This window comes from Gluconobacter japonicus (assembly GCF_002723975.1).
GTDB classification, from domain to species: domain Bacteria; phylum Pseudomonadota; class Alphaproteobacteria; order Acetobacterales; family Acetobacteraceae; genus Gluconobacter; species Gluconobacter japonicus.
Genome location: NZ_BEWO01000018.1, coordinates 1 through 47,318, shown reverse-complemented (window position 1 = coordinate 47,318; position 47,318 = coordinate 1). Strand labels below are relative to the sequence as shown.

The following is a 47,318-nucleotide window of genomic DNA, read 5'->3' as shown; positions in this document are numbered from 1 at the left end:
CCGATGTTCTGAACGTGGATGGTGGGGAACGCTCCCTGCCCCACCTTTCGGTGTCTGCCCGTGGTAGACTGACTGTAGACCCGGACGTCTGATTGGCCCGCTCTCTCACGAGCGGTAGACGGTAGACCAACCGCAAATATCGCGGAGACATTAGCTGTCCACTGCATACTGGAAGTATCCCCTTACCCCACCAGCACTGACATACGAAGAATATACAAGAAAAAAGGAGAGGTAGGATAGGCGTATGAGAGAACCGCTGCCTGTCGGTCGCCCGTGCTGCAACAGGTGGGTCGCCGTCCGTCCTCCCCATGCTCGCCGGCTGCGCCGCCTGCGCGTGGGTCCGGATGACGCCGATCCTGCCGCTGCGCGGCACTGTTGCATCCCGGTCGCCCGACAGGCCGTCGCAAGGATGTTTGAAGAACCAGAGATGGATCGAGCATCATGCGACGCTACCAGTTTCCCTATGTTCCAACCCCCCGTGGCCGGCCTCCGATGCGCTGGACCGACACGCAGGAACCCACAACCTGCCGCCGCTGCAACATGCACTGGGACGATGGCGATCCGGCGCTGACGATTGCCTGCACGGGCTGCGGTGCACCTGCGGATGAGCCGTGCCGCCGCAATTCAGGTGGCAATGAGCGCGTGTGCGCCTGTCGCGACGAAGCGGCCGTCCAGATGGGGTTGCTGACACGTTGTGAGGGACTGACCTGGGACGGTCGCCACGAAAAGCCGCTACTGCTGCGGGAACGCCCGATCGCCCACGCTCTGATGTGCCGCTCGGTGCGGACAGGCGCCCCGGTCAGTCGGTGGACATCATGAGCCCGGATCTCGCCTCCTATGATCGCATCATTGTCGCCGTGTCGGGCGGCAAGGATGGCACGGCCTGTCTGCTCGCTCTGCTGGAAGCCGGTGCTCCGGCCGAACGCATCGAGCTCTGGCATCACGAGGTGGATGGGGCAGGGCGGTCCCTCATGGACTGGCCCTCCACGGGCCCGTATGTCGAAGCCCTGGCGCGGGATTTCAGCCTCCCGCTCTACCGATCTTGGCGCGAGGGCGGCTTCGAGCGCGAAATGCTGCGGGACACTGCGCCCACAGCTCCGGTTGTCTTCGAAACCCCTGACGGGGTCGTCAGAACAGGAGGGCAGGGGCCAGAGGGTACACGCCTGCGCTTTCCCCAGGTCTCGGCCAGTCTGTCCGTGCGCTGGTGCTCGGCCAGTCTCAAGATCGATGTGGCCGACCGTGCCTTGCGCGGACAGGACCGGTTCATCAACCGCCGTACCCTGGTTGTGACAGGCGAGCGTGCCGAGGAGAGCCCCGCACGGGCGCGCTATGCGGCCTTCGAACGCCATCGGACTGACACAAGAAACGGGACGCGGCGTCGTCGGCATGTCGACCACTGGAGGCCCGTGCACGCCTGGTCCGAGGCCGAAGTCTGGGTCATCCTCAAGCGCTGGCGCGTGATGCCCGCCTTTCCCTATCAGGGCGGCTTTTCGCGCCTGTCCTGCGCGTTCTGCATCTTCGGCAATGCAGACCAGTTCGCCACCCTGAAATGGATGGATGCGAACCGGTTTGCGAAACTGGTCAGATATGAAAAGGACTTCGGCTGCACGATCAAACGTGACAGGGGGCTCGAACAGCTGTCGTCCGAGGGGACGGTCTATCAGGCGGCCCGGTCGCGCCCCGATCTGGTCGCAGCCTGCCTGGCAGACCGTCCGTTAGAGACGGTTCTGACAGAGGACTGGACCCTCCCGGCCGGGGCCTTCGGCACCGGGGAAGGGCCGCTCTAGTCTCAGGCGCGAGCCGGACGGCCGCGACGCTTCTCGGGAAGCTTCTTTACCGGAGGAAGGGTGTCTTCCTCAGGGGAGGGCTCCTGCGGCGCAGAGGCGCGGGTCGTGGAGCCCAGGCCAATTTCGCGGGCGAGGGACGAGCGCTTCTCGGAATAGCTGGGCGCCACCATTGGATACTCGCGCGGCAGGCCCCACCGGGCCCGGTACTCCTCCGGGGTCATGTTGTAGGCCGTTTTGAGATGACGGCGGAGCATCTTCAGCTTTTTCCCGTCTTCCAGACAGATGATGTAGTCCGGAAACACGGAGCGCTTCGGGTTTACGGCGGGGGTCGGGGCTTCTTCCGCAACAGGCTCCGGCGTGGCCGGCGTCGCGAGAGCGTCGTGCACGCTGCGGATCAGCGCGGGCAGTTGATCGGCGGAGAGCGCGTTCTGCGACAGATAGGCGGCCACGATGTCTGCGGTGAGTGGCAGAAGAGCGGCATGAGGGTGTGCAATGGTCTCAATCAGGTCGGTCATAAATGTCCCTCAAGGTTCTGGAAGAGCTCTGGACATGGCTCTTTCAGGTCATGACTGCAAGTCGTTACGACTATTACTGCCTCAGATATTCACGGTTCCCTGAACCGCCTCGAAAAACGGTCATGTTTCTTTGATCGTGAGAGCGCACATCGCAGAAGAGGCAGACGAAAGAAAAGACGAGAAAAGAAAAGGAAGGGGGAGGAGGGGAGGCACCACGGGATCGCCCTGTGCCGCAAGGGGTGGGTCCGTCCGTGTCCTCGCTGGCGCTGCGGGCCGGGCGGTCCCGACGCTGACGCGTCGCCCTTGCCGCCCAGAACGACGCCGCGCTCGCCGGAAAGGGTCAGAAAGGAGACAGCAGACGATGCCCGTCATGGCCCTCACACGCCCAACCCCCACACAGAGTTTCAGCCTGGTTCAGGCCCACCGCGAGGGCTGGACCATTCTCGAAGGCTGCGGCCCGGAGCACGCTGACACCCAGCTGCGCGGCGTGACCTGCTCGGACCAGAATGCCTGGTGGCAGGTCGCGCGCCAGGCCCGTCAGGGATCGCCCTATCACCGTGAGGCCCTGTCGCGTCTGTCCCACAGTGAGCGCGAACAGATCTCCCTGCGCTTCGGTCCGCTGTGACCTGATCCGGAAGGCCTGAACGCCTTTCGCCCAAACCTATCCTGTTTGTTTTCCGGCCCCCCGGTCTGCCCCCGCGCAGCATCGGGCGCTGCCGCTTGTCCGGAGTTTCTCCCATGAGCAAGACCCAGCTCAGCTTTTTCGACACCTCAGCCCTTGGGGGCGGCAGCAACACCCTGTTCTGGGGCGACCTGCCCGGAGATCGTGCGCTCGACGAGGCCGCCTCCCTCGCGAAAGAAGCCGCTGCAGCCCCGGTTGTGGCGCCAAAGATTGACTTCCGTCTCTGTGGCACACGCGACCTGTCCCAGGGCTGGAAAGCGCGCGCACGGGACAACCTTGCCGCCATCCGTCTCGTGAGCGAACTGGAGACCGAGGGGCGCAATGCAACGCCGTCCGAGCAGGCTTTGCTGGCGAAGTTTACGGGATTTGGAGCCGGGGAGCTGGCCAACAGCCTGTTCCCCCGTCCGGGCGAAGCCTTCCGTCAGGGCTGGGAAGAGATCGGGGTGCAGCTTGAAACGCTCACGAGCCAGCAGGAGCGGGCCGGACTGGCGCGGGCCACGCAGTACGCCCATTACACGCCGGAACTGATCGTCCATGCGATGTGGGATCTCGTCGCGCAGATGGGGTTCCGTGGCGGACGTGCGCTGGAGCCGGGCTGTGGCACGGGTCTGTTCATGGGCGCGATCCCGGAGAAACTTGCCCCGAAGACGGCTTGGACGGCGATCGAGAACGACCTTCTGACGGCCCGCATCGCCCGAAAGCTGTTTCCGAACCAGTGGGTCCGGTCTGAGGACTTCACCACGGCGAAGATTGCCGAGCAGTTTGACCTCACGATTGGCAACCCGCCGTTCAGCAACCGCACGGTGCGTGGCACGGACGAGCTGGGGCGGCTTGGCCTGTCGCTGCACGACTACTTCATCGCACGCTCAGTGTCCCGCCTGCGCCCCGGTGCCATGGGTCTGTTCGTGACGTCACGCTGGACGATGGACAAGCGCGACGCCACTGCACGCCGGCACCTGTTCGAAACGGCGGACCTGGTCGGGGCGGTCCGCTTGCCGGCTGGCGCGATGCGCGATGATGCCGGGACCGACGTGGTCGTGGACGTGCTGGTCCTGCGCCGTCGCGAGATCGGAGACAGCCCGGGCGGGACCGCCTGGCTGGACGTTGCGGACCTGTCCGACACCGACGAGGGGGAGGGACCGCTCAGCATCAACCGCTATTTTGCGGAGAACGGCCAGCAGGTGCTGGGTCGGCATGGCTGGACGAGCGGGCAGTTCGGGCCGGAATACACCTGCGCGGCGAACCCGATGCTGATGCTCGACGACGCCCTGCCGAGCGCACTCTCCCGTCTGGCCGGACTGGCACGCTTCCCGGTCCCGCAGACGCTTGACGTCGAGGCGCTGCGGGACAGCCGACGTGCGGATGTCGGCACGGCAGGGGAGGGGGCGAGCCTCAAGGAAGGCAGCTACCTGATCGAAAAGGGCGCGCTGCACCAGATCATTGACGGCCAGTCGGTGGCGGTGAAGGTCAAGAAAGGCGAGCAGAAGGACGGTATTTTCCAAAAGCACGCGCGTATCATCGAAGGCCTGATCCCGGTCCGCGATGCCGCCCGTTCGGTCCTGCGCGCCCAGGTGGAGAACCTGCCTTACAGCGCGCTCCAGGCGGACCTCAAGCGCGCCTATCAGTCCTTTGTGCGACAGTTCGGGCCGATCAACCTGACGCTGACCAGCACGCGCATTGATCCCAGGACCGGGGACGAGAGCACCACGCAGCGGCGTCCGAACCTCCAGCCCTTCTACGACGATCCGGACGTCTGGCTGGTCAGCTCGATTGAGGAGTACGACGAGGACCGGCAGGTCGGCACACAGGGGCCGCTGTTCTCCGAGCGTGTGATCCAGGCAACGCTGGAGCCGGAGGTGCACAGCGCCCATGACGCCCTTGCGGTCTGCCTGCATGAGACGGGTGTCGTGGAGCTCCCGCGCATTGCCGAACTGCTGGGACGGTCCGAGGACGAGGTTATCGCCGAACTGGGCAGTGCCATCTACCTCGATGCCGGACGCAGCCAGCCCGGACGCGATGTCTGGGTGCCAGCCGACGAGGCGCTGTCAGGCGCGGTGCGCACGAAGCTGGCGGAGGCCCGCAAGGCCGCTGAGACCGATCCCCGCTTCGCCCGCACCGTGGCCGCGCTGGAAGAGGCCCAGCCCGAGGATCTGCGGCCGAGTGACATTACGGCCCGTCTGGGCGCGCCGTGGATCCCAACCGCCGACATCGAGGGCTTCATCGCCGAGGTGATCGGGGTCGAAGCCGGCGTGTGGCACACCAAGGAGGTGGCGTCCTGGACGTTGGACAAGGGACCGTTCCGGGGCAAGGCTGAAGCGACGTCCGTCTGGGGCACCGAACGCCGTCCCGCAGGGGAACTGATCGAGGATGCGCTCAATCAGGCCATTCCGCAGATCTGGGACACCTGGCGCGACGAGAACGGCGAGCACCGGCAGCTGAATGCCCAGGAGACCGAGGCCGCCAAGGAAAAGCTCGCCGCCATCAAGACGTCCTTCCAGGCCTGGGTGTGGCAGGATCCAGAGCGCGCCGAGCGTCTGGTGCGGCTGTATAACGACACCTACAACAACCTCGTCCCCCGCGCCTTTGACGGCTCGCATCTGCAGTTGCCCGGGGCCAGCACCACGATCCAGCTGCGCGCCCACCAGAAGCGGGTGGTCTGGCGCATCATCGCCACGGGCAACACTTACATGGCGCATGCCGTGGGCTCGGGGAAAACCTTCTCGATGTGCGCGGCGATCATGGAGCAGCGCCGTCTTGGCCTGATCTCGAAGGCCATGGTTGTGGTGCCAGGACACTGTCTGGCGCAGATGGCCCGCGAGTTCCTGATGCTCTACCCGACCGCGAAGATTCTGGTGGCGGACGAGACGAACTTCGTGAAGGCGAAGCGCCAGCGCTTCCTGGCCCGTGCGGCCACGGGTCAGTGGGACGCGATCATCATTACGCATGATGCCTTCAAGTTCATTCCGGTCGAGACCAAGTTCGAGCAGGCGATGATCGAGGCGCAGATCGCGTCTTACGAGAGCCTGCTGTGCGACGTGGACAAGGACGATCGCGTGTCGCGCAAGCGCATCGAGCGCATGAAGGAAGGGATGGAGGCCAAGCTGGAGGGGCTGGCCAGCCGCAAGGACGATCTGGTGCATCTCGGCGAGATTGGCATCGACCAGATCCTCGTGGACGAGGCGCAGCAGTTCCGCAAGCTCAGCTTCGGTACGAACCAGTCCAGCCTCAAAGGGGTGGATCCCAACGGCAGCGGGCGGGCCTGGGACCTTTACGTCAAGGCCCGCTATCTGAGCCGTCTCAACCCCGGTCGCGAGCTGGTGATGGCCTCGGGCTCGCCGATTACGAACACTCTGGGCGAGATGTACAATGTGCAGCGCTTCCAGCAGATCGACGCCCTGATCGAGCGTGGCCTGCACGAGTTCGACGCCTGGGCCGCCAATTTCGGGGAGACCCGCACGGAACTCGAGCTTCAGCCGAGCGGGCTGTACAAGCCTGTGACGCGGTTTGCGGAGTTCGTGAACGTGGCCGATCTGATGGCCATGTACCGGCATTTTGCGGACGTCGTGCAGCAGGACGACCTGCGCCAGTATGTGAAGCTGCCTGAAGTCGCCACGGGCAGCCGACAGATCATCGTCGCAGACAGCGGACCCGCCTTCCGCGATTACCAGAAGGAACTGGAAGCGCGGATCAAGGTGATCGAGGAGCGCAAGGGCAAGCCGCAGAAGGGGGAGGATATCATCCTGTCCGTGATCAACGATGCGCGTCACGCCGCGATTGATCTGCGCTTTGTCCGATCCTGGGAGGACAATGACACCGGCAACAAGCTGAACGTCATGATCGCGAGGGTCTTCGACATCTGGAAGGCGACGAGCGAAAACCGCTACACCGATCCCGATACCGGCAAGCCGTATGATCTGCCCGGGGCCGTGCAGATGGTTTTCTCGGATCTGGGCACGGAAGCGGCGCTGGAGAAACGGGGCTTCTCGGCCTATCTGTGGATCCGCGACGAGCTGATGCGGATGGGTGTGCCGCGCGAGCAGATCGCCTTCATGCAGCACTACAAAAAGAGTGCGGCCAAGCAGGGACTGTTCCGGGATCTCAATTCCGGGCGCAAACGCATCCTGATCGGCTCGAGTGCGACAATGGGCACGGGCGTGAACGCACAGCAGCGTCTGATTGCCCTGCACCATCTGGATGTGCCCTGGCTGGTGGCCGACATTATCCAGCGTGAGGGACGGATCGAACGCCAGGGCAACCAGAACCCGGTCATCCAGATTTACGCCTACGCCCTCAAGGGCTCGGTGGATGCCACGAACTGGCAGCTTCTGGAGCGCAAGCAGCGCTTCCTGTGTCTGGCCATGTCGGGAGACCGGTCGATCCGCCGTCTGGAGGATATCGGCGAGAGTGCGAACCAGTTTGCCATGGCGAAGGCACTGGCCTCGGGCGACGAGCGCCTGATGAAAAAGGCGGGACTGGAAGCGGAGCTGGCCCGTCTGCGTCGTCTCAAGGCCGCCCATTACGACGACCAGTTCAACGTGCGTCGCGCGATCGAGCGGGCCGAGCGTGATCAGAGGGTGGCCGAAGCCGTTATTCCGAAGATCCGGGCGGATATCGCGAAACGCCAGTCGACACGGGGGGAGGCGTTCCAGCTTGTGCGCAAGTCGGATGTGCTGACCGAGCGGCAGGATGCCGGCAGGTGGCTGATGGGTCAGGCGCGCACCGCCAAGCGTGCCGGGCAGAAAGGCCGGTGGAAACTCGGCGAGATCGGCGGGTTCGAGCTGGTGTGTGAGACCTGGAGCTCGACCTTCATGGGTGAGACCGAATGGGAGGCGACCATCGCCATCGTGGCCGAGGACCGGATGATCGGGATCGATTTTGATCACGACACCGCCCCGCTCGGGTTCATCGCCCGCATCGAGAACACCCTGCTGCGGTTCGACAGCGAGCTTGCGGATGCGCAGCGTGTGGTCGCTGAAACGGAGCGCAAGCTGCCCGGCTACCGCGCCCGTGACGGGATGCCGTTCCGCGAGGCGGCACTTCTGGAGGAGAAGGAGGAAGAAATGGCCTGCCTTGAGGCGGATCTGGCCGAGGATACAGCGCGGCGGGAGGCTGAGGCTGCCGAGGCTCTGGCCGCGATGGAGAGCCTGACGGTCAACGACAATGGAGGAAAAGAAGAGGAAGAAGAGACGGCAGCATAGGGAGAGGAGAAGGGGCGGGCATGGCCCGCCCGGTGCGGCAAGGCTCAGGCCGGGCGCGCTGGCGCGCGGCCTTGCCGCACCGGGCAGCCCCTGCATCCGCGGAGAGGTTGAAAGAGAGACCAGAGGAAGAGAGCATGTCCTATCGTATCGTCTATGACCTCGCTGCCGTGCGACTTCCGGCAGCGACCCTGCGCCCTCATGTCGCGGATAGCAGTTTTTATGCCGATCAGTACCTGCTGATGGAACTGGGTGGCGATAATAATGTCTATGAGGGGCGGGGCTCGCTCCGCGCGAGAAGCTGGTCCCTGATTGGGGCGGGACAGAACTGGGAGATCATGCGCGAAGTCGTGCAGTACGCCGCATCCTGTGAAGGTGGCGGGATGCGCTTCTCCGGTGTCAGCGAGACGCAGGCAGAAACCTACATTCGCAAGTGCCGGACTGTTCTGCGGGGCGCTGTGAGCGCGCAGGCGCTTCTTGATCGGGGCATAACCTGCACGGGAAAATTTGCGCTCCGCAAGGGGCCGGTTTCAGCGTGGCTCCAGAAGCGTGTGGACGAGCTGTCCGCCATCAAGGCCCCGGAGATGACAGGCGAAACCCCGGTGTGGTCCTGGCTGAACCTGCTGCGTGACCCGAAGGATGCGGCCATCTTTCTGGCATACTCCAATCTGGACGACGCGCCTGTTTATAACCGGGCAACAGTCCATGGACCGTGTCATGAGCGACACGCCATCATGAAAGGCCTGATCCCACTGGCGGAGTGCGCAGCATGAGCCAGACGGACCAGACCACCACTTCCAAAGTCCTGTGCGGCCTGAATGTGGAGATTTTCACCTATCCGAACGGCGAAGCTCTGCTGCGCACCGTGGACGCATATCCCGTCAATCGAAACGACTGGCATGGGCCATACAAGGATGCGGCTTGCGCGGAAGCCGATTTCGTGGACCGCCACGCGCCGCCCGTAATTACCCCGGAGGATCTACGGCGGGGCCGCCTGAATGGTACCATTGCGCAAACGCTTGAGGGTGCCGAGATGATGCTGACCATGGATCGCTGGACCGGGGGCAGTTGTCTGACGTCGTTCATTGTCAGACCCGAGGGGCAGGTATGAGCAAGACCAAACCGTCAACCGCAGGCCTCGTCTGCCGGCACCTGGACCTCAGTACCGGGCATCTTCCAGTCGCAGAGCGCGACGCGTGCGAGCTCTATCTCAGCAGCGGGGGCACAGCAGGACGAAGCTGTCTTGGCGGGCCCTATGGCTGGATGATCTATGTTCCCACCGAGGCGGAGGACGTCCCGCAGGACGTGTCTCCCGAACTGGCCGCCCTGATGGTTCAGGCGCGAAAGCAGGACTGCCACTACATCCACTTCGATCGGGACGGGTCGATCGACGAGACACTGCCTTTTTACGACTGAACCGCCACCGCCTTGCCTGCCTCAGGAAGAAGAAAAGGGGGCAGGAAAACAAACGGAAAAGAGAGAGGGAGCCGCCACAGGTCGCGGCTCCGCGCAAGGCTCAGGCCGGGCGCGCTGACGCGCGGCCTTGCGCGAAGCCGCGCCCCGTGCCCACGCCGAGATCAGCACGACAGAAAAAAGGAGAGAGGCGTGTCATACCCGACAGGACAACCCGCGGCCGAAGTGGCGCTCAGAGCAAACCTGACGCTGATTTTTGACGCGATGCAGGCGCATGGCGTGAAAACAGTCAAAGTTGAGTACGAGGCCAAAGAAGGCTGGTGGACAACGCTTCATGTGACAGCGGACGAGAGTCCGGATCTGTTCGAAGACCTGTCCCTTGAGAAGGCCGTTGCAGCGCTTGGACCTGACCAGACGATTGCCCCTCTGTTTCCGAACAGCTTTGACCTTGTGGTCTGGCACTGCGTCGAAACCGTTATCCGCCGCGTGCAGGCCGATTACGACACCGATGAAGACGGGTCTTACGGCTCGGCCACGCTGACGCTGGAAACGCGACAGCTGGAGGTCGAACATATCGAGCGTGTGGTCTCCCACCTCGCGCACAGCCTGACCGCCTGACTTCTCCCCCCCACGACACCTTTTCAACACCCTTACGACATCACTGGAGCCCATCATGGACGAACTGCGCCTTGTCGATCCCAACACCCTGATCGCGAACCCGAACAATCCCCGGCAGACGAAGCCCGGTCAGGCGAGCATTCGCCAGCTGGCGCTGAATATCCGCGCAGTCGGGCTTGTCCATCCGCCGCGCGTGCGCGAGCTGGGGGACGGCAGCCTGATGATCATCGCGGGCCATCGACGCACGGAAGCGGCGATCTATGCGGGTCTGACGGAAATTCAGGTCCATGTCACGAAGGTCGACAACGGTCTTGAGGATCTTGCGGCGGCCAGCGAGAACATGATCCGCGAAGGCATGACCGAGCCGGACCAGTGGCGTGCCGTAACCCGGATGCGCGAGGAACTTGGCTATACGGATGAGCAGCTTTGCGTGGCCCTCATGGTGACACCAGCCTACCTCAAGGGCCTGTCTCTGCTGGCCAGGCTGCATCCGCCGATCCTGCACGCCATCGAGATTGGCCGCGGCCCGGACCTGAAAGAGCGTCGGACTCTGGCCCTGTCGTCTCTCGAAGAGCAGGCTGCGGCCTGGGCTGAGATGTTCGCCGAGAGCGTGGAGGAGGGAGAGGACCCGGCCGGGTATCGTCTTAACGCCAAGGATCCGGATGATACCGTGAACTGGCGCGACTTCACCTGGCACCTGCGTCAGGATGACTGGTATGCGCGTGATGCCCGGTTTGACGATGCGCTGGCGCAAAAGCATGGCGTCGTCTGGACCGAAGATCTGTTCGGGCAGGGCGGTGAGGACAATCGCTACGTCACGGATGCCACGGCGTTTCGGGCCGCGCAGGAAGACTGGATCGCCGAGCATCGCCCTGAAGGCACACTTGCGATCGAGACGGACGAGTACGGGTCCCCTCTGCGGCCTCACGGCTATAACTTCGTCAATAGCTGGATGGGAGAGCAGCAGACGGATGTCGTCGGCTACTGGCTCAATCGGAATACCCTGAAAGTTGAAGAGCGGAAATTCCGCTTCGTAGGTGAGGAAACCGTCCGCTCCGAACCGCGTGTGGTGGAGCAGACGCCACCCCCAAAGAAGGAGCGCGCTGACATCTCCGGCACGGGTCTGAAGATGATCGGCTCCGTGCGGACTCTCGCGCTGAAGAAGGCCCTGCAGGCGAAAAGCGAAGATGCGGATCCATGGGATCTGGTGGCCGGCCTGCTGCTCGCTTTGAATGCCAACAACGTCCATATTTACGGCTGCGAAAGCAGTTCGCCTCAGGAGAACGCGGTGAAGACCGCCATGGAAGAGCTGTTTCCGGAAGGCGAACTGGTGCGTGATGAAGCGCTCATCCGCCGCCACGCGCTGGAAAGCCTCGGAGGCTTCATGAACTGCGAGGTCAGCATGCACTCCGGCTCCGGCATGGCAGCGGAACTGCTGGGCTGTCTGTTCGACGCGGATACCCACATGCCGAACATGGCCGATGAGGACTTCCTGAAGACCTACAGCAAGCCCGGGATCACCAGGGCGGTTCAGGCGCATGGGCTTGCACCACTCAACACAGGCAAGGAGATGCGGGCCGCTTTGCTGAACGCCGTGGGAGACGGGCACTGGGTTCCGGAGGCCGCAGGCTTTGCGCAGGCAATTGGCGTCTGGACCGAAGAGGTTCGAAACAGGCAGGCCCGCCGCGCGAAGTGGGCCGCCCTGAAAGACGATCTGGAAGCCGAGGATGAAGACGGCCTGGAGTGCGCTGATCCAGAGGATCTGGAAAACGTGATGGACGAGGAGGGCGGAGCAGACGCTCGCGAGCCGGACGTCACAGAGGTCGAGCCTGCGGAAAAACCGGACCTCGTGGTGCCGCAGGAACTCGTGGCCATGCAGGCCGCCATGGGAGGCCGGCTGGAGATCCTTCGGGTCTGAGGCAACACGCGGCCGAGGATAGACCTGACATCAGGCGGCACTCAGAAGAGCGCCGCCTTTTTTGTAAGCAGACAGAAGAAAGAGCCCACATGGCGGACTATTTTTCGAGGTTCTCAGTATTGATCCCGTTCCGGAGCGTTGAGGCGCGCGCCTGCGCGCTCAGACTTCGGGAACCCTACAACGCATAGTAGGAGGAGGAGCAGCCCGAGCGCTTTTCAGTAGAAATCAGAATTTTTTTCTGTTACATGTAACAGGAGGAGAAAAAGCCATGACCCCTGTTGCTACCCGCGTTCAAAAGCGTCGCGACACCCTTCGGAAGGCCGGTCTGCGCCCCGTCCAGATCTGGGTACCCGATACGCGCACACCTGGTTTTGATGCAGAATGCCAGCGCCAGGCGCGTCTCGTGGCGGAGGCAGAACGGCACGATCCCGCGCTGATGTCCTTCGTTGAAAGCGCGGCCAGCGATCTTGACGGATGGGATGCATGAACCGGGGAGACTTCGTTACCGTTGCTCTCCAGGGTGATCTGGGAAAACCCCGTCCCGCGCTAATCGTCCAGGCTGACCGCTTCGAAACGACGGCCTCTGTGACCGTACTCCCTGTCACCAGCACGCTCATAGACGCGCCCTTGCTCCGCCTGTCGGTAACACCGGACGAGCGAAACGGGCTGCGCAAGACGTCTCAGGTGATGATCGACAAGCCCAGCACTGTCTCCCGCGACAAGATCGGTCCAACCTTCGGGATCGCCAGCGATACGGTCATGCTCTCCGTAAATCGCGCTTTGGCCCTCTTTTTAGGTCTGGCCTGAAGCACGTAGAATGGCATGTGACGTCTGATCTGGCACAAAAGGGGATTGGATGTCTGCCCACAGTCGTCAGAGTGAAAGGGGAAACCATGATCTTCGTGATCGTGGTGGACCGTAAGTGGTTTACGAAGATCCTTCGTAAAACGAAGAAGACCCTTCAGGCGGTTGCCACCGCACTGAAGAGCCTCTCCGAGTAAATCACTTAAGGTAAACCGGGCCGTGAGGTGTTTTTTGCGAAGCCCCTCACGGCTCACCTCTGAACTTGGACGAACCGGTTACGATTTTCAAGGGCGGAGTCAGCATGGCTCCGCCCTTTTTCGTGCAGTGAGACGGTGCCTGGGTTCACAGGGGAAGAGCCTGCCCGCGCGAGGGCGAGAAGCGAAGAGAAAAGAGAAAGAAGGAGGAGAGAGGGGCGGGTGCCAGAGCCTGTCTGTCGCCGCAAGGGGTGGTGTCCTCGGCTGACGCCTGCGGGACCGCCGCTGACGCGTCGCCCTTGCCCCGCCAGTCAGGCCCTGACCCCGGCGAGGACAGTTGAAGAGACATGAAGAGAAGGAGATCAGCATGTCCGAACACCCGACTGTCACCGTAGGCACCCGCGTCAGCACCATCCTGTACAACAGAGGCCGGGGTGTCGTGTCTGCGGTCCATGGCACGCCTCGCCCAGAGACAATCAGACGCCTTGCTGGTGGCTTCATCGCGGCGGGAGGCAGTGCCAGCTTTGATATCGTCTTTGCCTGCGGAAGTATCAGCAAGAAGCTGCCCGAGAGCATTCTGCACGGCGTGCAGTGGACCATCTTCCACGACGAGCCCAAGGCTGGCCCGGAGGAAATTGCGCAGCTGCACGCTCATGCCGAAGCATGCCGTGCTGAAAAACAGGCGCGGAAAGATCAGGCTGCGGCGGCCCATGCGGCTGAAATCGAGCGTCTGCGCACCGATCCCGAATACGCCCATCTGGAGCAGGGGTCGGACCAGAGCGGCGTGCTGGCAGGAAAGAACATCCGCCGTCTGCTGAAAGCTGCGCTGCCAAAGCACACGTTCCGTGTGCGCAAATCCTCTTACGGGTCCGTATCGGTCAACTGCGACAATCCGCTGGATGATGCCGCGTAGAAGACTGTCGACAGCATCCGAAAGCAGTTCAGATCGGGGTCTTATGATCCGGTGTCCGATTGTCACTCCACGAGCCGGAGCCCCTGGCAGGAAGTCTTCGGCAGCGCCGAATACGTCTTCTGACCCCACCTCGTTTCGTCACAGTTCTTCCAGGCCGCCGCGAGGCGGCCTTTGTCATATCCGGAGACCGACATGGCTTTCTTTACGCTCAGTGCTACGCCTGCCACCGCAAAACGTGAGGGCTATTTTACCAGCACCACGATGGCGCTCATGTCCCAGCTTGGTGAGCGCCGCATCGTCGAGGCGAAGTCGGTAGATGGCCTCAAGCCGCTCATTCTGAGCTTTGGCCGCGACACTGCGCTGCAGCACCCCGGCAAGTCGTTCAAGATCATGGTCACTGTCAATCGTGGCAGCCGCAAGCCGCGCGGTTTCGACGCAGCTTATGATTCAGAAGCACTTGGCACATCTGAATGGCTGGAAACCACGGTTGCAGACCCGGTTCCCCACGACGGCATGGCAGGTGTGGCCTCATGGGGAAGACGGTACACGCCATTCCGCATGGACGGTGCACAGCCGCGCGAAGCTTCGCTCACCGAGGCCGAACGCCTGTCTGACGACGGCCATCTCGGTTTCAAGGGATGGGCCGCGGAAGTCGCGGCCATTCTCGACACCATTGGCGCACCTGCGACCGCTTTGGGCTGCGAGACCCGGGACGCTCTGGTGTCGCGCTATCGCGCCCACCAGCATCCTGCCCTGGCCGCCGCCGTCCTGACTGCGTCCTCAATGGCCGAGCATCTGGCCGCCTGAGGCCAATGCAGGGGAGCGGATAATGCCTCCCCTGCCAGATCCTGCAGTTTAAAAAAGAGCGAGTTTTCCATGGTCGATGAAAACCTTCTCCAGATTGAGACCTGTCTTCTGGAACGTCGCAAGGTTCATCTTGGCATTGCGCCGGATGGGCGCGTCTATCTGCGTGTAACGTCGTTCTGGCCGAAAGAGGCCGCCCAGCACTGGCACGGCCCCTATTCGGACCGACAGGCGGCGGAGACGGATTTCCGAACACGGACGCAGCCGCCACGCGTCACGCGCGCCCAGATCGCCGAGGCGAGCCGCCGCGGGGAGCATGGCACGGTCGAGGGTGTTCCCATGATCGTCCTGAGGCATCGCTGGACGGGCCACCTGACCCTGACGGCCTATCAGCTGGTGGATGAGGCCGGGCAGGAGAAATCCGGGCGCCAAAATGGACACAATTGAACATCGGTCGACACCCGCTCAAGCTGAGGAAGGAGGAGAGTAGGAAGAGGAAAGAGGGAAAAAAGCAGAAGGAGAGAGGGGCAGCACAGGCTGTCTGCGCTGGCAAAGGGTGGGTCTCCACGCGTCCTCGCCCTGACGGGCTCCGGGTCGTGGAGATCCCGCCGCTGCGCGGCGCCTGTGCCAGCGCAGACAGCCTGTGCCTGTGCCGGAGAGGTCATCAGAGAAAAGAGATGACGGCAACAGGAGTGACCTTTCATGCAGATTTCCCAGCAGACCCTTCAGGACATCAAGGACGTTGCCGGACTGGCCGGTGGGGCCTTCGGTTTTCTCGTCCTGGTCTTCGCGTTTACGTGCCTGCCGAGCTTTCTGCCGGGACCGGTGCCCCATCACTATCTCGCCTCGGCATCGCACAGCGCTCACCCCCGCGGCTGAGTCTTCACGTTTCCGAACGCATCCACGCCCCGCCATCGTGCGGGGTTTTTCCATTTCTGATCCCAGGAAATATCCCATGATCGTCACCTTCGACCGCACGCTGATCGCGCGCCTTCTTGCCCATGCCGAGGTTGCGTCGGAACGACGTGCCACGCTGACGCAGCTCTTTGACAAGAGCCTGCGCAAGCCTGGGCATGGCGCGCGCGAATGGGGCCGTCCGGAAGACATTGATCCCGCCAAGATCCCTGCGGGTCTGTGGCTGGTTGGAGATCACGGGATCTACATGATGTCGAACGGGCTTCCCCTTCTGCCGTCCGATGACGGTCAGAAGCCCAACCTGTGCGCGTATGCGCGCGAGGCTGACCCGGCACAGAACGCGGGCAGGGCTCATGACGTCAAGCGACAGGCTTTTGGCGGGGATGACGGATGCGAGTTCCTGGAAGCTGCGCTTGTACGACGGGCCCTCAGCAAGGTGTCCGGTGACACACTGCGGCTGAACATTACGCCTGAAACCCTCGAAATTCTGGCCTGACTGGCCTTCCTTGCAATCCTTCAGGAGTGAAAGAATGTCCGATCTTATGCCTGTTCCCCACGAGCAGATCTGGGCCTCGGCCGTGGCGGTGGCCGCTGACAGCGTGGAGCAGCTGAGACGCTGCGATGTCGACCGCGTCGTCTCCCTTGTTGACGCGGCGGATCGCAGCGCGCTGACAGGCTGGCTGATCGCGCAGCGGCCCGATCTTGCCGGCGCTGTCGCGGAGGCTCTGTCCGCGCTCGCGCGGGAGGCTTACGCATGAGCCTGCTGTTGCCACACCTGCGGCGCGTCCGCATTGAGGCCGAGGGCCTGACGGCCACCCAGTGGAGCTCAGCGCAGGACAAAGCGAAACTGGCCAATGCAATCCTCGCCTTTGTTGCGAAAGGATTGCCGGAGGAGGGGTTCAGCAAGGCGCTGTACCAGCGCGTCAGCCAGATGTGGGGGTTTATCGCCTGCTTTAACCGGAACGGCTTTGCGGGCCGGTATTTCAGCTCGACGCAGGGGCGTCTCGCCTTCCTCGATCAGATCATCGCGCGTGGCGGGATCGGCGATCCCGCCTGGACCTGGTCAGACGTGGAAAGCCGGATCGCGGCTCTTCTGGTCGAGCATCAGGTGCTGGACCTGTACCGCACCGAACTGCGGCAGGAGACTGTCCGAGGCGAACAGGCGCTGTTGCGCAGGCTGATCGACCGTCACGGCGTGCCGGCCGATCATGCAGGCCGCATCTCACTGGCTCCCGCGTTGTCTGCGACCCTGTCCCGGCAGCAGCCTGTTCAGATGGGTCTGCTCTGACACGTTGCGTTCTCCGTGACGGCGCAGGAGTCCGGATCGTCGATCAGTCCGTGGACGACCTCCCATCCGCCCAGAATATTCTGGGCCGTCTCCCAGGCGACGATCTCGGCGCGTAGCGCCTGCGCAAGATCGTCATAGATGCCGTCGCGTTGCGGATCTTCGATCTCGCGCCGCTCTGCCTGTTCCGTGAGGGACCGTGCGTCGGAAACCCGGGCCAGTGCCCGACCGACCAGAAGCGTCAGCCAGTCAGACGCCATGCGCTGACGACCCTCCCGCGTGTCGGGCAACGGCGTGGCTCCGAAAATCTGTCGCGCCCTCTCGCGTCCGAACGCACGGAGGCGCTCAACCTGTCGGGGCGGCGTCACGTCGCGGGTTTCAGCAAGCGACCGCAACTGCGTCTCGGGCAGGATTGCGTCGGTGAGCGCGTCCAGGGTCGGCGCACGACGCCGTTCCTGGGGAAAGCGGATCACCGTGGCGATCTGATCTGTCTGTGCACTCATCGGTGTCCTCCTGTCGTTGTGCGGCAAGCGTAAAGCGCGCCACAGATAAAAGTCAACAAAAACAATGAGATACGGGCCTCATTCGGCCCTCACGGAAACCTCTGAGGGCAGAAAAGAGACGCGCGGGAAAGAGAAAAAGGAGGGAGGGAAGGGGCTCTCATGGGGCAGGCGTCGCAGCAAGGGTGCGTCGCTCCGCTCCCGGCGCACAGCGCCGCCCTTGCCACGCCGCCCGCCCCACGAGGCTGCCGATCGGGAACGAAATAAACCGAGAGAGGCAGAGCATGTCCAAACGCAGGAAAACAGATCTGACAGCAGCCCGTAAAAAGGCAGAGATTTTTGGGCCGGACACGGTTCTCTTTGCAGATCTTGAACTTGGAGAAGCTTTTCGCATGGCTGGGGCAGAGCTGGGAGCCGTGTATCGAAAGGTTCGCCGCAACCACTACATGCACGACGGAAAGCGATGCCTTGCGAGCGACGGTCGTGCCGTCAAGCGCGCTTCCCTGCCTGGGACGGAAGACTGAGATCAGGCCCGCTGATCCTCTCCTTCCTCAACTGACATCAGGGCCGCAGCGCGGCCCGCATCCGGCAAAAAAATACAAGAAAGGAACCGCATCGTGCAGGTCCAGACCCTCACAGCTTCGTCCAGTTTTCTTCCCGCGCTTGAGGCGCCTGTCTTTCACCGCGCCGTCTCCGCAGGCCAGACCATTGGCCGCGCACGGCGTTTTTACGCGGAAGCGGATCTTCTGGCTGACGACGCGAATGACGTCCGTCTTGGCGCGGCGTTACGCGCCGCACTGCGCCGTGACGCCAGTGCAGCCCATCGTTCGGCACAACGCACGCTGCTGGGTGTCTCCCGTTGACAGCCCTGATCCTTCACTCACAACAGGCCGTGTCATCCTGGCATGCACACCACAGGCATCCGGGAGGAAAGGGAATGGCGATGCGACACCATAGAGCGGGGCTTGCCCTGAGCGCCCTGTTCTGGGCCACCGCAAGTCAGGCGGCACCGGCCGGGTGTGCCGAGTTTGGCGGCGACGGCCAGCTTCCGGTTCTGACCAACGAGGCGCTTGGGCAGCAGGCCGTGCTTCTGTGCAATGACGCCTTTGCTGTCCTGCATTCGGGCATCAGTCATGGCCCCCTGTGGACGGCAGAACATCTGACCGAGGAAGACCTGGAACGCAGCATGCAGATCGGCCGGGTCGTCCGGTTCTTTCATGCCGATCCCCGTCTGACCTTTGAGGACCGGGCCGAGCTGAGCGACTACCGCGCGTCGGATTATGACCGAGGCCATATGGCCTGTTCGGGGGATGAACCCAGTCTTCAGGCGCAGGAGCAGAGTTTTTCGCTCGCCAATGTTGTTCCCCAGACCCCGGAACTGAATGAAGGCATCTGGACGGGCGTGGAAATGGCGGTGCGTCGCCTCGCACAGCGCGAAGGCGAGCTTTACGTCGTGACCGGACCGGCATTTGGAGCGTCGGTCAAGACCATCGGATCGCATCGGGTTTTTGTGCCCTCTGCGACCTGGAAGGCTGTTTACGATCCCGCGGAGGACGAAGCAGGCGCGTATTTCTGTCAAAATAGCAGCCAACCAACCTGTACGATCATCAGCATCGGCGCGTTGACCCAGGCGACGGGGGTAAACCCCTTTCCATCCCTGCCTGATGAGATCCGTCAGACGGCCATGCAGCTGCCTCGTCCCCTTAAAAGTCCTTATGCTGTTCGCATCCGGCCTGCTTCCGGAAGCCCTGTGCTGGAGACCACACCATGAGTTTTATTCCTTTCCTGGACGCAGGCGAAAGTGTTCGGATCGATGACCTGACGATTGAGAACGGCACTGAGCGGATCGCCCTGTACGGACGCCTCGAAATTCGAAGGGACCGGATCGGCCTGCAGGATATTCAGGCCCTGAAGGCTCAGATCGACGCCATTGCGCGCGAGCTCGAAGGATCGGCCCATCTTCCGGATCGTGCGCGCGTTGCTCGAGAGGACAGGGTGATTCCAAATCCTTTTGCGGACCGGGACTGTGCCTGAAGGTGTGGAGTGCCACAAGCCTCACTCCGGACAAGACGACCTTCCACCCCAGCTTCCTCCGCGCCCTTCGGTTGCTCCGTGCAGCCGGGTCCCCTGAGAAGGCATCGTGTCCTGCGCTGCGTTTGTGACGGACCTGGCAGTGTCGGGACGAAAGGCGTCGCTGCGCTTGCTTTCGCCCCTTTTGCCTCCGGCACGGGTCGAACGAAAGGCTTGTTTAAGTATTCGTTAAGTGTGTGGCGATGATGTTTGTATATGGGCAAGTCACGACAAATAAAACCCGATGAAAACCGCAGTAAATCGCCGTTTTGCCTTGCAATACTTGCGGATTTTTCCTAAATTAAACCCAGATCACAGGGGCGTTGAGGCCGGTTCTGACCGTGGCGCCGCCCCGAAGCGAGAAAGGATGACGATCATGGCACGCTTTGAGCCGTTCAGACTGTCTGATGACGACCGGACCGACATTGTCAAAGGCGTCTCCTGTGCTCTGCTGCTTGAGCGCCATGGCTATCTTCTCGACAAGCCCGAAAGCACGCGGAACGCTCTGAAATACCGTGCGGGAAAGGGCGAGACAATCATCGTCAACCATGAAGGCCGTGGCTGGTGGGATACGGGATCGGACGAAAAGGGGGATGTGTTCTCCCTGATCCAGCACCTGACGCCCGGTCTGAAGTTTCGCGATGCCTGTCGGGAGCTGGGTCAACTGGTAGGTATTGAACCAAAGGGGGTAGAGTATGTCCGCGAGCGTCATGCCAAAACGCCAGACGTTGCCCCGGCTGAGCGCTGGCAGGGCAAGAAGGAGCTCAAATCCGGCACGAAGGTCTGGGCGTATCTCACCGAGGAGCGCTGCCTTCCGGAATGGGTTCTGCGTCGGGCCATTATGACCGGCTGCATTCGGGACGGTTATCACGCCGCCTGGTTCTGCCACCGGGATGCCGTGGGAGCCATCTGTGGCGCGGAACTGCGTGGTCCGGACACCAAGGGCATCTGTCTGTCGGGTACGGTCAAAACGCTTTTCCGGTTCCAGCCCGGCCTTGGCCGCACGGTCCGTCGGCTGGTGGTGAGTGAGTCCGCCATTGATGCTCTGTCCTACGCCGCCCTCGACAGCGAGCGCACGCGCGAAACCCTGTACTGCTCGACCGCAGGTGGCATGGGGCCGGAGACGGTCGAAGCCCTCACGGCCGAGCTGGCTGAAATGGCAAAAGATCGGGCTGCCGTTCTGGTGGCCGCAACCGATAATGATGACGCCGGCAACCGCTATGCCGCGCGCCTTGCAGAGCTGGGCCGCGAAGCCGGTGTCCGCGTGATCCGCCGTATTCCCCACGGTGGCTGCAAAGATTTCAACGACGCCCTGAAGACTGTTGTGGCCGCCGCCCGCGCCGCCTGAGGAGAGACTGATGACGAATGACAAGGCACGACGGGAAATGGAGGCTCTGTTTCCCGGACATGAGAAGAACGACGCCCTGAGAGCGGCCTTTCTGGCGCACCCGGATGCGGACCATTATCTGCGTCTGATGCCAGACCTCGGATGTCGTATTCCCTGGGCGCTGGTAGAATACGGTCCTGAGACGGATCGGCGTCAGGGTCTCGTGGTTGGCGGACGCTGGAGTGCGGCAGGCTGGGATCTCTCCGGACGCATCGTCCTGTTTGTTCAGTCTCCAACCGGAGACAGTGGGTTCCTGACTTGCCAGGCGGGGGAGCAGCAGCTTGTCCTGATTGGCACCGTTCCCGGAAGCACGCCTCATCCTGACCGTCCGGATGCCGTCACGCTTCTGGGACATGTCGCAGAACTGACCGCCGCCTGGCATGCCGATGCCGAGACAACCCGCGTGTGGCATACCTGGGCCCTGCTGCACAATCAGCCGCCTTTCCCGCAGACCTACGCCGAGATCGCGTTCGGCGATGATGTGCTGCGCGGTCTCGTGGTCGGAGGCACGGTCCTGGCGGAGGGGACATGGGACTTCGGGCAGGAGTTCGACCTGATGGTCGAGCCGGACATGATCCTCAGCCTTGATGGCCGCCGTGCGACGCGGTGCGAGGTTCTTCATGGCACCCGGGAGCAGGGACGTGGTCGTGGATAATCATCTCTCCGGACTGACCCCTTCCCAGGCAGGCGCCGCGCGTCAGACAGGACCGGTTGTTGTTCTGGCGGGTGCCGGGACCGGCAAGACCAAGACGCTTGTGGCCGGTATTGTCGACCGTGTCGTCAAACGCCGGATGTCGCCCGATCGCATTCTGGCCGTGACCTTTACCAACAAGGCGGCCGGGGAGATGAAGACGCGGATCGCGGCGGCCCTGAACATCGCGCAGGCCCCGTACTGGGTGGGCACCTTCCATGCGCACGGACGCCGTCAGCTGCGGACCGATCCCGACATTGCCGGGCTGCGTCCGGGGTTCGACGTCTGTGACAGCGAAGACAGCACGAAGATCGTGCGCAGGCTTCTGGAAAAGGCGATTGAAGCGGGCGTCATGAATGCCGATGACGGAGAGACGTTTCGCAAGCGTGTGAAATCCGTCAGCTCGCGCATCGCCATGCTCAAGGAAAACATGGTGCTTCCCCCGGATGCCGTGACCTGGGTCGAGGGACGGATTGCGACGGATGCCATCACCGAAGGCGATGACATCATGGTCTGGCGAGATGCGGCCGCGCTCTATCCAGCCTATCAGGCGATGTTGCGCGAAAGCAATCGCGCGGATTTTGCAGACCTTCTACTATGGCCCACCGTGACCATGCTCCGCGACGAACGCTACAGACAGGACTGGTCGGGCCGGTTTGACTGCGTGCTTGCCGATGAGTTCCAGGACGTCAACCGGCTCCAGTTTCTCTGGCTGAAATGCCTGTCCAAAGACCACAACGAGCTCTTCGTTGTCGGCGACGATGCGCAGTCGATTTACGGCTGGCGTGGGGCCAATGTCCGGATTATCCGAAGCTTTCTCAAGGAGTTTCCGACCGGACGCATGATTGCTCTGGAGCAGAACTTCCGTTCGACCGGTCACATCCTGTCAGCGGCCAACGCAGTGATTTCTCACGACGCTAACCGGCTGGAGAAAACACTGTATACCGCGTCCGGAGATGGGGAGCCAGTGGATATTCTGCGGCATACCGGCAGTCAGGACGAGGCCTCCGGGATTGCCGCTGAGATCGGCCGTCGTGCTCTCGAGGGCGTGCCTTACGAGGACATGGCCGTTCTCTATCGGTTCAACCATCTCTCCCGGTTGCTGGAAGAGTCTCTGCTGCGTGCGAAGATCCCGTATGAGCTGGTCAATGATACCGCTTTCTGGCAGCGCGCGGTGGTGAAGGACGCGCTCGCCTTCCTGCGTCTGACGTGTTTTCCGTATGAGCGGCAGTCAGACGAGGCCTTCCGACGGATTGTCAATCAGCCCGCCCGGGGGATCGGGGCCAAGGCCATGGCGACATTCGAGCAGGTCGCCGATGAGGAGGCGATTTCGCTGTACGAGGCAGCGGAGCGCACGGTGCAGGGACGCACCGGCAAGGCTGCTGACAAGCTGCGCGGCTTCCTGGACGTGATTCTGAAAGGGGCCCGCAGCGGCGAGCCCAGTCTGGGGGAGCGTCTGAGGGCTCTGGTCGAAGAGAGTGGTTATCTCGCGATGCATCAGGCGGCCGGGGAGGACGGGCGCACGGCACTGGAAAATCTGCATGAGCTTCTGTCGCTCGCCAACGAGTTCACCTCGGTGGAGGAGCTGTTCGACCATGCGGCCCTCGGGTCGGAAAGCCGGGATGATGACAGTGTTGGCCGGGTGAAGCTGATGACCATTCATGGCTCGAAAGGGTTGGAGTTCGGGCATGTGTTTCTGATCGGATGGGAAGACACGCTGTTTCCGTCGCGCACGAACATTGACCCGGCTGAAGAACGCCGACTGGCCTATGTTGCGCTGACGCGCGGCCGCCAGCGCGTCAGTGTGTCCTGGTGCGAGTTCCGTCGGGGCGAGCAGGCCAATCCGAGCTGCTTCATCGACGAGATTCCGCTCCAGGCACGGCGGGACGGCTGGGGACGGGATCTCAAGCGCCGTCCCGCGTTCCAACGGAGAACGGTTTTCAATCGGCAGGCTCAGAGAGGGGCGATGGGGTTCTGACCATCAAGGCGTCTGGCTGGGCCACGCTCAGGGCCTTGCTTCGGTCATCATACCGAATCATTACGTGACAGGCGCTTGCAGAGAAATAATCTACAAGGAAAACAAGATGACACCTAAATTCTATGCCTCTTGAGGTAAATCTATATTCCGCTGTCCCCAATATTTTTCAAGTTCTAGATCAGTATCGATAGCGCCTTTGCGGGTTGCGCAAACTACGAAAACCATTTGGGGACGTCGACCAAACTGGAAGATACCTACGAAAATATCATCTGATGCAAAATATCTGTAGAAAAAATCGCTTGATACGTTTTTCCCATTCCGCAGCATTTCAGGCTTGCCAACTAGGTTTGAAACAATTTTCTGAGCCGCTTCGTGCCCAAGAAATTCAGTTTCAATCCGAGACCATATTATTCGGCCTTCAAAAATGGAATGGCAATGCAGATACCAAGCAGTCTGGGCGAACCAAACACACATATTGTCGGTGAGTCTGTTTGCTTCCGGCCCTATAGAAAGGCCGCGCCATCCCGTAAGCCCCATCTCACCTACATTTTCTGCTGACCCAAACCGGCCTCTTAAGTAAAGCTTACTAGCCACGGCTGACTTTGGCACCAGTTCTCTTATAAGAATTGGGTTGTTATTGCGCACCGCTATAAGAGCGTCTTGAAACTCCGTCGTGTCCGTGTCGGTATCGAACCGAATAAGTCTCACCAGAAAGCCTAGAGATTGCTCATCACGGCTCTTGTCATGATTACATGCATGACAGGCTGGAAACTCGTATCCAACGGGCCAATTACGACCTTTGAAAAAGTTTCGCGGGGGAAAGTGGTCAATGGTGGTAGCGGGGAGACCACAATAACAACACCGAGTATGATCAGTGAGGAACCGTTGCTTTCTCTTCTTTGCTTGTCCCAAAAGAGCGCCCTTATCGATGCAAAGTAAGGTTGATTTAGAAGTCTCTGCCTTTCCTAGTGTAGCTTTTATCTAAACAGTCTCTCAAGGTCGATTGCCGTGACGGCGGCCCCCCCCGGATCAAACTGTCTCGAAGCGAACCGGATGTATCGTGCGGGAGGAAATACGACATCACTCAACTCAAAACGGGCAAACACGCACGCAAGTCATTCTGCAACGCACAACTTGTATTCAGGCGCGAGCAAGTGAGTTAGGGTCATATCCAGCAGGATCTGGTTAGCCACGACGTGTGAGTGGCGAGCAGGGAGAAAACACGTGACAAAAGAGCAGACAGGCTCGGCTTTTGCGCGCCATGAAGACCTGACACAGGAGCAACTCCAGGCGGTCGCACGGTTCATGGCGGAGCGTCTTATGACTGGATCTGCCGGTGTGGTTACAGGCACGCTGAAAACGCTGACCGATCAGGGAAGAGACTATCCTTTCGTTCTTCTGCAAGACGATTGTGTCTACGCGGTAAGTCCGATCGAGAGCCTGCGCCTTGTGCTGGATGCGGATGGTCGTCCTCTGGGCTGTCCGTCAGAGGGGCTGCTGTATCTTTCGGATGTTGAGGGAAATGCTGTGGTGCGGCTTCTTCCGACACCGCGTTACAAGCCGTCGGATCTCGGCTGACGGTCTGAGGACCTCAACTTCGGTTCTGACGCTTCAACCCCTCTGATTCATCAGCTGAACCGCACTCACAAACGCTGTCGTCATACTACGCGGTATGACCGAGCATACACTTTCTCTTGGGCAGTCAGAGCTGCCCAAACACTCCCTTTCTCTCTCACTCTCGTCCCCCTGGATGCTTGGCAGCATGGTTCTTTCGGCGACCATGCTTTTCGGGTTTGGCTGGCTTCTTTTTCCGCTGGATGTCCAGATGGTCTGGACCATGCTTACTCAGGCGATCCTGTTTTCCCTGGCGATCTCCGTTCTCGTGATGGACGTCATGCGCCTGTTGAAGACGAACGCCTTCATGCCGCGCTGGCATGTGCTGGTCTTCGTTCCGGTCTGGGTGGCTGTCGGCCTGTTCAATCTCCGGAACGCCTATGACTGCATGAAGGCGGCAGGCCAATGGTGACGTTGCGTAACCGCACTCACAACACCCCGCGGGATACTGACTGTCAGGTGACAGAGAACGGGGCAGCACAGTGAAGTTTGGCGGCAACCAGCCCAAAGCACGGGTTTTTCGCAAGCTGAATGCGCAGGCACAGCGCGAAGCCTATCAGGCGGTACTTCAGCACGTCCGGACCTGCCTCAACCGGGGGCCATATAATGTCCTTGAGCTTCGGGCAAACCTCACCCCGGAAGAGGCTGGAGCTTTGCCTCTGGCTCTGACGACGCTGGCCCAGGCTGGCGAAATCGCGGCTCTGGGTCATAGCGTCTATGCCCGCGTGCCCTGGATGCCTGCAACGCGGACCGTGAAGACGTCACCAATCGAGGATCTGGTCTTTGCCTCGCTGACCGAACACGAGACGCCAACCGAAATCGCGTCCTGGCTTGGACTGACCCTTGCTGTGGTCAGAGACTCTCTCGCGGCTCTGGAGCAGGCCGGTCTGATCGAAGAGCGGCTGGATCCGCGTCGCCCCAACCGCTACCGGATTGTATCGCCGCATATGGCCAAACATATCCGGCAGGGGGCACAGGACAGGACGTTCACCGATATCGCCCGGCATGGCTGAGGCATGAGGGAGGCGTCGCGCTTGCGGGTTATCCCCCAAACCAGTGGACAGCGCTGTGGGCAACCGCGGGCAGGATATGTGGATTCACGGTCCGTTCGTCCCGGGCACAGGCGTGCAGCGCTGTCCATTGCAGGCGAACTCTCCGTCATCGGCTGGGGTGTGCGCCAGGCGTCCCGCCGATCTGGCGTCTCCAAGGACAGGATCCTGCGCTGGCAATCAGGGCAGGGTCTTCCTGACCCGGATTTTCTCAAGTGGCTCGCGGCCCTTGGGATGCTGCACCGTCGACTGAGTCATCCACTGGCCCGGGCTGTGCCTCCAGCTGGGAACAGACCTCCGCTGAATGGCTACGCGATGACCAGTGCCCTCATCACCATTGGCTGGTCCGAACGTACACTCGCAGATCGCCTCGGCGAACACCGGACGGCGCTTCGCCGTCTTATTGAGGAACAGGGACATCTCCCGGAGCGGCAGTCCCGCTGGCTCGAAGCGCTGGCAGACGGGCATCGCGATCTGCCACGCCCCCTCTCTCCCATCTACGTCTCACCCGATCTCTGAAAGGTTGATCCATGTTGCAACGCGTATCATTTCCTGAAGACGGCCAGGACAATCAGGGTGTCATCGCAGGGGGCATCGCCGCCGACCGGCTGCGGTCCATTATTGAGCGGGTCGAGCGTCTGGAAGAAGAGCGCAAGGCGCTGAGTGGCGACATCAGGGACATCTTTGCCGAAGCCAAGTCAGCCGGGTTCGACGTCAAGGTCATCCGCACGATTATCCGGCTGCGCAAGCAGGAGCCCGCGGAGGTCGAGGCTCAGGAAACCCTTTTGCAGATCTACCGCCGTGCCCTGGGAATGTGACCTGATGCAAGATGCTCCACCGCGCCGACGTATCGCCGAGACGGCAGGAGAGATCCTGGTCTGCTGGCCGAGTGTGGGACTGCTTCTGTTTGCGTTTGTCGTTCCCAGGCTTGGCGCTGTCATGGGGCCAGTTTTCATGCTCGGTGGCTGTCTGGCAACCATGACTGGACCGGGTGTCCCCGAAATCGGCGAAGACGGGCGTGACTACGGTCTCGAGCGCAGGCGCGGTGTGGTTTTTGCCAGTCTCGGCCTGGTGCTCTGCCTGCTCTCTCTGTCTCGTCTTTTGCCGGATGGGTATTGAGCGTGCCTGCACCTTTCTTCGTGGACTGGACTCCAACGCGCATCACCAGTGTCCGCTATGCCTCCACTCTGGGACCATCTCGCCCTGTTGGGACGATACAGCGTCGGGTCTGTGGCCCCAGATGTCTGATCGGGGTCAGCCTGTTTCTTCTGACGAACGCCGCGGATGGATTTCTTGGCCTGGATCAGTTTGCCGGACAGGGACCCTGGCATCTGTCCGGACTGGGTCAACCGGTTCTGATGCTGTCGTTCTGGCAGTGGACGCTTCTGGCCTGCCTCACACTGGCTCTTGTGAAACTCGCTGAAAAGACGTCCGGGATCCTGACCGGGCGTGGGCAGGGGCGGGCGACCAGAATAAGGCTCCTCGTCACCTGCGTGGCCCTGGCACTCGGCGGCCTCGCCCGCAGCCTGATCCATCCGGGATGACCGGACTCACATTGCCCTCTCCTAAAGTGATCCTACACAACCGGCAGAGGAAAGATGCCTGAACTGCAGACGCTCCTGAAAGAAGTGGTGAAACTGCCTGCGTCCTATCGGCCGCAAGGCGCACCTCTGGCGTCCCTTCTGGCACAGGTTGCCAAAGGGGATGACGGGCATGGCCAGAGGGTCGGGCGCCTTGCTGGCCTGCTCGGCCATCTGGCGAAAACTGGCCTCTCGTCCAGCGCCCTTGAACTGGCAGGCCGCCTGCACGATGCGGGCAAGCTGCTCCTGCCAGACAGCCTCCTGAATCATCCGGGCATGTTTAACGACCGGCAGATGCTGGTGATGCGGCAGCATCCCTCGCTTGGTCTTGGAGCGCTGTTTCATCTGTCAGCCGATATCCCGACCCTTGTTCATGAGGCCGTACTCCTGCATCACGAACGCTATGACGGTGATGGTTATCCTTTCGGGTTGAAGGGCAAAGCCATCCCTCTGGCCGCCCGCATCATCGGCCTCGTGGACGTGATCGACGCCCTGCTCTCCGCCCGCGCCTATAAGACAGGATGGACGCCGCGTCAGGTGAAGGCCTTTCTCTACGATCAGGCAGGTGGTGCGTTTGATCCTGACCTGGTGCGGCACGCGACCACCTTCTTCGATGATCTGCTCGCCATTCGCCGCAGCGTCGCGCAGCCCGTTCAGGGGTACCAGTCAGTCCCTGGTCAGTCCCCTGCTTCTTCCCGTACTCTCAGCTTTCGGAACGATATGCCATGATGCCACTTCCGCTCCCACCCGCAGCGCACGCAGTCCCGTCGGAAGCATCTTCCCTCAAACTTCTGGCCGGGGTTGCAGACCGGCTTTTCGCAGAAAACCGGAGAGACGAGGGGCTGCGTGTGATTGACGCACTCTATCTTCAGGCAGACGCAGCACTTTGCGGCAGCGAGAGGCAAGAGGAATGATGAGGCGCACTGCTTAAGAAGCTGGGCGTACAGTCTCTGATGAAAAAGAAGAGGCGCACCATGCGCGCCTGAAAGCATGTCTTCCCCGGTCGGTTTTCATTAGCGGAGCCCCTACCATCCGTGTTATATAAAAATATAACAAGGAGAAAATTATGACGACGTCCAGTCTCAGAAAGCTCGGTGGCTCCATCGTTCTGACGGTGCCACCGGCCCTGCTCGGTCTTCTCGACCTCAAAGCCGGTGAGAAGGTCGAACTTGACGTGGAGAACGGCACGCTCGTCGTGCGGCCGAGGCGCAGACCACGCTACACGATGGCAGAACTGCTGGCCGTGTCCGAGTATCCGACCGAGCCCGATACCGAAAGCCGCGACTGGGCTGCTGGCGAGGCCACCGGGAAAGAGATCCTGTGAAGCGCGGTGAGATCTGGGTTGTGTCTCTCGATCCTACCAAAGGGCATGAGCAGCAGGGCTCGCGCCCTGTGCTCATCGTCTCGCCTGACAGTTTCAATCAGGCTACGGGCCTGCCGGTTGTCGTACCAATCACCAGCGGCGGGGGCTTCGCAAGACGGCTCGGTTTCGCCGTGCCGCTCGAAGGACTGAAGACCACAGGCATCGTACGCTGTGACCAGCCTCGTGTTATTGACCTCAAAGCCCGTGGCGGCCGGATGGTAGAGGAGCTGTCCGGTTCTCTGCTGGACGAAGTCCTTGCCCGCCTCGTCACGCTTTTCGAATAGCGTTTGGCCGGGGGAGGTCTGGGGGGAGGTCAAGTCCTTCGCACGGAGTGCTGGATCAGATATCATCAGGACGGGAGGCCGCGTGAAGGCGAACCACCATGTTTGTGGCCTCCAGCACAGTTCTGGACAGCGTTTTCATCTGTGAATGAAGAATTTCCTGTCTGGCCAGGGTGTCTGCAAACATCGCTCCGATATCTTCGACATATGTCTGGATGATTTCCAGAGTGTTCGCCTGGGAGCGGGCCAAGCTCTCCCAGCCAATCGGGTCCTCGGTTTTGGAGCAAGGGAATCCCGGTGGAGAGAGGTGTTGAGACTGGTTGTCGAGCGGCAGTCGTGTCTCTTTGAGACCCATGGGCCAGTGCTCAAGGCAGAATGAGATCCCCGCCAGCAGAGAGGCCGGCAGGGACAGAAGCAACTCGGTATCTGGAAGGTGAAGGTCTCCCGTTTCCGGAAAGCCGGTATAAAACATGTGCTGACGGTACCATGTTTCCCGGCCTCCCATGTTTTCGAGTGTTTCACGCCAGAGGTTCAGAGCGGCTTCCACCTGCTGATATACCTCCTGACTATGGGCCTGCGCATCATACACGCGGCTCCACAGATGATGGGTTCCGACTGCGGGCATCCAGTCGTCCAGTCTGAAAGGTTCGCCATCGAGAAGAGGTGTACTGCCAAGGACGAATGCTCCCTGAGACAGGATGCAGCAATAGGCAACAATCCGGGTGCCGCGCCATTCTCCCCGTGAAGCGAGAGCCTGCTTCAGGAGGACAGGGAACAGCACCTTTCTGGTGCGAGCGCTGTAACTGGTCCATTCGCGCGTCTGTAGAGCCAGAGGCGCAAGGGGATCAACGATGATTTCGGGGTCGTTCAGGGTGCGAAGTCGCACGCCGTGTCTGGACAGGTGGTAGGCCCAGAGAAAAACCAGATCATTTGGGGGCGCATCCCCGATCGTAAAGGCGTGCAGGTCATAACGCTGAAACGATCCCACGGACCGGAAAAGCGTCCCCGTGCGCTTGAGGTAGGTTGGCATCGTGCGGACAAGGCTCTGTCCAACAAAGACGGTTCCGTCTTCAAAAAGCAGGCACACGACCAGGCGAAGCTCGTCGTGGGGATGACAGTCAGAACGGGCTGACGTGGAAACGCGATGGTGCATGGGTATACCGAGTCATGACAATGGATCCCTGCACTCTGCCATTGCGCGATGTGAGAGCGGGTCATGGGACGGTCGGCGCCCTTGCGCAAACGCTGCGGGGTGCCTTCTGACAACGGGCAGCATGCAGGCAAGAAAAGGGCCGGGTGCAGGGCAAGACGCGAAGAGGAGAACGCGGGTCAGAAGAGAAACAGCGACAGCCACAGGCCGTCCGACCGCCACAATGGTCCGGCCGCACGCGGCCCGCGCCCTGAGGGCGCGCCATTGTCCCGGCCAGCCGTCTGCGCCCGCAGGAAAGCATCCAGAAAATGAAAAAGGATGTTCTCCGTGGCTACTCCCGTCATAACAGTCTTCACGCTCACCGGCCCACAGGACCGCCTACGCCAGATCGCCAGAGCGCGCGCCTACCGGACCTGCGCACCCGAACACATGAAGTGGGAGGATGAAACAACACTCGTGATGACCCTCGAAAGCGGGATCGGGACCTCATTTCTCGGTCATGGGCTGGGGTTGTCTGACGAGTATCCAGACGTCAGCATCCGGGGGATGGAGTATTTCGACTGCTTTGATGATCCGGCCTTTGCCAAATGGCAGGGCGGTCAGCTTGTCTATGAAGCGGATCTCATCACAGTCTTCGGAATCCTGTTTCCGACAGACGCCACAAAAGACTGGCCGGGATGTAGCGCCAGCTTCTGGCACAGGTCTCCGCCTCTCGCGACTGCCATAGCCGAGAACTGTCCTGACTTCGATCTGATGCCTTTGCGCCGACTGGCAGGGCCGGTGCCGGGATGGGTTGAGACAACGGACGGCTTCGCCACACTCTTTCTCCGCCCGCCCTCGACACCCGACGCGCAGGATGGCCTCGGGGTGATCCTCTATCCGGAGATCGGCAGGAGCACCCTGGTGACAGGGATCGACCGCTTCGGTGGCGTCGCCCGGTTTCGGCGTCAGTCCTATGGACAGATCAGCGCCTCGTGCCCGGAGCTGCGGGCCGTCCTGCGGGACCGCTGGAACGTCAGCGAGAAGAAAAGGAGGAAAGCGCGCCAGGAGCGGAAGGTGCTGAGGAGGAGATTGAAGAAAGCAGAGGAGGAGAGAGGGGATAGTGTGTTTTCTTTCGTCGAGACTGACCCGTGGGTAATATGAAGGGGAGGCGAAAAGAGGATCGGGGCGGCCCTGACGGGTTCGTTCGCTCTACTGCGCTAGGCTCCTTCGTCGCCAAGCTCCGCCTAGCCCCGACGTCCAGCCGCCCTCAGTCGGGCGTCTGGCCCTCGGGTCTGGCCCTTTCGGGTACGGCTTACCCGCATCCTTTTCCATGAACGGGCGGTCCTGGTCTGGGGGATCGGTTCGTGAGACGGCTCCTCAACCTCCCCGGCCAGTCCTTCGGACCGTCCGGGGAGGCACGTTCCATGAAGGCGGCCTCGCATCCAGCGTTCAGTCTGACAGTCGTCGTGCCAGTCCGTAAAGCCACTGCACATCCCTCGGCTTCAGGTGTCAGGCCCGCATCTGCTGCAGGGCCGCACGCGACCCCGCATCAGACGCAAACCAGTCCCCTTGCTCAGGACGCTCCGGGCTTGACGGCCTGTCCCGTCGCCCGTCTTGGCCGGTGGCAGGATGGGCTCAGGAAAACGCCACCTCCATTCCTCTTTCGTCGCCATCAGTGTGCTCGCCGCACGGGCAGAATGGGTCTAGGAAAACATCAAATATCCCTTCAGTATTCAACAAGTAAAAATCCTTCTCCTTCGGCTTTATTTCTTCGAAAGTGGCGGTTTTCTGCCAATTTTTCGTTGACTGCGAGCAAGTAAATACCTAGTATTTATTCATGGACGGAGGCAATAACGCCGAATAGTCTAGTTGATACGTTCCCTATTTCTTGGAGGCTCTCATGGCTGGTTCCGTTAACAAAGTCATTCTCGTTGGCAATCTTGGTAAAGACCCCGAAGTGCGCAATATGCAGTCAGGGTCCAAGGTCGTAAGTTTTACACTCGCCACGTCTGATACCTGGAACGACCGACAGAGCGGGGAGCGTCGTGAGCGCACCGAATGGCACCGTGTCGTCATCTTCAATGAGCGGGCTGGTGACGTGGCGGAACGCTTTCTCCGCAAAGGCCGCAAGGTCTATCTCGAAGGCGAACTCCGCACCCGCAAATGGACCGATCAGGGCGGTCAGGAGCACTACACCACAGAGGTTGTCATTGACCGTTTCAGGGGTGAGCTGGTGCTGATCGACAGCAACCGCGCAAGCGAAGGAGGCGGCTGGGGCCAATCGGATGAGGAAGTGGACGATCAGGCGCCATTCTAAGCCACGGAGTCCATCGCACGGTCCTGCCAAAGGACCGTCCCCCGTTTACGCTCCTTACAGGAACCGGCGCTATGACCACCGAAGAGACTTTTCCATGATGCTGCCGACGCTGCCTCCCAGACCTCCCACTTCAACGCAGCATACAACCGAACGCGTGAAGCTTTTCGCAAGCGGCTGCCAGAGTCTTGCGTTGGCAATCCTCGGGGCGGGGATCGTGGCTCCGCTCTTCACAGGAGTGGCCGTCCCTATGTGGCAGCGTCTGGCAGCCGCGCTCGCCGCTGCCGCTTTTGAAATTGCCGCGTGGACGCTTCTGGGCTATATTCCGAACACTGAGGTCACGCCAACGGAGACCGAACATGATGAATGAGTTCTTCCCAAACCTGCTGATGATGCTCGCCGCGTTTGCTGGGGGCTGCGCTCTTTTCGGCTGGATTGCGAGCCGGTTGCTACCCGCTTCGACCCCGAGGCAGAAGCGGCACAGTCCTTCCTGATACCGAAAGACAGGCGGCCTCCGGGCCGCTTTTTTTGTCCGCTCACCCGGTTTAGTCAGGCGGACGCGCCTCGTCGGCGCGAGCTTTGATGCCCCCAATGCTCGCCCCCCACAGGGGGGCTGCGCCAGGACAGAGAAAAAGACTAGACTGGCCCCATGTCACGACAAACAGTCATTCGCATCGGTGCGCTGATCATTCAGGTCGCCATTCTACTCCTGATCTGGCAGGGCTTTCTGCATCCAATTCGGGGAGGCCTGCTGGTGCTTGCCGTGGGTGGGGGTGTGTTCTTCCTGACGCGGGACTCTTCCGGCACAAATCAGGGCCATAAGTAGAAAAAGCAAAGGAAGGGTCGGGGCGGGCCGTCCGGGTAACGGTTCACCCGTGTTCTTTTCCCTGAACGGACGGTCCTGGTCTGGCACGTTCGACCGTGAGACGGCTCCTCGTCCCTCCCGAACGGTCCTGAAGGACCGCCCGGGAGGGCCGTTCCACGACAGCGTCCTCGCATCCAGCGTTCAGTCTGACAGTCGCCGTGCCAGTCCGTAAAGCCACTGCGCGACCCTCGGCGGCAGGTGTCAGGCCCGCGTCTGCTGCAGGGCCGCACGCGACCCCGCATCAGCCGCAGGCCTGACACCCTTGCTCAGGACGCTCCGGGCTTGACGGCCTGTCCCGTCGCCCGTCTTGGCCGGTGGCAGGATGGGCTCAGGAAAACGCCACTGTCGTTCCACTCTCGTCGCCGTCAATGTGCTCGCCGCACGGGCAGGATGGGTCTAGGAAAACGACAGGTATTCATGAAGTAATCAAGTAATCTTTTTACTTGTCACGCGAAAATAAAACGCGTTTTATGGCGGTTTTCTGCGCTTTTTCTCTTGTCATGAAAGGCTGAAAAGGCTATCTTTTACTTGTCGAGAGGGATTGGCCCTCAAGACAAAGCGCCCCGAACGGTGTCTCACCACCGAACGGGACTTCGCTAGACTAGAAAGGTACATTTCATGTCCGACGCATCCAACACAATGTCCCAGAACGCTTCTCAGGGCAACTACTCCCCCGCGGCTGTTCGCCGCTTCAGTGAAGCACAACGCCGCACCAAGGCTCTTGCCTCTCCGGGTCTGGCCGACATTCTCCGTCTCGTTCCGTCTGAAGACCAGATGGCAAAAATCGTGCTGGCGTTCGGTGTCGAAGCCGGTGACGTTGACGAGCTGACCGGGGCAGGGTCCAACATGGTGCGCGAGCAATACGAGCTGATGTTTCCCATCCTCGTGACCTATATCCGGGGCGAGCAGAATTTCAACGGTCTGCGGATGCACCTTGACCGCGTGGTGGATGGTCTCATCCGGTCCGCTTATGGCGCCGCGAATTTCTATGAAAACCGCCGTATGATCGCCAAGGATGCCGCAGACAGTTACGCCAACGGCGACCGCGACGAAGACCGCATGGGCGTGGATGGGGCAGATAACCGCGTGGACGGTCTGCGCCGTATCGCTGCCGAAAACGGCGCGAAGGCTTACGCGCTCTCCTGCGTCGCTTCCGGCGCGTGTGCCGCCTATGAGGAACTCATGGGTCAGGCTTGGAAGCCTTACACCCGCGACAATGGCCGCAGCCTCTCCCGTGACGTCGCCGCCGTTCAGGCCGACGCCATGGGCTTCTAAGGCAAGCCCGCCGCGCCCACAGGGCGCGGCCTCTTCCTGTCCCTCTGCACATCGAAGAGCGACCGGCCCCGCCCGGTCGTGGAGCCTGTCCCATGTCTCACGCACTCGCCCCCTATGTCCCCGACGCCAGCGCCAAGAGCCTCCCCCTGAGACGGCTGGAGCACCTTGCGCGTGGCTTCGCCCTTGCGGACGCCCTCATGACGTTTCTGGAAAATACCCGCTTCGATTCCAGCATCGAGAAGGCCGCAGAAGAGGCGCGCGCCGCTGGTGCCACCCCTGACGAGATCCGGGCCGCGTCGAACGGCCTCGCCTGATCGGCCTCGGCCAGGTCCACACACGCAAAAGGCGGCTCCCCTGGGAGCCGCCTTTTTTGTTGTCCGGTCAGACCGCGCCAAAATGGACACAACCGCGCAAGCGCGGCTGTGAAGTATGGTGCGTCAGGGCTTCGCCCTGAAGCCGGTGCGTAAGAGCCCGCTCAGGACTTCGGCAGGATCGGCGGCGGGACGATCTGACACCACGATGCGCCCTTCGTGTCGAACGCCTGATGTTCTTCGCAATAACGGCCGACCCGCGCCGCATAGCCGTCATACGTGTAGCCAGAGGCAAAGCCGAGACCAATGAGGACCGCACCGGCCAGTGTCATCCGCACGTACGCGCGCCATCGCGCTTCCTTGTAAAACTGGCGCTCATGCGTCGGAATTTCCGTCCGCAACTGGTCGAAAACTTCCTTGCGCAGCTCCGAGGTCACGCCGGAGACGATCCGACCAAGGGTAGCCTGCAATTCGCGGTCTCGAAACAGTTCCTGCTTCTCGACATTCCGTTCCGCGACTTCCCCCAGTTTTTCGACCTGTCGACGACTTTCGATAAACTGGTCCCGCAGAGTGTTTTTTTCCTGCTTGGCCATCTCGATAATATCGCGGGCCTCTCCTCTGAAATTCTGCATTTCAGAGGCGCACGACAGAGCGAGCCGCGCAAAGGCGTCCATGGTGGCTCGGGTTGCGGAAACCCATTTCCCGAATGGAGAATACTGGTCCATCCCTTCCAGTCGGGCCGCTTCTTCCATCAGGCGGCCCGCGTCCTGCAAAGCGTGCAGGGCGGAAAGAGGCGTCTCAGCGTCACTCATGGGAGCCAGCTTTCAACCTTTTCGGCGACGATGTTGCTTTCGATCAGGTCAAACCAGCGCTTGACCTGTGCACGACGCAGAACGTCGAACGGCGTTCCGCAGGGGCGCGGCGCACTCTCCATGACCTGCTGGAAGGAGAGCCCACTCTCGATAATCGCAGGAAGAACGCTCAGCTTCGGGATCCTCAGATAGCGGACCTCGCAACCTTGCATCTGTTCGAAAAGTGGATCCTCGATGAGACGACCAAAAGCACGATCCGGGTCGTGTCCAGCTGGGACCGTCCAGTCGTTGAATACCAGCAGGGCTCTTTTGGGGCGGAAAAGTTCGCTTTCCCAAAGGCGTTTGATGTAGTCGAGATCTCCGGGCTGGGGGCCGCACATGAACAGTCCGGTGACGTCTAGACCAATACTCTCCGCCAGAGAGATGACTCCTTCCTCTTTTGCCCAGAGTTCAAGTGTTCGATCGCCACCACCGACATCGACCAGAAGCGATTTCTTCTGCTCGGCCGCAGTTCCGAACGCCTCGGAAAACCACTCTCTCAGGACCCCTGCATCCTCGTTCTTGGGACGTGTGAGACCAAAACGCTCATAGACAGATTTGAACGCCGAGAGCCCGGGATTGCGAGCGTCGCCATCTGCAAGCAGAGGTGAGCGCCCTTGCATGATGGCGCGTTCCGCAAGCGCCGCCTCGGCCGTAGATCCGCCGAGATTTCCGCGACCTGCTTTGACCGCGGCAACAGGCGTGCGGGGTGATTTGGAGGGGGTAGGCTTTTCACTCATGACAGGTCCTTACTTTCAATGCCATCTCCGGCTCAGAGAGGAGAGACCTTCAGTATGCGGACACCGTTTGTGAGTGCGGACAGGTGGCTAGTATAGAGTCTTCATCAGATCACGCGCACGCATCAGCAACCCTCTAAGGATCAGTGATCGATCTTCATGAGGGATAGCCTCCACCATCGGAATGCAGGCTTTTGCCCAGTCTCGATCTCTTTCAAAAAACGAGCGTCGTGGCAGTCCCGGTAGCGCCTCATAGTCGATGCGACCATCGGGCTGACGCCCCGTCGCATCGAGAGGCATGAGGGCATCGAGCGGCAGATATTCCGGCATTCCATCAGGCCGAGGGCCGACATAAGGCGGCGGGAGTGGCTTGTCCCTGTCCGCACCATAACGGGGAGCCTGCTTGAGCATCGTCACATGGTTCGCGATCTGGCCGATTTTGACCCGGGGGCGGGTGGCGGTTTCTAAAGGTGCAGGCTCGGACTGGGTGGCCTCGACGGGGGCCTCTGACTGAACGCCACCCCCGTTGGACTCCGCCATGGTTCTGCGCTGTGCCTCATAGCCTGCGATCCGCTCACGACGCTCCCTGTTGCGACGCTCCTCGTTATCGGCTTCAGCCATGAGGGCAAAGATCTCTTCATCAGAGGGGCCAGACCGCGCTTTGTCTGTCGGCGCGACAGTTCTGCGAGCCGCTTGATCACGAGAAGGACCGTCCGCCTCTGCCACTGCACGGTCCTTCCGGGCAGCCAATGTCTTGCCTGCCCGATACCACGTCATTTTGGCACATCGTACAGTCGGTGCCTGCCCATCAGCATTGGTTAGCCCAACGTCTTTGAACCATGCGCACAGGGCCTGCCAGTTCAAACGACGCCCGTTCCATGCCCGCAGTAGCTCTTCGCGGTTCGCTTCCATCCACACGCGCAGCGACATCGCTCCAGACACGTTTTCAAGCGCGCCAATGGCCCCGCTGATCCCGATACCTGTCGCTGCCATGTGGTGCCTCCCGTGGCCGTTGTGCGGCTGCTGCGCATCTCTCAGGGGCACCCTAACACGACTACCAAATGACTACAATCGACTACGTAAGAGCTACGCGCCGACTACCAACGACTACAAGAAAGCTACAGAGTTTTTCTTTTTCCATACACAAATGCAAACTTTCAGTTTGCGCTTCGCGCCACCCTGCGGGTGTTGCAGCCAGTGGGGGAGGAGCGGACCGAGGCCGAAGGCATCTCGGCGCGTTCTGCCCTGCCAAATATGTTGTTTTGCACTACGAAATTGCGCTACTTTAACGACGTTCTGAATGTATGGAGTGTGTCATGGCATCCCCCCTATCGATCCGTCTGGACGAGAGGTTGCGCACTGACCTGGAGCAGGAAGCAACGGCGCGCGGTATCCCTCTGAGCCAGCTCATTCGTGATTTGCTGGAGACAGGGGCAAAGAGTGCACGCCGAGACCGTATCCGCAGAGACAGCGCGCGTGTTGCCCGCTACGTCGCTGCGACGCCTTCTGCCCAAGCGCTTTTTGAAGAGGCTGGCGGAACCCATGGCGCCTGATCGGCCGGTCGCGATGGCAGCGATTTTTTCACCTGGTGACATTGTGCTAGCGGACTGGCGCGGCGATGCGCTGCCGAAGGAGCCCAACAAGCGTCGGCCGGCTGTTGTTGTCGAAGACGATCTCTTTCCGCCCGAGTGGCCAAACGTGATGCTTGTACCGTTGACCGACGATGAGAACCTCGTCATTCCGGATCTGGCGGTGCGCATCGATCCAACGGCTGATAACGGCTGCACCAAGCCCTGTTGGGCGGTCAGTGCTCTGCTCACCACCACATCCAAGCAGCGTGTCGCCGTGACAGGCAGCAAGGTGAGACCTGATCAGCTTGCTGCAATCAGACGTCAGATTGCGCTCCTGGTGGGATGCGACGGCTAGGCAAATAACATCTGGGACGACGAGGGCTCGGAGCGACAGTTTTTGCTGGCGAGCACTCACAACCATCTCGCCCAAATCCACCAGATGGTCAGCCCTCCAGATAAAGCGGAGGAAGGCGAGGGTCTGGTCGAGGTCGTCGCGCGCATGACCCAGGCCATGGAACAGCAGGGCGCTGCCCTTGAGACAATCTCGGCGCAGCTCGGTCGGCTCGAAGCTTCTACCTTCTCTGCGCCGGCTGCAAGATGATTACTTACCCGAAGATCTCCGCGGCCGGTGCCGGCAAGCTGATCGTTGCCTACTTGAGAGAGAATCAGTCCGAACTTGAGAAGGATGCCCGCTTTGAACGGGAACGGAGTGATCCGACCCGTGAAAACGGTGACAGGCTGACAACCTACTATACCGGACGTGATGGGCGCGGAATATGGTCGCCAGATATGGGCCCCCGGATCGCTGATGCTTTAGGCATTGATGTCATGAAGGTCCCGACAGACTTGGCACTGGCCAACCTGTTCGAAGCGAAGCGCGCTGACACGGGTGAGAAATGGGCCAACACAGGCCGGAAGCGTGAGCACTCAGCCATCGACTTTACAGCGTCACCCGATAAATCCGTGACGCTTGCCGCTGAATTCGCATCGACGGATGCCGAGCGGGCTCTTATCTGGAGCGCGATTCACAAGGCCAACGACAAGGCTATGGCGTTTATTGCCAAGGAGGTTGGCGTGGCGCGTAGAGGGTCAGGAAAGACAGCCACACTGTAAGAGGGGGAAGTCGCGTGGGTATCGTTCCGGCACTACACGGCACGTCCGGTCATGAAGATTCAGGACGGCGCAAAAGGCCTTACGGCGGCGGTGGAAGTGCCGGTGCCGGGGGATCCACAGGCGCATATTCACAATCTGCTTTTGAATGCCGTAGCGACAGAAAGCGGCCATTGGGTTCGCTGGACAGTGCTCGCATTACCAGTGCGACGTCTTTTATGTTCGGGGCGTATTTTCAGGCGGAACTTGCAAGGGAGCTTCGCAAGCTCGCTATCGCGGTGCACGTCGACGAGAGCGGCCGTGCAATCGCGATTGATGGTGTGCCGCGAGAAGCCTGTGAGCTTTTTTCAAAGCGGCATTCGCAGGCGGAGAAAACGGGAAAAGCCTATGCCAAACGGCAGGGCCTGGACTGGAACGATCTTTCGGCTGAGCGGAAGTTTGCAATCCTCCACAACGCAAATCTGGCTTACCGCTCAAAGAAGTACAGTGGCAGCAACGACAAGGAGTTCTGGCTTGCGCAGGCTCACGAAATTGGGTGGTATCACGATACTGTCCTGACCAATGAGAAGGTCTAGCCATTAAGGCGCGCTGAGCGCTACGAGCTGGCTTATGCGATTGCGGCGAAGAAATTGGCTGAGGAGTTTCGGACAGCTGCTGTTCTCGACCGGGACACGTTCCGGACCCATGCTGCACGGGGTCTCATTGCGGCTGGCATTGAAGGCATGCAGGACGTCGAGCGGATTGCCGATCTGATCCAGGAGCGCGGCATTGAGATCGACGGCCAACAGGTCCGCTTTCTGGAGCGCGAGCAGGACGGCCGCCTCCGGGTCGCGACAAGTGCCCAGATCGCCCTCGAAAAGGACATGGCCCGTCTTGCCGGCCTGTCTGCGCGGACGCGGGACGGTGCGCTCAGTGACGAGCAGATCGCCGCAGCCGTCGCCCGGTCGGGTCTCGACTTCACGCGCGAGCCAGCACACGGCGCTGCGCAGCTTGCGGCCATCAACGCGCTCGGGCAGGCGGGCGGTCTGGGCTTCCTGATCGGTGTCGCCGGCTCCGGTAAAACGACGCTTCTGAAGCCTCTGGTCGATGCCTGGCGCCAGGCCGATGCTCTGAAGGATGCGGGTATTTCCCAGACCTATGCGATGACGCCCCTTCTGGACGGTCTGGCGCAGGGAAAGATCGACCTCGATCGCCAGTCGGTTCTGGTCCTTGATGAAGTCAGTCAGGTCTCTCCACGTCAGCTGCTTGAGATCCTCCAGCTTCAGCAGGAAAAGGGTTTTGCCCTTCGGGTGGTGGGCGACCGGGAACAGGCCCAGGCGATTGAGGCTGGCGATGCCGTGGAACTGCTTTTGCGGGTGATGCCCAAAGAAGCCCGTCCGGAACTGTTGAGCACGATCCACCAGAAGTCCGCGCGCGGTCGGCAGATCGCCAATATGTTTCGCAGTCCTGGCCGCGATCTGAGCCAGACCGAGGACGAACAGAAGAAAGCCGATATCGCCCGCGTGCGTGAAGCCATCGACATGAAGCACAAGGACGGTACCATCCGACTTGTGGGCGGCGATCATGACCAGGTCGTCGAGCAGATCGCTGACCTGTATCTTCGACGCCGCGACATGCTGATGCAGGCCGGATCGGAGTGGGGCATCACCATGTCAGCGCCGACCAACGAAGACGTCATGGATCTCAGCCGTGCCGTCCGCGACCGGCTGCGCAAGGGTGGCGAGATCGGACAGGAGGAGATCGTCAAGGCCGCCATCGATCAGCGTGGCGTCACGTATGAGCTGCCTCTCGCTGTCGGCGACTGGGTTCGGTTGTTTGCAAAAACCAGCGTCCGGGTGGACACCCCGCCATGGGCGCCGCTGACGTGATCTGGGCTCGAATGGTGACTTCACGACCGTTAAGAGCTGGTCCGATGAGGGACTGGTTTTGCAGAATGCGAAGGGACGGGAAGGGCTCGTGCCCTGGACCCGGCTGGCCGACCCGAAGACCGGACGCGTCCGTCTTGGCTTTGGTCGCGCCATGACAGTCGATGCGGCGCAGGGTGTGACGTCCGACGAGCATATCAACGCCATGCCGCGTGGATCCTCGGCCATGACAGGTTTTACGTCCTATGTTGCCGAAAGCCGGCATGTGCATCGCTGCTGGACGGCCGTGTCGGAAGGATCTCTTCGTGAGGCCGAGACGTTTTCGCGGGCTCTGGGTGATATCCGGCCGGTGACGGTCAACGATCTGTATGACCGTCTGGCGTCGGATATGGGACGTCATCCCTACAAGTCCCTGGCCGTTGATCTGGCAAAAGCCCGTCTTGCGCACGAAGAAGCCAATACGCGATGGATCCGGCAGAACCACGTCAATGAGCGGACCCGCCAGAAAGGGCAGTCACCGGGTGGCCAGGTACGTCGTCAGGTTGAGGAAGGCCCGATCCGGGATGTCCCGCGCGCGCAGTGGGATGATGTCAGCCGCAAGCTGCGCAAGGCCGGCTATGCCGCTCAGGACGCCCTGAATGCAGCGCGGCGGGTTGAAGATCTGCAGGAGCGTCGGAGAGCGCAGTAGGCCGAAGACCGGCTGCGGCAGGCTCGCGCCGCCGCACAGGAAGAAGAGCTGCGGGAGCGCGATCGCACGCGGGTCCGTGGCACAGGACGAGGGATGTAGTGTGGAGAACCGAGGCGGCTGCGGACATCATGACGGGCGCGCATGTGAGTGCGATCCGGGCGCGTCAATCAGGGTCGTGTTCGCACTCACATTCGGATCGGTCAGACTATGGGGAGGTACTTTCTAAAGGATTCTGCACCATGCGCTTTTGCTTCTGGCTCGCCGTCTGTGTTTCGCTGGCGGCCCCCCTGGTCTCCCAAGCCTCAGCGCAGCATCTGACGCCGGAGCAGCTGGACAGACTGTCGCAGGAACGTCAGTCGGAACTCGGTTCTCGCAACTGGGGTCCGCCCCCGACAGTCACGCAGGCCCCGCAGACGCTGCACGCCACGCCGGTTCCCGTGACCTGTCGCAGTCCCGCCCACGACTTCGAGCCGCTTTTTGCCGAGCCGCGTCGTGGTGCGGTCCATGTTGGAACAGCCGCTCCGCAGATCGCGGTGACGGACACGGTCTTTCAGGGCTGGCGGCAGGTTCTGCGCTCGGGGACGACGTTTGCCTGGATCCCGGAGGCCGATGTCGTGGCCTATCGCCCGCTCGTGGACGGCGCGTCCCGGGCCTGTGTTGTCTCTGGTGAGAACGCGGCCGGGATGGTCCTGTTTACGCATCCGGCCAAGTGAATGCCTTCCCGGTTCTGACGCTACTGACCCTCGGCGTAAGCAGTCCTGCCACGGCTGCGTTCGGGGCAGTGCCTGAGCAGATCGTGCCGACCAACCCGGAGCCCGGATCACCCGTCTTTACGCGGCCATCGACCGCGACGACGACTGGCGGGACCACCGCCACATCTTCGTATCAGGGCGCCTGGGGCACGGCGGATGCCTATGGGACGATGATGGCGCAGACCTATGGGGCTGACGCGGTGGCTGCGGCGCAGGCGGGCGGGATCAATCCGGACACGCTGGCGGCGTTCGGGCAGATTGAGAGTCATTTCCAGAATGTCGGGAATACGTCCTCGAGTGCACAGGGGGTCTGGCAGGTCACGGACGGCACCTGGAACCAGTATGCCTCCAGACTTGGGCTGAGTACGGCAGACCGGTCCGATCCTGTCGCTCAGGCGAAAGTCGCGAGCGCCATCATCAGCGATTACGCGTCCGCCGTGAGTCGCTCGACAGGCGCACCCGCCACCGGGACGCAGGTGTATGGCGCCTACATGTTCGGCACCAAGGCCGGCGCGGCCATAGCAACCGAGTCAAATGCCAGTACGCCGCTCAGCCAGTATGTCTCCGCCAAAACGCTCGCGGCCAACAATATGAGCAGCTGGACGGTGGGTCAGTACCAGCAGACGGTGGCCAGCCGCATGGGCAGCGGGGCTTCGGAGGCCGTGACGAGTTGAAAAGAGCGCGCCAAAATGGACACACTAAACGCCCGTTTTTACTCAGTTTTTTCGCCGTCACAGCGCTTTCGAGGTTGTTCCAGCGTCCGAACGGAGGCACGATGCCCGGATGTCTGGAGACGTCCCTGTGGGCGGCGCCAGCGAGTCGATCCAGAGGACCCCCGATGACGTAGCGCCCACAAACCAAAAACCCCGCCTCCTCCGATTTGGCGATCGGAAGAGCCAGGGCCCCAGGCAACACATACGTTAGATGTCAAAATCGTTAACTTCATCTAGCGTCAGCTCTTTTCGAAACGCAAGCACTAAATTGCGAACGGGAGCGTTTTGTCTGGTGTCCGGCCGTGAGGTGGTCCCTTCACCCCCAGACCGGACCGATCAATGGAGCATTCTGCACAGACGCAGAGGGCGCAGGCCCCGTGCACGCGGCGCGGCCGACGCCGGATCAGTGAGGCCATGCTGGCCGCACGCGACGAACTGACCACCCCCGTCCCGGCCGAGCCCGGCAAGCGGGATATGCTGAACATGCTGAAATCCCTCCGCGGTGTCCTGCCCGTCAGCCGGGGAGCAGCCTCGACGCTGATCATCATGGTGGAGAAGACCTCTCCGGACGCCTGGACGGCGCTTGAGACGCCTTTCATCTACGCGCACAACACCACGCTCATGTCCTGGACAGGACTGTCGCGCAGCACGCTGCAGCGGCACATCCGGGAGCTGGCGGACGCGCGGCTTCTGGTGCCCCAGGACGGACGCAACGGGCAGCGCGGCCGACGGTGGCAGACGGAAGAGGGCCAAACGCAGGTTGGCTTCAATCTGGCGTCCCTGCGCTACCGCTGGCCGGATCTGCTGGCCCTGAGTGCGGAACAGCGGCGACTGCGCCAGCGCGTCTCCTTTTTGCGTGACAACATTGCCAGCCTGAACGACACGGTCCGGGCACAGGCCGAAACCCTCGGACTGGAGGCCATCCTTGAGCAGGCAGTGAGAATCATGCGCAGCCGCCTGAGGACAGTGCAGCTCGGCACCCTGGAGGGGCTGTACCGGGAGATGCTGGTCCTTTCTGCGGCTCTGGCCGGGCAGTGCCCCGAGCCTGAATCCGGCCCGGATAACGTGTCTGTGGAAAACGTAGTTTTTTCAACGTCGTATCCAACAGAAATGAGGCCCATGGGTCCTCAAAACGGGGCCCACTATACAGATACTAAAAACATTCAATCTTCTAAAAAAGTAGATCACGTAGCCGCCAATGGCGGCATTCGCATTGAACACATGCGGTGTGAAGGGCCGAGTTCCGGAACCAACCGTTCGAGCGTATATGACCGGACAGCGTTGCGCGGGTTCAAGGGCACGGCGACGTTCTATCTGGAAATCTGCAGCAGTCTGCGGGATCTTTGTTCCACCGGTCGACCGAGTGCCGAGCAGCTGATCGAGGCCGCCGAGTATCTGTCAGGGCAGGTGGGTGTAACCTGTCATGCCTGGTCGCAGGCCTGTGTCGTGCTGGGCCGGTTGCAGGCGACCGTCGCCGTGATTGTCATGGCGTCACGACTGGAGCGGGGTGCTGTCATCCGGTTCCGGGATGCCTATTTCCGCTCCCTGATCGAACGCGGGGCACGAAACACGCTGTTCCTTGATCGCAGCCTGTATGCACTGCGGGATCATCGTACCCGGGAAGTGGGGATGCTGGCCGAGGCCGGTGTGTCCCTGGCCGCCGTGAACGTGCAAACCGCAAAAGCCCGGGCGGCGTGGATCTGACATGGTGCGTGTCGAAAAGCCCACTCTTCTGCGCGTTCTGGATCGTCTCGGGGCACTGGCCACTCTGCTTCTGCCGCTGTTTTTGGTGCATTGGCGCGGCATCGCCGAGGGCTGTCTGGATGGGCTGGCCGTCGGATTTCTGCTTCGGAGCGCCCTGACCCGCGATTGGCGCTGGTATCGTCAGGGTTTCGTCTGGCCGGCCCTTGTCTGGTGGGGTTGGCTGGTTCTGTGTTCCCTGCCACGTCAGGCGCCTGTTCCGGCCGAGGCAACCGCCAGCCTCACCCAGGCACTGCTGGCCATCCGCTTTCCGGTCGCGGCGTTTGCTCTGGCCTTCTGGACGTTGCAGGATCCCCGGACCCGGACGTGGTGTCGCCGTCTGGTGATCGCCTGCGCGCTGTATCTGGGCGGGCAAATGCTGCTTCAGGCGGTCACGGGCCATAACCTGTTTGGCAATCCGGGGTTTGGTGATGGGACACTCACTGGCCCCTACGAAAAGCCGCGTGTGTCCGCGCCTTTTGCACTGTTGGGTCTTCCGGCTGCTCTGTTTGTCGGGGCGCTGTTGGGGGAACGGGTGAGAAGGTCCTGGCAGAAAGCACTCGTGACGGGGGCGACCCTGATGCCGGTTCTCGGTTTGCTGGTGCTGGCAGGCCAGCGAATGTCTCTGGCGACATTCCTTCTCGGCACAGGGGTCTGTGCCGTGGTGCTCCAGACCCTGCGGCGTCCTGCGCTCGCGCTTCTGGTTGCCAGCCCGGTTCTCATTGGACTTCTGGCGTTCGTGTCCCCGGACGCTTTCGGTCATCTGGTCACAAAGACGCACAGCCAGCTCGCCCACTTCGCCAGCTCTCCGTATGGGCAGATCTACAACCGGGCGGCCGTGATGACCGAAGCGCATCCGGTCATGGGGTTAGGGGACGATGCGTTCCGGCACTATTGTCGTTCTGAGGTGTTTCTGAAGCCGGGTCCGAGCCATCTCCAACCGGATGGAGGCGGGGTGGCTGTGTGTGTTCAGCACACCCATAATCATGTGCTCGAAGCCGCCACCAACAGTGGATTTCCGGGAGCCATTCTGTTCATCGTGATGATCGGAAGCTGGTGGCGTGTTCTGGGACGAACTGCCAGGAGGCAGGTCGTTCTTGCCGCACCGGAGATTGCCTGGCGTGTCGGTCTCTTCGGGGCCGCTGTTCTGCATGAGTGGCCTCTGTCGTCGCAGAGCGCTTTTCTGAACATGCCGCTTGGCGGAATTGCCTTTCTGCTTCTGGGGGCAGGGCTGGCAGAAGCCGTCAGAGATCTGAAGGCGGATCGCCCTGACGTCGAAGAGACTGCTCGCGGCGCTTTAACTCTTTCTCAACGGCCTCGCGAATAAACTCCGCCATGCCCCCCTGTCCGACAAGACGGACGATCCGCTCTCGCGCGGAGGAATTCAGGCGCACGGATGTGAGTTTGATATCGAGTGGTGGTCTTCCCATGAACCCTCGCTACACGGCAGGGGGGCACAGTGTCAATTTGATAATAACCGAAATCGCTTATTGACGAATAAGAGCAATCGGTTATTGCTTTTCCTAACGCAACATACTGTGTCCCCGTTTGTCAGGCGGGGACCGTGATCGACAGGTCCGTCATGACACTGAAAGCCATTTCAAAAACACTTTTCTCCAGCTCTGCCCTACTGCTTCTGGCCGCCTGCAGCAGCGGGATGCCTGCGCCTGAGCCCGTGCTGCTCAGTCAGTTCAACCAGAATACGGACCGTTTTGGCGTTGTCAGCACGGTCGGTAAGGCTGAGGGCACGATCCAGAAGAACGGTCGGTCCTGCGATATCTACAAGATTTACACGACCGGCCTGACGGCTGGCGGCCGTGCAGCCATGAAGGCGGGTT

Annotated in this window: 59 protein-coding genes and 3 pseudogenes; 54 read left to right on the top strand and 8 right to left on the bottom strand. The window is 61.4% G+C overall.

The annotated features are described in order from the left end of the window. The first annotated feature begins 441 nt into the window (after nt 1-441). Together GJA01_RS11665 and GJA01_RS11660 are read left to right on the top strand one after the other, a co-directional pair. Nucleotides 442-819, top strand: coding sequence for a hypothetical protein (locus tag GJA01_RS11665; protein WP_062022321.1), 378 nt, complete (start codon nt 442-444; stop codon nt 817-819). Beyond that, nucleotides 816-1,787 carry a phosphoadenosine phosphosulfate reductase domain-containing protein gene (locus GJA01_RS11660; RefSeq protein WP_172794451.1) on the top strand — a complete coding sequence of 324 codons (972 nt, stop codon included), beginning with the start codon at nt 816-818 and terminating at the stop codon, nt 1,785-1,787. Before GJA01_RS11665 ends, GJA01_RS11660 begins: the two co-directional genes overlap by 4 nt. Nucleotides 1,788-1,789: 2 nt before the next feature. Here GJA01_RS11660 and GJA01_RS11655 read toward each other — a convergent pair whose 3' ends face one another. Continuing rightward, nucleotides 1,790-2,302, bottom strand: coding sequence for a MucR family transcriptional regulator (locus GJA01_RS11655; RefSeq protein WP_062502936.1), 513 nt, complete (start codon nt 2,300-2,302; stop codon nt 1,790-1,792). A 370-nt stretch (nt 2,303-2,672) separates the two neighbouring features. On the opposite strand from GJA01_RS11655, the gene GJA01_RS11650 reads away from it, so the two are divergent. From GJA01_RS11650 to GJA01_RS11580, 16 genes are all read left to right on the top strand, one after another. Continuing rightward, on the top strand, nt 2,673-2,927 hold the full coding sequence (locus GJA01_RS11650) for a hypothetical protein (RefSeq protein ID WP_231875849.1): 255 nt from the start codon (nt 2,673-2,675) through the stop codon (nt 2,925-2,927). Between the two features lie 113 nt (nt 2,928-3,040). Next, entirely contained in the window at nt 3,041-8,182 is a 5,142-nt protein-coding gene (locus GJA01_RS11645; protein ID WP_062502935.1) for a DEAD/DEAH box helicase family protein, read from the top strand. A 20-nt stretch (nt 8,183-8,202) separates the two neighbouring features. Continuing rightward, entirely contained in the window at nt 8,203-8,952 is a 750-nt protein-coding gene (locus GJA01_RS11640) for a hypothetical protein (RefSeq protein ID WP_231875848.1), read from the top strand. Next, nucleotides 8,949-9,290 carry a hypothetical protein gene (locus GJA01_RS11635; protein ID WP_062022302.1) on the top strand — a complete coding sequence of 114 codons (342 nt, stop codon included), beginning with the start codon at nt 8,949-8,951 and terminating at the stop codon, nt 9,288-9,290. The genes GJA01_RS11640 and GJA01_RS11635 overlap by 4 nt, the downstream gene beginning before the upstream one ends. Further along, nucleotides 9,287-9,595, top strand: coding sequence for a DUF5983 family protein (locus GJA01_RS11630; protein WP_062022299.1), 309 nt, complete (start codon nt 9,287-9,289; stop codon nt 9,593-9,595). Before GJA01_RS11635 ends, GJA01_RS11630 begins: the two co-directional genes overlap by 4 nt. Nucleotides 9,596-9,784: 189 nt before the next feature. After that, the gene (locus GJA01_RS11625) at nt 9,785-10,210 is read left to right on the top strand and encodes a hypothetical protein (RefSeq protein WP_062022296.1); all 426 of its coding nucleotides are present in this window, start codon (nt 9,785-9,787) and stop codon (nt 10,208-10,210) included. A 55-nt stretch (nt 10,211-10,265) separates the two neighbouring features. Continuing rightward, nucleotides 10,266-12,128 carry a ParB N-terminal domain-containing protein gene (locus tag GJA01_RS11620; RefSeq protein WP_062022293.1) on the top strand — a complete coding sequence of 621 codons (1,863 nt, stop codon included), beginning with the start codon at nt 10,266-10,268 and terminating at the stop codon, nt 12,126-12,128. 268 nt (nt 12,129-12,396) lie between these two features. After that, nucleotides 12,397-12,615 carry an antitoxin MazE family protein gene (locus GJA01_RS11615; RefSeq protein WP_062022290.1) on the top strand — a complete coding sequence of 73 codons (219 nt, stop codon included), beginning with the start codon at nt 12,397-12,399 and terminating at the stop codon, nt 12,613-12,615. Continuing rightward, nucleotides 12,612-12,935 (top strand): type II toxin-antitoxin system PemK/MazF family toxin, encoded by a 324-nt coding sequence (locus tag GJA01_RS11610; protein ID WP_062022288.1) that lies wholly within the window; start codon nt 12,612-12,614, stop codon nt 12,933-12,935. The genes GJA01_RS11615 and GJA01_RS11610 overlap by 4 nt, the downstream gene beginning before the upstream one ends. 558 nt (nt 12,936-13,493) lie before the next feature. After that, nucleotides 13,494-14,039 (top strand): hypothetical protein, encoded by a 546-nt coding sequence (locus tag GJA01_RS15295; RefSeq protein ID WP_156470273.1) that lies wholly within the window; start codon nt 13,494-13,496, stop codon nt 14,037-14,039. Between the two features lie 192 nt (nt 14,040-14,231). Further along, the gene (locus tag GJA01_RS11600; protein ID WP_062022283.1) at nt 14,232-14,846 is read left to right on the top strand and encodes a hypothetical protein; all 615 of its coding nucleotides are present in this window, start codon (nt 14,232-14,234) and stop codon (nt 14,844-14,846) included. Nucleotides 14,847-14,915: 69 nt separating this feature from the next. Further along, nucleotides 14,916-15,290: a hypothetical protein gene (locus GJA01_RS11595; protein WP_062022280.1), complete on the top strand. Its 375-nt coding sequence runs from the start codon at nt 14,916-14,918 to the stop codon at nt 15,288-15,290. A 255-nt stretch (nt 15,291-15,545) separates the two neighbouring features. After that, nucleotides 15,546-15,722, top strand: coding sequence for a hypothetical protein (locus GJA01_RS15290; RefSeq protein WP_156470272.1), 177 nt, complete (start codon nt 15,546-15,548; stop codon nt 15,720-15,722). 76 nt (nt 15,723-15,798) lie between these two features. Then, entirely contained in the window at nt 15,799-16,254 is a 456-nt protein-coding gene (locus GJA01_RS11590; RefSeq protein WP_062022277.1) for a DUF3085 domain-containing protein, read from the top strand. Nucleotides 16,255-16,288: 34 nt separating this feature from the next. Continuing rightward, the gene (locus GJA01_RS11585; protein ID WP_062022274.1) at nt 16,289-16,516 is read left to right on the top strand and encodes a hypothetical protein; all 228 of its coding nucleotides are present in this window, start codon (nt 16,289-16,291) and stop codon (nt 16,514-16,516) included. Between the two features lie 8 nt (nt 16,517-16,524). Further along, nucleotides 16,525-17,046, top strand: a complete 522-nt coding sequence (locus tag GJA01_RS11580; RefSeq protein WP_253783169.1) for a hypothetical protein — start codon at nt 16,525-16,527, stop codon at nt 17,044-17,046. On the opposite strand, the gene GJA01_RS11575 is transcribed toward GJA01_RS11580, so the two are convergent. Continuing rightward, nucleotides 17,028-17,546 (bottom strand): hypothetical protein, encoded by a 519-nt coding sequence (locus GJA01_RS11575; RefSeq protein ID WP_062022270.1) that lies wholly within the window; start codon nt 17,544-17,546, stop codon nt 17,028-17,030. The genes GJA01_RS11580 and GJA01_RS11575 overlap by 19 nt on opposite strands. A gap of 281 nt (nt 17,547-17,827) precedes the next feature. Here GJA01_RS11575 and GJA01_RS11570 point away from each other — a divergent pair, with 281 nt between their 5' ends. The 7 genes from GJA01_RS11570 (at nt 17,828) to GJA01_RS11540 (ending at nt 23,669) form a co-directional block, all read left to right on the top strand. Further along, nucleotides 17,828-18,067: a hypothetical protein gene (locus GJA01_RS11570; RefSeq protein ID WP_062022268.1), complete on the top strand. Its 240-nt coding sequence runs from the start codon at nt 17,828-17,830 to the stop codon at nt 18,065-18,067. Between the two features lie 93 nt (nt 18,068-18,160). Next, nucleotides 18,161-18,406, top strand: a complete 246-nt coding sequence (locus GJA01_RS11565; protein WP_062022263.1) for a hypothetical protein — start codon at nt 18,161-18,163, stop codon at nt 18,404-18,406. Between the two features lie 74 nt (nt 18,407-18,480). Beyond that, nucleotides 18,481-19,314, top strand: coding sequence for a DNA/RNA non-specific endonuclease (locus tag GJA01_RS11560; RefSeq protein WP_062022259.1), 834 nt, complete (start codon nt 18,481-18,483; stop codon nt 19,312-19,314). Beyond that, nucleotides 19,311-19,577 (top strand): hypothetical protein, encoded by a 267-nt coding sequence (locus tag GJA01_RS11555; RefSeq protein WP_062022255.1) that lies wholly within the window; start codon nt 19,311-19,313, stop codon nt 19,575-19,577. The genes GJA01_RS11560 and GJA01_RS11555 overlap by 4 nt, the downstream gene beginning before the upstream one ends. A gap of 412 nt (nt 19,578-19,989) precedes the next feature. Then, nucleotides 19,990-20,961: a DUF3991 and toprim domain-containing protein gene (locus GJA01_RS11550; RefSeq protein ID WP_062022326.1), complete on the top strand. Its 972-nt coding sequence runs from the start codon at nt 19,990-19,992 to the stop codon at nt 20,959-20,961. A 10-nt stretch (nt 20,962-20,971) separates the two neighbouring features. After that, nucleotides 20,972-21,655 carry a hypothetical protein gene (locus tag GJA01_RS11545; RefSeq protein ID WP_062022251.1) on the top strand — a complete coding sequence of 228 codons (684 nt, stop codon included), beginning with the start codon at nt 20,972-20,974 and terminating at the stop codon, nt 21,653-21,655. Continuing rightward, nucleotides 21,642-23,669 (top strand): ATP-dependent helicase, encoded by a 2,028-nt coding sequence (locus GJA01_RS11540; protein ID WP_231875847.1) that lies wholly within the window; start codon nt 21,642-21,644, stop codon nt 23,667-23,669. Before GJA01_RS11545 ends, GJA01_RS11540 begins: the two co-directional genes overlap by 14 nt. Before the next feature lie 120 nt (nt 23,670-23,789). Here the strand turns inward: GJA01_RS11540 and GJA01_RS11535 are convergent, their stop codons facing one another. Further along, the gene (locus GJA01_RS11535; RefSeq protein ID WP_156470271.1) at nt 23,790-24,314 is read right to left on the bottom strand and encodes a hypothetical protein; all 525 of its coding nucleotides are present in this window, start codon (nt 24,312-24,314) and stop codon (nt 23,790-23,792) included. Nucleotides 24,315-24,893: 579 nt separating this feature from the next. On the opposite strand from GJA01_RS11535, the gene GJA01_RS11525 reads away from it, so the two are divergent. The 11 genes from GJA01_RS11525 (at nt 24,894) to GJA01_RS11475 (ending at nt 29,559) form a co-directional block, all read left to right on the top strand. Further along, nucleotides 24,894-25,247 carry a hypothetical protein gene (locus GJA01_RS11525; protein WP_062022238.1) on the top strand — a complete coding sequence of 118 codons (354 nt, stop codon included), beginning with the start codon at nt 24,894-24,896 and terminating at the stop codon, nt 25,245-25,247. 94 nt (nt 25,248-25,341) lie between these two features. Then, nucleotides 25,342-25,695, top strand: coding sequence for a hypothetical protein (locus tag GJA01_RS11520; protein WP_062022235.1), 354 nt, complete (start codon nt 25,342-25,344; stop codon nt 25,693-25,695). A gap of 70 nt (nt 25,696-25,765) precedes the next feature. Then, a complete protein-coding gene (locus GJA01_RS11515) occupies nt 25,766-26,296 on the top strand; it encodes a helix-turn-helix domain-containing protein (protein WP_062022232.1) in 531 nt (176 codons plus the stop codon). Between the two features lie 78 nt (nt 26,297-26,374). After that, nucleotides 26,375-26,851 carry a hypothetical protein gene (locus GJA01_RS11510; RefSeq protein WP_062022229.1) on the top strand — a complete coding sequence of 159 codons (477 nt, stop codon included), beginning with the start codon at nt 26,375-26,377 and terminating at the stop codon, nt 26,849-26,851. A gap of 11 nt (nt 26,852-26,862) precedes the next feature. Continuing rightward, complete coding sequence (locus GJA01_RS11505; protein WP_062022226.1) at nt 26,863-27,150, top strand: DUF2312 domain-containing protein; 288 nt, start codon at nt 26,863-26,865, stop codon at nt 27,148-27,150. Between the two features lie 4 nt (nt 27,151-27,154). Beyond that, nucleotides 27,155-27,451 carry a hypothetical protein gene (locus tag GJA01_RS11500; protein WP_145993787.1) on the top strand — a complete coding sequence of 99 codons (297 nt, stop codon included), beginning with the start codon at nt 27,155-27,157 and terminating at the stop codon, nt 27,449-27,451. Nucleotides 27,452-27,453: 2 nt separating this feature from the next. Continuing rightward, a complete protein-coding gene (locus GJA01_RS11495) occupies nt 27,454-27,876 on the top strand; it encodes a hypothetical protein (protein ID WP_062022220.1) in 423 nt (140 codons plus the stop codon). Between the two features lie 54 nt (nt 27,877-27,930). Then, nucleotides 27,931-28,641, top strand: a complete 711-nt coding sequence (locus GJA01_RS11490) for an HD-GYP domain-containing protein (RefSeq protein ID WP_062022217.1) — start codon at nt 27,931-27,933, stop codon at nt 28,639-28,641. Beyond that, complete coding sequence (locus GJA01_RS11485) at nt 28,638-28,826, top strand: hypothetical protein (RefSeq protein ID WP_062022213.1); 189 nt, start codon at nt 28,638-28,640, stop codon at nt 28,824-28,826. Before GJA01_RS11490 ends, GJA01_RS11485 begins: the two co-directional genes overlap by 4 nt. A gap of 152 nt (nt 28,827-28,978) precedes the next feature. Next, complete coding sequence (locus GJA01_RS11480; RefSeq protein ID WP_062022210.1) at nt 28,979-29,236, top strand: AbrB/MazE/SpoVT family DNA-binding domain-containing protein; 258 nt, start codon at nt 28,979-28,981, stop codon at nt 29,234-29,236. Beyond that, nucleotides 29,233-29,559, top strand: coding sequence for a type II toxin-antitoxin system PemK/MazF family toxin (locus GJA01_RS11475; protein ID WP_062015143.1), 327 nt, complete (start codon nt 29,233-29,235; stop codon nt 29,557-29,559). The genes GJA01_RS11480 and GJA01_RS11475 overlap by 4 nt, the downstream gene beginning before the upstream one ends. A 55-nt stretch (nt 29,560-29,614) precedes the next feature. Here the strand turns inward: GJA01_RS11475 and GJA01_RS11470 are convergent, their stop codons facing one another. Further along, nucleotides 29,615-30,709 (bottom strand): hypothetical protein, encoded by a 1,095-nt coding sequence (locus GJA01_RS11470; RefSeq protein ID WP_062022209.1) that lies wholly within the window; start codon nt 30,707-30,709, stop codon nt 29,615-29,617. Between the two features lie 176 nt (nt 30,710-30,885). Beyond that, complete coding sequence (locus tag GJA01_RS15285) at nt 30,886-31,050, bottom strand: hypothetical protein (protein WP_169925639.1); 165 nt, start codon at nt 31,048-31,050, stop codon at nt 30,886-30,888. On the opposite strand from GJA01_RS15285, the gene GJA01_RS11465 reads away from it, so the two are divergent. From GJA01_RS11465 to GJA01_RS11445, 7 genes and pseudogenes are all read left to right on the top strand, one after another. After that, nucleotides 31,025-31,849, top strand: a complete 825-nt coding sequence (locus GJA01_RS11465) for a hypothetical protein (RefSeq protein WP_062022208.1) — start codon at nt 31,025-31,027, stop codon at nt 31,847-31,849. The genes GJA01_RS15285 and GJA01_RS11465 overlap by 26 nt on opposite strands. A gap of 739 nt (nt 31,850-32,588) precedes the next feature. After that, a pseudogene (gene ssb, locus GJA01_RS11460) lies at nt 32,589-32,966 on the top strand (single-stranded DNA-binding protein); the annotation flags it as partial. A gap of 133 nt (nt 32,967-33,099) precedes the next feature. Beyond that, nucleotides 33,100-33,372 (top strand): hypothetical protein, encoded by a 273-nt coding sequence (locus tag GJA01_RS11455; RefSeq protein ID WP_062022206.1) that lies wholly within the window; start codon nt 33,100-33,102, stop codon nt 33,370-33,372. After that, nucleotides 33,362-33,496, top strand: a complete 135-nt coding sequence (locus GJA01_RS15595; RefSeq protein WP_255312278.1) for a hypothetical protein — start codon at nt 33,362-33,364, stop codon at nt 33,494-33,496. Before GJA01_RS11455 ends, GJA01_RS15595 begins: the two co-directional genes overlap by 11 nt. Before the next feature lie 155 nt (nt 33,497-33,651). Beyond that, on the top strand, nt 33,652-33,828 hold the full coding sequence (locus GJA01_RS15280) for a hypothetical protein (protein ID WP_156470268.1): 177 nt from the start codon (nt 33,652-33,654) through the stop codon (nt 33,826-33,828). A 657-nt stretch (nt 33,829-34,485) separates the two neighbouring features. Continuing rightward, nucleotides 34,486-35,142, top strand: a complete 657-nt coding sequence (locus tag GJA01_RS11450) for a hypothetical protein (protein WP_062022205.1) — start codon at nt 34,486-34,488, stop codon at nt 35,140-35,142. 92 nt (nt 35,143-35,234) lie between these two features. Then, nucleotides 35,235-35,456 (top strand): hypothetical protein, encoded by a 222-nt coding sequence (locus GJA01_RS11445; RefSeq protein ID WP_062015134.1) that lies wholly within the window; start codon nt 35,235-35,237, stop codon nt 35,454-35,456. 161 nt (nt 35,457-35,617) lie between these two features. On the opposite strand, the gene GJA01_RS11440 is transcribed toward GJA01_RS11445, so the two are convergent. The 3 genes from GJA01_RS11440 to GJA01_RS11430 form a co-directional block, all read right to left on the bottom strand. Next, entirely contained in the window at nt 35,618-36,265 is a 648-nt protein-coding gene (locus GJA01_RS11440) for a hypothetical protein (RefSeq protein ID WP_062022204.1), read from the bottom strand. Next, entirely contained in the window at nt 36,262-37,044 is a 783-nt protein-coding gene (locus GJA01_RS11435) for a hypothetical protein (RefSeq protein ID WP_062502576.1), read from the bottom strand. The genes GJA01_RS11440 and GJA01_RS11435 overlap by 4 nt, the downstream gene beginning before the upstream one ends. 87 nt (nt 37,045-37,131) lie before the next feature. After that, nucleotides 37,132-38,034, bottom strand: a complete 903-nt coding sequence (locus tag GJA01_RS11430) for a hypothetical protein (protein WP_062022198.1) — start codon at nt 38,032-38,034, stop codon at nt 37,132-37,134. Nucleotides 38,035-38,357: 323 nt separating this feature from the next. Between GJA01_RS11430 and GJA01_RS11425 the strand changes: the two genes are divergently transcribed. The 11 genes and pseudogenes from GJA01_RS11425 to GJA01_RS11380 form a co-directional block, all read left to right on the top strand. Then, a complete protein-coding gene (locus GJA01_RS11425) occupies nt 38,358-38,594 on the top strand; it encodes a BrnA antitoxin family protein (protein WP_228123965.1) in 237 nt (78 codons plus the stop codon). A 43-nt stretch (nt 38,595-38,637) separates the two neighbouring features. Next, nucleotides 38,638-38,967, top strand: coding sequence for a type II toxin-antitoxin system PemK/MazF family toxin (locus GJA01_RS11420; RefSeq protein WP_231875846.1), 330 nt, complete (start codon nt 38,638-38,640; stop codon nt 38,965-38,967). 84 nt (nt 38,968-39,051) lie between these two features. After that, nucleotides 39,052-39,213: a hypothetical protein gene (locus tag GJA01_RS15275; RefSeq protein WP_156470267.1), complete on the top strand. Its 162-nt coding sequence runs from the start codon at nt 39,052-39,054 to the stop codon at nt 39,211-39,213. Then, a pseudogene (mobF, locus tag GJA01_RS15740) lies at nt 39,210-40,297 on the top strand (MobF family relaxase). The gene GJA01_RS15275 and the pseudogene mobF overlap by 4 nt, the downstream one beginning before the upstream one ends. A gap of 54 nt (nt 40,298-40,351) precedes the next feature. Beyond that, nucleotides 40,352-41,590 (top strand): AAA family ATPase, encoded by a 1,239-nt coding sequence (locus GJA01_RS15575; RefSeq protein WP_231875844.1) that lies wholly within the window; start codon nt 40,352-40,354, stop codon nt 41,588-41,590. A gap of 88 nt (nt 41,591-41,678) precedes the next feature. Then, nucleotides 41,679-42,275, top strand: a complete 597-nt coding sequence (locus tag GJA01_RS15570; RefSeq protein WP_231875843.1) for a hypothetical protein — start codon at nt 41,679-41,681, stop codon at nt 42,273-42,275. Between the two features lie 239 nt (nt 42,276-42,514). Next, entirely contained in the window at nt 42,515-42,988 is a 474-nt protein-coding gene (locus GJA01_RS11405) for a hypothetical protein (protein WP_062022192.1), read from the top strand. Next, nucleotides 42,985-43,701, top strand: coding sequence for a transglycosylase SLT domain-containing protein (locus GJA01_RS11400; protein WP_062022189.1), 717 nt, complete (start codon nt 42,985-42,987; stop codon nt 43,699-43,701). The genes GJA01_RS11405 and GJA01_RS11400 overlap by 4 nt, the downstream gene beginning before the upstream one ends. Before the next feature lie 378 nt (nt 43,702-44,079). Continuing rightward, nucleotides 44,080-45,444 (top strand): replication initiation protein RepC, encoded by a 1,365-nt coding sequence (gene repC, locus GJA01_RS11395; protein ID WP_062022185.1) that lies wholly within the window; start codon nt 44,080-44,082, stop codon nt 45,442-45,444. 1 nt (nt 45,445) lies between these two features. Continuing rightward, a complete protein-coding gene (locus tag GJA01_RS15565) occupies nt 45,446-46,807 on the top strand; it encodes an O-antigen ligase family protein (RefSeq protein ID WP_062022181.1) in 1,362 nt (453 codons plus the stop codon). Nucleotides 46,808-47,044: 237 nt separating this feature from the next. Then, nucleotides 47,045-47,318: pseudogene (locus tag GJA01_RS11380) on the top strand (hypothetical protein); the annotation flags it as partial.

Bases quoted from the DNA above. Each gene is read 5' to 3' on its own strand.
- GJA01_RS11665 (WP_062022321.1), top strand. From the start codon at position 442: ATGCGACGCTACCAGTTTCCCTATGTTCCAACCCCCCGTGGCCGGCCT.
- GJA01_RS11660 (WP_172794451.1), top strand. From the start codon at position 816: ATGAGCCCGGATCTCGCCTCCTATGATCGCATCATTGTCGCCGTGTCG.
- GJA01_RS11655 (WP_062502936.1), bottom strand. From the start codon at position 2,302: ATGACCGACCTGATTGAGACCATTGCACACCCTCATGCCGCTCTTCTG.
- GJA01_RS11650 (WP_231875849.1), top strand. From the start codon at position 2,673: ATGGCCCTCACACGCCCAACCCCCACACAGAGTTTCAGCCTGGTTCAG.
- GJA01_RS11645 (WP_062502935.1), top strand. From the start codon at position 3,041: ATGAGCAAGACCCAGCTCAGCTTTTTCGACACCTCAGCCCTTGGGGGC.
- GJA01_RS11640 (WP_231875848.1), top strand. From the start codon at position 8,203: ATGGCCCGCCCGGTGCGGCAAGGCTCAGGCCGGGCGCGCTGGCGCGCG.
- GJA01_RS11635 (WP_062022302.1), top strand. From the start codon at position 8,949: ATGAGCCAGACGGACCAGACCACCACTTCCAAAGTCCTGTGCGGCCTG.
- GJA01_RS11630 (WP_062022299.1), top strand. From the start codon at position 9,287: ATGAGCAAGACCAAACCGTCAACCGCAGGCCTCGTCTGCCGGCACCTG.
- GJA01_RS11620 (WP_062022293.1), top strand. From the start codon at position 10,266: ATGGACGAACTGCGCCTTGTCGATCCCAACACCCTGATCGCGAACCCG.
- GJA01_RS11615 (WP_062022290.1), top strand. From the start codon at position 12,397: ATGACCCCTGTTGCTACCCGCGTTCAAAAGCGTCGCGACACCCTTCGG.
- GJA01_RS11610 (WP_062022288.1), top strand. From the start codon at position 12,612: ATGAACCGGGGAGACTTCGTTACCGTTGCTCTCCAGGGTGATCTGGGA.
- GJA01_RS15295 (WP_156470273.1), top strand. From the start codon at position 13,494: ATGTCCGAACACCCGACTGTCACCGTAGGCACCCGCGTCAGCACCATC.
- GJA01_RS11600 (WP_062022283.1), top strand. From the start codon at position 14,232: ATGGCTTTCTTTACGCTCAGTGCTACGCCTGCCACCGCAAAACGTGAG.
- GJA01_RS11595 (WP_062022280.1), top strand. From the start codon at position 14,916: ATGGTCGATGAAAACCTTCTCCAGATTGAGACCTGTCTTCTGGAACGT.
- GJA01_RS15290 (WP_156470272.1), top strand. From the start codon at position 15,546: ATGCAGATTTCCCAGCAGACCCTTCAGGACATCAAGGACGTTGCCGGA.
- GJA01_RS11590 (WP_062022277.1), top strand. From the start codon at position 15,799: ATGATCGTCACCTTCGACCGCACGCTGATCGCGCGCCTTCTTGCCCAT.
- GJA01_RS11585 (WP_062022274.1), top strand. From the start codon at position 16,289: ATGTCCGATCTTATGCCTGTTCCCCACGAGCAGATCTGGGCCTCGGCC.
- GJA01_RS11575 (WP_062022270.1), bottom strand. From the start codon at position 17,546: ATGAGTGCACAGACAGATCAGATCGCCACGGTGATCCGCTTTCCCCAG.
- GJA01_RS11570 (WP_062022268.1), top strand. From the start codon at position 17,828: ATGTCCAAACGCAGGAAAACAGATCTGACAGCAGCCCGTAAAAAGGCA.
- GJA01_RS11560 (WP_062022259.1), top strand. From the start codon at position 18,481: ATGGCGATGCGACACCATAGAGCGGGGCTTGCCCTGAGCGCCCTGTTC.
- GJA01_RS11555 (WP_062022255.1), top strand. From the start codon at position 19,311: ATGAGTTTTATTCCTTTCCTGGACGCAGGCGAAAGTGTTCGGATCGAT.
- GJA01_RS11550 (WP_062022326.1), top strand. From the start codon at position 19,990: ATGGCACGCTTTGAGCCGTTCAGACTGTCTGATGACGACCGGACCGAC.
- GJA01_RS11545 (WP_062022251.1), top strand. From the start codon at position 20,972: ATGACGAATGACAAGGCACGACGGGAAATGGAGGCTCTGTTTCCCGGA.
- GJA01_RS11520 (WP_062022235.1), top strand. From the start codon at position 25,342: ATGACCGAGCATACACTTTCTCTTGGGCAGTCAGAGCTGCCCAAACAC.
- GJA01_RS11505 (WP_062022226.1), top strand. From the start codon at position 26,863: ATGTTGCAACGCGTATCATTTCCTGAAGACGGCCAGGACAATCAGGGT.
- GJA01_RS11500 (WP_145993787.1), top strand. From the start codon at position 27,155: ATGCAAGATGCTCCACCGCGCCGACGTATCGCCGAGACGGCAGGAGAG.
- GJA01_RS11490 (WP_062022217.1), top strand. From the start codon at position 27,931: ATGCCTGAACTGCAGACGCTCCTGAAAGAAGTGGTGAAACTGCCTGCG.
- GJA01_RS11485 (WP_062022213.1), top strand. From the start codon at position 28,638: ATGATGCCACTTCCGCTCCCACCCGCAGCGCACGCAGTCCCGTCGGAA.
- GJA01_RS11480 (WP_062022210.1), top strand. From the start codon at position 28,979: ATGACGACGTCCAGTCTCAGAAAGCTCGGTGGCTCCATCGTTCTGACG.
- GJA01_RS11470 (WP_062022209.1), bottom strand. From the start codon at position 30,709: ATGCACCATCGCGTTTCCACGTCAGCCCGTTCTGACTGTCATCCCCAC.
- GJA01_RS11465 (WP_062022208.1), top strand. From the start codon at position 31,025: ATGTTCTCCGTGGCTACTCCCGTCATAACAGTCTTCACGCTCACCGGC.
- GJA01_RS15285 (WP_169925639.1), bottom strand. From the start codon at position 31,050: ATGACGGGAGTAGCCACGGAGAACATCCTTTTTCATTTTCTGGATGCT.
- GJA01_RS11455 (WP_062022206.1), top strand. From the start codon at position 33,100: ATGATGCTGCCGACGCTGCCTCCCAGACCTCCCACTTCAACGCAGCAT.
- GJA01_RS15595 (WP_255312278.1), top strand. From the start codon at position 33,362: ATGATGAATGAGTTCTTCCCAAACCTGCTGATGATGCTCGCCGCGTTT.
- GJA01_RS15280 (WP_156470268.1), top strand. From the start codon at position 33,652: ATGTCACGACAAACAGTCATTCGCATCGGTGCGCTGATCATTCAGGTC.
- GJA01_RS11450 (WP_062022205.1), top strand. From the start codon at position 34,486: ATGTCCGACGCATCCAACACAATGTCCCAGAACGCTTCTCAGGGCAAC.
- GJA01_RS11445 (WP_062015134.1), top strand. From the start codon at position 35,235: ATGTCTCACGCACTCGCCCCCTATGTCCCCGACGCCAGCGCCAAGAGC.
- GJA01_RS11440 (WP_062022204.1), bottom strand. From the start codon at position 36,265: ATGAGTGACGCTGAGACGCCTCTTTCCGCCCTGCACGCTTTGCAGGAC.
- GJA01_RS11435 (WP_062502576.1), bottom strand. From the start codon at position 37,044: ATGAGTGAAAAGCCTACCCCCTCCAAATCACCCCGCACGCCTGTTGCC.
- GJA01_RS11430 (WP_062022198.1), bottom strand. From the start codon at position 38,034: ATGGCAGCGACAGGTATCGGGATCAGCGGGGCCATTGGCGCGCTTGAA.
- GJA01_RS11425 (WP_228123965.1), top strand. From the start codon at position 38,358: ATGGCATCCCCCCTATCGATCCGTCTGGACGAGAGGTTGCGCACTGAC.
- GJA01_RS15275 (WP_156470267.1), top strand. From the start codon at position 39,052: ATGGTCAGCCCTCCAGATAAAGCGGAGGAAGGCGAGGGTCTGGTCGAG.
- GJA01_RS11405 (WP_062022192.1), top strand. From the start codon at position 42,515: ATGCGCTTTTGCTTCTGGCTCGCCGTCTGTGTTTCGCTGGCGGCCCCC.
- repC (WP_062022185.1), top strand. From the start codon at position 44,080: ATGGAGCATTCTGCACAGACGCAGAGGGCGCAGGCCCCGTGCACGCGG.
- GJA01_RS15565 (WP_062022181.1), top strand. From the start codon at position 45,446: ATGGTGCGTGTCGAAAAGCCCACTCTTCTGCGCGTTCTGGATCGTCTC.